Source organism: Nocardioides sp. cx-169 (assembly GCF_021083605.1).
Taxonomy (GTDB): domain Bacteria; phylum Actinomycetota; class Actinomycetes; order Propionibacteriales; family Nocardioidaceae; genus Nocardioides.
The window spans coordinates 114320-171424 of the sequence record NZ_JAJNRO010000009.1 but is presented as its reverse complement, the minus strand read 5'-3'; the positions used below and the strand labels follow the sequence as shown (position 1 = coordinate 171424).

General features: G+C 71.5%; 51 protein-coding genes (2 of these 51 only partly in view). 24 read left to right on the top strand and 27 right to left on the bottom strand.

Features of this window, described 5'->3' with window-relative positions; translation table 11 throughout:
- Both LRP67_RS14085 and LRP67_RS14080 read left to right on the top strand, forming a co-directional pair.
- On the top strand, nucleotides 1-255 hold the 3' end of the coding sequence (locus tag LRP67_RS14085) for an ABC transporter permease (protein WP_231270796.1). It extends 510 nt beyond the left edge of the window; 255 of the gene's 765 nt are visible here — the last part of the coding sequence; the start codon falls outside the window, past its left edge; it ends in the stop codon at nucleotides 253-255.
- A complete protein-coding gene (locus LRP67_RS14080; RefSeq protein ID WP_231270795.1) occupies nucleotides 246-1172 on the top strand; it encodes a heme A synthase in 927 nt (308 codons plus the stop codon). The genes LRP67_RS14085 and LRP67_RS14080 overlap by 10 nt, the downstream gene beginning before the upstream one ends.
- Here LRP67_RS14080 and LRP67_RS14075 read toward each other — a convergent pair.
- The gene (locus tag LRP67_RS14075; protein WP_231270794.1) at nucleotides 1102-1449 is read right to left on the bottom strand and encodes a helix-turn-helix domain-containing protein; all 348 of its coding nucleotides are present in this window, start codon (nucleotides 1447-1449) and stop codon (nucleotides 1102-1104) included. The genes LRP67_RS14080 and LRP67_RS14075 overlap by 71 nt on opposite strands.
- A gap of 64 nt (nucleotides 1450-1513) precedes the next feature.
- Here LRP67_RS14075 and LRP67_RS14070 point away from each other — a divergent pair, with 64 nt between their 5' ends.
- The gene (locus LRP67_RS14070; RefSeq protein WP_231270793.1) at nucleotides 1514-3760 is read left to right on the top strand and encodes an LLM class flavin-dependent oxidoreductase; all 2247 of its coding nucleotides are present in this window, start codon (nucleotides 1514-1516) and stop codon (nucleotides 3758-3760) included.
- A 6-nt stretch (nucleotides 3761-3766) separates the two neighbouring features.
- On the opposite strand, the gene LRP67_RS14065 is transcribed toward LRP67_RS14070, so the two are convergent.
- The 4 genes from LRP67_RS14065 to LRP67_RS14050 form a co-directional block, all read right to left on the bottom strand.
- Nucleotides 3767-4261: an SRPBCC family protein gene (locus LRP67_RS14065; protein WP_231270792.1), complete on the bottom strand. Its 495-nt coding sequence runs from the start codon at nucleotides 4259-4261 to the stop codon at nucleotides 3767-3769.
- A 509-nt stretch (nucleotides 4262-4770) separates the two neighbouring features.
- The gene (locus LRP67_RS14060; RefSeq protein WP_231270791.1) at nucleotides 4771-5682 is read right to left on the bottom strand and encodes a class II glutamine amidotransferase; all 912 of its coding nucleotides are present in this window, start codon (nucleotides 5680-5682) and stop codon (nucleotides 4771-4773) included.
- Nucleotides 5683-5887: 205 nt separating this feature from the next.
- Nucleotides 5888-7390, bottom strand: coding sequence for an amino acid permease (locus LRP67_RS14055; protein WP_231270790.1), 1503 nt, complete (start codon nucleotides 7388-7390; stop codon nucleotides 5888-5890).
- Between the two features lie 103 nt (nucleotides 7391-7493).
- Nucleotides 7494-8450: a heme o synthase gene (locus LRP67_RS14050; protein WP_231270789.1), complete on the bottom strand. Its 957-nt coding sequence runs from the start codon at nucleotides 8448-8450 to the stop codon at nucleotides 7494-7496.
- 109 nt (nucleotides 8451-8559) lie between these two features.
- On the opposite strand from LRP67_RS14050, the gene tkt reads away from it, so the two are divergent.
- From tkt to pgl, 6 genes are all read left to right on the top strand, one after another.
- Nucleotides 8560-10686 (top strand): transketolase, encoded by a 2127-nt coding sequence (tkt, locus tag LRP67_RS14045; protein ID WP_308189750.1) that lies wholly within the window; start codon nucleotides 8560-8562, stop codon nucleotides 10684-10686.
- Between the two features lie 37 nt (nucleotides 10687-10723).
- On the top strand, nucleotides 10724-11830 hold the full coding sequence (gene tal, locus LRP67_RS14040; protein WP_231270788.1) for a transaldolase: 1107 nt from the start codon (nucleotides 10724-10726) through the stop codon (nucleotides 11828-11830).
- Nucleotides 11827-13473 carry a glucose-6-phosphate isomerase gene (locus LRP67_RS14035; RefSeq protein ID WP_231270787.1) on the top strand — a complete coding sequence of 549 codons (1647 nt, stop codon included), beginning with the start codon at nucleotides 11827-11829 and terminating at the stop codon, nucleotides 13471-13473. Before tal ends, LRP67_RS14035 begins: the two co-directional genes overlap by 4 nt.
- Nucleotides 13470-14993 (top strand): glucose-6-phosphate dehydrogenase, encoded by a 1524-nt coding sequence (gene zwf / locus LRP67_RS14030; RefSeq protein ID WP_231270786.1) that lies wholly within the window; start codon nucleotides 13470-13472, stop codon nucleotides 14991-14993. The genes LRP67_RS14035 and zwf overlap by 4 nt, the downstream gene beginning before the upstream one ends.
- A 70-nt stretch (nucleotides 14994-15063) precedes the next feature.
- On the top strand, nucleotides 15064-15969 hold the full coding sequence (locus LRP67_RS14025) for a glucose-6-phosphate dehydrogenase assembly protein OpcA (protein WP_231270785.1): 906 nt from the start codon (nucleotides 15064-15066) through the stop codon (nucleotides 15967-15969).
- Nucleotides 15966-16697, top strand: a complete 732-nt coding sequence (gene pgl / locus LRP67_RS14020) for a 6-phosphogluconolactonase (RefSeq protein ID WP_231270784.1) — start codon at nucleotides 15966-15968, stop codon at nucleotides 16695-16697. Before LRP67_RS14025 ends, pgl begins: the two co-directional genes overlap by 4 nt.
- Nucleotides 16698-16779: 82 nt before the next feature.
- On the opposite strand, the gene LRP67_RS14015 is transcribed toward pgl, so the two are convergent.
- From LRP67_RS14015 to uvrC, 9 genes are all read right to left on the bottom strand, one after another.
- On the bottom strand, nucleotides 16780-17139 hold the full coding sequence (locus LRP67_RS14015; protein WP_231270783.1) for an RNA polymerase-binding protein RbpA: 360 nt from the start codon (nucleotides 17137-17139) through the stop codon (nucleotides 16780-16782).
- Nucleotides 17140-17154: 15 nt separating this feature from the next.
- On the bottom strand, nucleotides 17155-17391 hold the full coding sequence (gene secG, locus LRP67_RS14010; protein WP_231243599.1) for a preprotein translocase subunit SecG: 237 nt from the start codon (nucleotides 17389-17391) through the stop codon (nucleotides 17155-17157).
- A 31-nt stretch (nucleotides 17392-17422) separates the two neighbouring features.
- A complete protein-coding gene (gene tpiA, locus LRP67_RS14005; RefSeq protein ID WP_231243600.1) occupies nucleotides 17423-18229 on the bottom strand; it encodes a triose-phosphate isomerase in 807 nt (268 codons plus the stop codon).
- Between the two features lie 3 nt (nucleotides 18230-18232).
- Entirely contained in the window at nucleotides 18233-19444 is a 1212-nt protein-coding gene (gene pgk, locus LRP67_RS14000) for a phosphoglycerate kinase (RefSeq protein WP_231270782.1), read from the bottom strand.
- Between the two features lies 1 nt (nucleotide 19445).
- Nucleotides 19446-20441: a type I glyceraldehyde-3-phosphate dehydrogenase gene (gene gap / locus LRP67_RS13995; protein WP_231270781.1), complete on the bottom strand. Its 996-nt coding sequence runs from the start codon at nucleotides 20439-20441 to the stop codon at nucleotides 19446-19448.
- Nucleotides 20442-20599: 158 nt separating this feature from the next.
- Nucleotides 20600-21586 (bottom strand): DNA-binding protein WhiA, encoded by a 987-nt coding sequence (gene whiA / locus LRP67_RS13990; RefSeq protein ID WP_231270780.1) that lies wholly within the window; start codon nucleotides 21584-21586, stop codon nucleotides 20600-20602.
- A gap of 56 nt (nucleotides 21587-21642) precedes the next feature.
- Nucleotides 21643-22596: a uridine diphosphate-N-acetylglucosamine-binding protein YvcK gene (yvcK, locus tag LRP67_RS13985; protein WP_231270779.1), complete on the bottom strand. Its 954-nt coding sequence runs from the start codon at nucleotides 22594-22596 to the stop codon at nucleotides 21643-21645.
- Between the two features lie 4 nt (nucleotides 22597-22600).
- Nucleotides 22601-23488: an RNase adapter RapZ gene (gene rapZ / locus LRP67_RS13980; RefSeq protein WP_231270778.1), complete on the bottom strand. Its 888-nt coding sequence runs from the start codon at nucleotides 23486-23488 to the stop codon at nucleotides 22601-22603.
- Nucleotides 23488-25494, bottom strand: coding sequence for an excinuclease ABC subunit UvrC (gene uvrC, locus LRP67_RS13975; protein WP_231270777.1), 2007 nt, complete (start codon nucleotides 25492-25494; stop codon nucleotides 23488-23490). Before uvrC ends, rapZ begins: the two co-directional genes overlap by 1 nt.
- Nucleotides 25495-25575: 81 nt before the next feature.
- Between uvrC and LRP67_RS13970 the strand changes: the two genes are divergently transcribed.
- Complete coding sequence (locus LRP67_RS13970) at nucleotides 25576-26874, top strand: pyridine nucleotide-disulfide oxidoreductase (RefSeq protein ID WP_231270776.1); 1299 nt, start codon at nucleotides 25576-25578, stop codon at nucleotides 26872-26874.
- On the opposite strand, the gene LRP67_RS13965 is transcribed toward LRP67_RS13970, so the two are convergent.
- Together LRP67_RS13965 and LRP67_RS13960 are read right to left on the bottom strand one after the other, a co-directional pair.
- Nucleotides 26871-27308 (bottom strand): Rieske (2Fe-2S) protein, encoded by a 438-nt coding sequence (locus LRP67_RS13965; protein ID WP_231270775.1) that lies wholly within the window; start codon nucleotides 27306-27308, stop codon nucleotides 26871-26873. The two genes, LRP67_RS13970 and LRP67_RS13965, sit on opposite strands and share 4 nt — an antisense overlap.
- Before the next feature lie 25 nt (nucleotides 27309-27333).
- On the bottom strand, nucleotides 27334-27807 hold the full coding sequence (locus LRP67_RS13960; RefSeq protein WP_231270774.1) for a Rieske (2Fe-2S) protein: 474 nt from the start codon (nucleotides 27805-27807) through the stop codon (nucleotides 27334-27336).
- Between the two features lie 114 nt (nucleotides 27808-27921).
- On the opposite strand from LRP67_RS13960, the gene LRP67_RS13955 reads away from it, so the two are divergent.
- Genes LRP67_RS13955 through LRP67_RS13945 form a run of 3 tightly spaced genes read left to right on the top strand, consistent with a single transcriptional unit; the run spans nucleotide 27922 to nucleotide 30976 of the window.
- Nucleotides 27922-29130, top strand: coding sequence for a hypothetical protein (locus LRP67_RS13955; protein WP_231270773.1), 1209 nt, complete (start codon nucleotides 27922-27924; stop codon nucleotides 29128-29130).
- Complete coding sequence (locus LRP67_RS13950) at nucleotides 29127-29774, top strand: hypothetical protein (RefSeq protein ID WP_231270772.1); 648 nt, start codon at nucleotides 29127-29129, stop codon at nucleotides 29772-29774. Before LRP67_RS13955 ends, LRP67_RS13950 begins: the two co-directional genes overlap by 4 nt.
- Nucleotides 29771-30976: a hypothetical protein gene (locus LRP67_RS13945; protein ID WP_231270771.1), complete on the top strand. Its 1206-nt coding sequence runs from the start codon at nucleotides 29771-29773 to the stop codon at nucleotides 30974-30976. The genes LRP67_RS13950 and LRP67_RS13945 overlap by 4 nt, the downstream gene beginning before the upstream one ends.
- Here LRP67_RS13945 and uvrA read toward each other — a convergent pair.
- Nucleotides 30973-33987, bottom strand: coding sequence for an excinuclease ABC subunit UvrA (gene uvrA / locus LRP67_RS13940; RefSeq protein ID WP_231270770.1), 3015 nt, complete (start codon nucleotides 33985-33987; stop codon nucleotides 30973-30975). The two genes, LRP67_RS13945 and uvrA, sit on opposite strands and share 4 nt — an antisense overlap.
- A 154-nt stretch (nucleotides 33988-34141) precedes the next feature.
- Here uvrA and LRP67_RS13935 point away from each other — a divergent pair, with 154 nt between their 5' ends.
- Together LRP67_RS13935 and LRP67_RS13930 are read left to right on the top strand one after the other, a co-directional pair.
- Nucleotides 34142-34846 (top strand): maleylpyruvate isomerase family mycothiol-dependent enzyme, encoded by a 705-nt coding sequence (locus tag LRP67_RS13935; RefSeq protein WP_231270769.1) that lies wholly within the window; start codon nucleotides 34142-34144, stop codon nucleotides 34844-34846.
- Nucleotides 34840-35520 carry an MBL fold metallo-hydrolase gene (locus tag LRP67_RS13930; RefSeq protein WP_231270768.1) on the top strand — a complete coding sequence of 227 codons (681 nt, stop codon included), beginning with the start codon at nucleotides 34840-34842 and terminating at the stop codon, nucleotides 35518-35520. The genes LRP67_RS13935 and LRP67_RS13930 overlap by 7 nt, the downstream gene beginning before the upstream one ends.
- Nucleotides 35521-35802: 282 nt before the next feature.
- Here the strand turns inward: LRP67_RS13930 and LRP67_RS13925 are convergent, their stop codons facing one another.
- From LRP67_RS13925 to LRP67_RS13905, 5 genes are read right to left on the bottom strand one after another with little or no spacing between them, the layout of a single operon-like run.
- Complete coding sequence (locus tag LRP67_RS13925; RefSeq protein WP_231270767.1) at nucleotides 35803-36906, bottom strand: 2Fe-2S iron-sulfur cluster-binding protein; 1104 nt, start codon at nucleotides 36904-36906, stop codon at nucleotides 35803-35805.
- Between the two features lie 5 nt (nucleotides 36907-36911).
- The gene (locus LRP67_RS13920) at nucleotides 36912-37214 is read right to left on the bottom strand and encodes a hypothetical protein (protein ID WP_231270766.1); all 303 of its coding nucleotides are present in this window, start codon (nucleotides 37212-37214) and stop codon (nucleotides 36912-36914) included.
- On the bottom strand, nucleotides 37214-38377 hold the full coding sequence (locus LRP67_RS13915) for a Rieske 2Fe-2S domain-containing protein (protein WP_231270765.1): 1164 nt from the start codon (nucleotides 38375-38377) through the stop codon (nucleotides 37214-37216). Before LRP67_RS13915 ends, LRP67_RS13920 begins: the two co-directional genes overlap by 1 nt.
- A 52-nt stretch (nucleotides 38378-38429) precedes the next feature.
- Nucleotides 38430-39290: an SDR family oxidoreductase gene (locus tag LRP67_RS13910; RefSeq protein ID WP_231270764.1), complete on the bottom strand. Its 861-nt coding sequence runs from the start codon at nucleotides 39288-39290 to the stop codon at nucleotides 38430-38432.
- Nucleotides 39287-40012: an SDR family NAD(P)-dependent oxidoreductase gene (locus LRP67_RS13905; RefSeq protein ID WP_231270763.1), complete on the bottom strand. Its 726-nt coding sequence runs from the start codon at nucleotides 40010-40012 to the stop codon at nucleotides 39287-39289. Before LRP67_RS13905 ends, LRP67_RS13910 begins: the two co-directional genes overlap by 4 nt.
- Nucleotides 40013-40111: 99 nt before the next feature.
- Here LRP67_RS13905 and LRP67_RS13900 point away from each other — a divergent pair, with 99 nt between their 5' ends.
- The 8 genes from LRP67_RS13900 (at nucleotide 40112) to LRP67_RS13865 (ending at nucleotide 49744) form a co-directional block, all read left to right on the top strand.
- The gene (locus LRP67_RS13900) at nucleotides 40112-41446 is read left to right on the top strand and encodes an NAD(P)/FAD-dependent oxidoreductase (protein ID WP_231270762.1); all 1335 of its coding nucleotides are present in this window, start codon (nucleotides 40112-40114) and stop codon (nucleotides 41444-41446) included.
- Complete coding sequence (locus LRP67_RS13895; protein WP_231270761.1) at nucleotides 41443-42054, top strand: TetR/AcrR family transcriptional regulator; 612 nt, start codon at nucleotides 41443-41445, stop codon at nucleotides 42052-42054. The genes LRP67_RS13900 and LRP67_RS13895 overlap by 4 nt, the downstream gene beginning before the upstream one ends.
- Before the next feature lie 2 nt (nucleotides 42055-42056).
- Nucleotides 42057-42983 (top strand): alpha/beta hydrolase, encoded by a 927-nt coding sequence (locus LRP67_RS13890; RefSeq protein WP_231270760.1) that lies wholly within the window; start codon nucleotides 42057-42059, stop codon nucleotides 42981-42983.
- 10 nt (nucleotides 42984-42993) lie between these two features.
- Entirely contained in the window at nucleotides 42994-44181 is a 1188-nt protein-coding gene (locus LRP67_RS13885) for an acyl-CoA dehydrogenase family protein (RefSeq protein WP_231270759.1), read from the top strand.
- Between the two features lie 74 nt (nucleotides 44182-44255).
- On the top strand, nucleotides 44256-45359 hold the full coding sequence (locus tag LRP67_RS13880; RefSeq protein WP_231270758.1) for an acyl-CoA dehydrogenase family protein: 1104 nt from the start codon (nucleotides 44256-44258) through the stop codon (nucleotides 45357-45359).
- A gap of 11 nt (nucleotides 45360-45370) precedes the next feature.
- The gene (locus LRP67_RS13875; protein ID WP_231270757.1) at nucleotides 45371-46930 is read left to right on the top strand and encodes a long-chain-fatty-acid--CoA ligase; all 1560 of its coding nucleotides are present in this window, start codon (nucleotides 45371-45373) and stop codon (nucleotides 46928-46930) included.
- Between the two features lie 481 nt (nucleotides 46931-47411).
- Complete coding sequence (locus LRP67_RS13870) at nucleotides 47412-48536, top strand: HNH endonuclease signature motif containing protein (RefSeq protein ID WP_231270756.1); 1125 nt, start codon at nucleotides 47412-47414, stop codon at nucleotides 48534-48536.
- Between the two features lie 140 nt (nucleotides 48537-48676).
- On the top strand, nucleotides 48677-49744 hold the full coding sequence (locus LRP67_RS13865; protein ID WP_231270755.1) for a glycoside hydrolase family 6 protein: 1068 nt from the start codon (nucleotides 48677-48679) through the stop codon (nucleotides 49742-49744).
- 37 nt (nucleotides 49745-49781) lie between these two features.
- On the opposite strand, the gene LRP67_RS13860 is transcribed toward LRP67_RS13865, so the two are convergent.
- The gene (locus tag LRP67_RS13860) at nucleotides 49782-50885 is read right to left on the bottom strand and encodes a nitronate monooxygenase family protein (RefSeq protein WP_231270754.1); all 1104 of its coding nucleotides are present in this window, start codon (nucleotides 50883-50885) and stop codon (nucleotides 49782-49784) included.
- Nucleotides 50866-52536 (bottom strand): acyl-CoA synthetase, encoded by a 1671-nt coding sequence (locus tag LRP67_RS13855; protein ID WP_231270753.1) that lies wholly within the window; start codon nucleotides 52534-52536, stop codon nucleotides 50866-50868. Before LRP67_RS13855 ends, LRP67_RS13860 begins: the two co-directional genes overlap by 20 nt.
- Before the next feature lie 45 nt (nucleotides 52537-52581).
- Here LRP67_RS13855 and LRP67_RS13850 point away from each other — a divergent pair, with 45 nt between their 5' ends.
- Complete coding sequence (locus tag LRP67_RS13850; protein ID WP_231270752.1) at nucleotides 52582-53403, top strand: crotonase/enoyl-CoA hydratase family protein; 822 nt, start codon at nucleotides 52582-52584, stop codon at nucleotides 53401-53403.
- Here LRP67_RS13850 and LRP67_RS13845 read toward each other — a convergent pair.
- The 3 genes in view from LRP67_RS13845 to LRP67_RS13835 are tightly spaced (each overlapping or abutting the next) and all read right to left on the bottom strand, a layout consistent with a single transcriptional unit that may run on beyond the window.
- Nucleotides 53390-55678, bottom strand: coding sequence for a beta-glucosidase (locus LRP67_RS13845; protein WP_231270751.1), 2289 nt, complete (start codon nucleotides 55676-55678; stop codon nucleotides 53390-53392). The genes LRP67_RS13850 and LRP67_RS13845 overlap by 14 nt on opposite strands.
- Nucleotides 55675-56763, bottom strand: coding sequence for a LacI family DNA-binding transcriptional regulator (locus tag LRP67_RS13840; protein WP_231270750.1), 1089 nt, complete (start codon nucleotides 56761-56763; stop codon nucleotides 55675-55677). Before LRP67_RS13840 ends, LRP67_RS13845 begins: the two co-directional genes overlap by 4 nt.
- A protein-coding gene (locus LRP67_RS13835; protein WP_231270749.1) for a carbohydrate ABC transporter permease crosses the window boundary here: on the bottom strand, nucleotides 56760-57105 show its end. It continues 494 nt past the right edge of the window; only the last 346 of its 840 coding nucleotides appear in the window; the start codon falls outside the window, past its right edge; its stop codon occupies nucleotides 56760-56762. Before LRP67_RS13835 ends, LRP67_RS13840 begins: the two co-directional genes overlap by 4 nt.

Genomic DNA, 57105 nt, shown 5'->3' with positions numbered 1-57105 from the left:
CTGCGCGCGGAGGCGACGCTGGCCGCCGCCAACCTGGTCTACCTGCTGCTGCTCGCCGGCGGGGCCGTCGTGCTCCCCACCTCGGCGTACGGCGACTTCGGCGAGGTCGTGCGCTGGCTGCCCTCCGGGGCCCTCGGCAACGCCATGCGCGACGCCCTCACCGACGCCGCCGTCGCCTGGCGCGAGCTGGGCGTCCTGCTCGCCTGGGCCGTCGGCGGCGCCGCACTCACCGCGAGGACGTTCACATGGGAGTAGCCCGCTTCGTCCGGCCCCTTGGCTGGGCCACCCTCGTCGCCAACGTGATGCTCGTCGTCACGGGTGGTGCCGTACGGCTGACGGGCTCCGGGCTCGGGTGCCCGACCTGGCCGCGCTGCACCGAGGAGTCGTTCCGACCACACGGCGAGCTCACCCTCCACGCCGCGATCGAGTTCGGCAACCGGATGCTGACCTTCGTGCTGGTCGCCATCGCCGTGGCGACGTTCGTGTCGGCCTGGCAGACCGGACGCCGCGACCTGCGGCGGCTGTCGGTGATCCTGGCGCTCGGCATCCCCGCCCAGGCCGTGATCGGCGGCATCACCGTCCTCACCGATCTGAACCCCTGGGTCGTCTCGTTCCACCTTCTCTGCTCGATGGCCATCATCGGGCTCGCCGTGGTGTTCCTGCGCCGCATCGACCACCCGGACCCCGCGCACGCTCGCGGCGGGCTGGTCGGCCTGGCGTGGGTGACCTTCGCCGCCGCCTGGGCGGTCCTCTACCTCGGCACCGTCGTCACCGGCTCCGGACCGCACGCCGGCGACATCGACTCGCCCCGCAACGACCTCGACCCGCTCCAGGTCAGCCAGCTCCACGCCGACTCGGTGTTCCTGTTCCTCGGCCTCACCATCGGGCTGATCTTCGCGCTGGTCGCGACCGGGGCGCCCCGCGAGGCGCGGCGGGCCGTCGTCGTCCTGCTCGCCGTCTCGCTCGGTCAGGGCGCCATCGGCTTCGTGCAGTACTTCACCGACCTGCCCGAGATCCTCGTGGGCTTCCACATGCTCGGCGCCGCGCTGGTGTCGGCGTGCGTCACCTGGGCGCTGCTCACGGTCATCCACACGCCGACGATCAGCGCCAGCGCAGGTGGTAGGCCACCAGCGGTTGCATCGCCACCAGCAGGTCGCGACCGCGTGGGGTGAGCCGGTAGCGCACGGAGACCGGCGTCGTCGCGATCACCTCGCGGGCGACGAGGTCGTGGGCCTCCAACTCGCGCAGCCGGGCGGTGAGCAGGCGGGCGGAGAGCCCGTTGACGGCCGCCTGGATCTCTCCGAACCGCGACGCGCCCCGGCCGAGCGCGAGCATGATCGCGCCGGTCCAGCGGCGTCCCACGAACTCCAGCCCCGCAGTGGCCTCCCGGCAGGTGGCGTCGTCGATCAGGTGGTCCTGGCGGCGGTTCGTCGAGCTCTCGGAGGTCACTTACCGAGTGTAACCTACTTACGCACGGGTGGCGCCGTGCTCCCGTCCGAAGGATGCTGGTGGCATGCCCGACTACGGTCACCCTCTGCGCTTCGGATCCTTCGTCACCCCCACGGCCGCCTCGCCTCAGCGACCGGTCGAGCTCGCGGTCCTCAGCGAGGAGCTCGGCTACGACCTCGCGACGTTCCAGGACCACCCCTACCAGCCGTCGTTCCTCGACACCTGGACGCTGATGTCCTACGCCGCCGCGCGCACCGAGCGGATCCACCTCGCCGGCAACGTGCTCAACCTGCCGCTGCGCCCGCCCGCGGTGCTGGCGAAGTCGGTGGCCAGCCTCGACCTGCTCTCCGGCGGCCGGGTGGCGCTGGGGTTGGGCGCCGGCGGGTTCTGGGACGCGATCGAGGCCTATGGCGGCACCAGACTGAGCCCCGGTGAGGCGGTGGACGCGCTCGCCGAGGCGCTCACGATCATCCGCGGCGTGTGGGACACCTCCGACCGCTCGGTCCTCGCCGTCGACGGCGCCCATCACCGGGTCCGCGGCGCCAAGCGCGGGCCGGCGCCCGCGCACGGGGTGCCGATCTGGCTCGGGGCCCTGAAGCCACGGATGTTGCGGCTGATCGGCCGCGCGGCCGACGGCTGGCTGCCCTCGATGCCGTACCTGCAGCCCGGCGACCTCGAGCGCGGCATGCGGGTGATCGACGGGGCGGCCCGGGAGGCCGGCCGGGACCCCGCCGAGGTGGTACGGCTGCTCAACATCGCTCCGGAGACCCGCACCGACGAGCTGGTGCGTCTCGCCGTCGAGGACGGTGTGAGCACCTTCATCGTGATGGGCGACGACGAGGGCGGGCTGCGCCGCTTCGCGGACGTCTTCGGCGAGGTGCGCGACCGGGTCGCCGAGGCCCGCGAGGGCTCCGGGGTGCGCGAGCGGGCGCGGGTCCGTGGCGCCACGGCCTTGGCCAGGCGACTGCCGGGGATCGGCTACGACGACCTGCCCACGGAGCTGGCCGAGCGCGCGGTCGAGCCCGGCGACCCGGCGTACGCCCGCTACACGTCGAGCTACCTACGCGGCGGCGCCCCCGGGCTGGTGCTCCGGCCGCGCACCGTCACCGAGGTGCAGGCCGCGGTCGCCGTCGCCCGGGAGCACCGCGAGCTGCCGCTCGGGATCCTCAGCGCCGGGCACGGCATCTCCGGACGCTCCCTCAACCGCGGCGGGCTGGTCATCGACGTCGGCGCGCTCGACACCGTCGAGGTGCTCGACGCCGAGACCGGCCGGGTCCGGCTCGGGCCGGGTGCCCGGTGGGTCGACGTCGCCCGCACGCTCGCGCCGTACGGGCTCGCGGTCAGCAGCGGCGACTACGGCGGCGTGGGCGTCGGCGGGCTCGCCACCGCCGGCGGCATCGGCTGGTTCGCGCGCAGCCATGGCCTGACCATCGACCACCTGAACGCGGTCGAGCTCGTCCTGGCCGACGGCGCGGTGGTGCGCACCAGCGCCGAGGTGCAGCCCGACCTGTTCTGGGCCGTGCGCGGCGCCGGCGCCAACTTCGGCGTCGCCACCTCCTTCGAGCTCACCGCCGCCCGGGTCGGCACGATCGGCTTCGCCCAGCTGGCCTTCGACGCCAGCGACACCGCGACCTTCCTGGAGCGGTGGGGGCGCGAGATCGAGTCCGCGGACCGCAGCGTCACCGGGCAGGTCATCCTCGGCCCGCGGCGGGGCGGGCGGCGGGTCGCGCAGGCGATGCTGGTGGTCGACGCAGGCGACCCCGAGACCGTCGTCGAGCACCTGCAGCCGATCGCCGAGATCGCCCCGCTGCTGCAGCAGCACGTCACGCTCACCACCTACGACCAGGTCATGGGCGCGTTCAGCAACGACGCGCCGCAGCAGGGCCGCGGCGAGCCGCACACCCACTCCGGCCTGGCCGACCACCTCACCCCCGAGCTCGCCGCCGAGATCGCGGACCTGCTCGACGCCGGCACCTCGTACTTCTTCTCGATCCGCGCCGTCGGCGGCGCGGTCGCCGACGTCCCGAGCGGGGCCACGGCGTACGCCGGCCGCAGCGCGGCGTTCTCGCTCTCCGGCTTCGGCACCGGTCCGGCGTACGACGTGGCCTGGGAGCGGCTCGTCCCCCACCTGTCCGGCAGCTACCTCAGCTTCGAGACCGGCACCGGACCCCTCTGGGTCGAGCGCGCCTTCCCAGCCGCCCACCTCGCCCGGCTGCGCGACCTCAAGCGTCGCTACGACCCCACCGGCCTGTTCCGCGACAACTTCTTCATCGATCCGAGGACCGACGCGGTCGAGGGCCCCGCGGCGTGAGGCCCCTTACGCCGGCGACCGGGGCCTGAGGGCGGCCGCCACCACGTCGGGGTCCCCGCAGGCGCGGGCGAAGGCCGCGATCCGAGCCCGGATCTCGCGGCCCAGCAGCCACCGGCCGATCGGGTCGGCCAGCGGGCTGAGCCACGAGGGCCGACCGGACCAGGTGTACTTCCACACCGCGCGGGTGCCGGCGACCCCGTCGCGCTCCTCGGGGGTGAAGCGCCAGCCGCCGCCGAAGGTCGCGAAGAACCACGGTCCCTTCTCCATCGTCATGCCGACCGAGGTCGGCGGACGGTAGGAGACGTAGCGGCTGATCATCGTCGGCCCGACCCGCGCCTTGGTCAGCGTGCGGACCCCGGTGCCTGGCCGCTCGGCCTCGATCAGGTGCTGGTGGCGGATGAACGGGTCCCAGCCCAGCCTGACCTCGCCGGTCGTCTGGGAGACGGCGAACGCCGTGTCGGGCGGCACCCCGACCCACGCGTCTGCTGTGACTTGGGGCATGGGTGGCAGCATGTCACGGCTGGGCGAGCGCCGGGATTGTGACATCAGCTCCTGCGGCGGTCTCGGCGGCGGCGGGGGCCGAATCGGGGCGGGCCGGGGGTTGTCCGACCCGGCCGGTGGGACGAGCATCTCCCGCATGGACCCATCCGAGGCGGAGTACACGGTGTCGATCTCACGGCTCTGGTCGTCCCCCGAGCCGGAGGGCTGGGTCGACGGGGACGGGGCACCGACGAGCAGACGAGACCGGTCGTGCGCCTTCTGTGGCGACCCGGCTACCTGGGTGCACCCCTTGGCCCGTGATCTCATCGCCTACCGGGAGTACGGCAAGGGGCACACGCTGCCCTCGTTCTGGGCGTTGTGCGACCGCTGCGAGGACGTGCACCGATCGGGTGACCTGGCGGCAGCCCAGTCCCGGATTCGATGAGCCGCTGGTGTTGCGCCCGGCCAGCGTCCCCATGGACATCGCCTGCTTCTGACGTTCCTGGGACCGCCCGGCTCCCGGCGCCCGTCTACACCTTCAATCGGTCCACCGTTCTGGTGATGCTCTCGCCGTCCCTCTCGAGGAACACGATCTCCCCGAACTCCAACGTCGACCAGTCGTCGGTGCCTTCGGTCAGCGGCTCGGAGGCGAAGATGACGGACGTCGCCTCCTCGATGCGGCAATCCTCGAAGTCGTAGGTCGTCTCGTCATGCTGGAAGTTCCGACCCGCCAGCAGATACATCGGCTCCAAGAGCATCGAGAGGGCGAAGTCATCCGTGCCCGGACCGGACTTTCGCAGCTCTCTCCAGTCACCCGCCGGCTCGGTCTCACCCTGGTGGCCGGTTCCGACGTTGACCCCGATGATCCGGTTCGGGGCGACCAGGGCCACCTTCAGCTTGGCCAGTGCCGGGAGATCAAGATCCTTCATCGCCTGCACGAGGAGCCTCATCATCTCCTCGAATCCGCGTTTCACATCCTCGTCGCTGTCGCTCTCGAGCAGGGACAGCAGGAGCACGTAGAGGAACTCCGTGTCCGTGTTGCCCCTCATCTGCTCCAGGTACTGGTCCTTGCAGTGGCGCAGCAGCTCGCGCTGCAAGAGCTTCCAGTTCGGCAGATCACCGTTCTGCGCGATGATCCAAGGGGTTCCTCGGTAGGAGAAGGGGTGACAGTTCTCGTCGGCCAGCACGGTCTTGGCGTTGTAGTCCGCCGCTCTCACGTGAGCAAGCATGGTGCTGACCTGAAGACTCGGCACGATGCCGCCGACGTTGTCGTCGTAGAAGGCAGCCATGGGGCGGTGGTAGAGGAACGGCTCGTCTGGTTTGAGCAGGTGCTCGCTCCACGCTCCGAATCCCCACCCGGCCAGCTGAAGCTGAGGGTGACGCTCCGGGTCGAGGGCCTGGTTGACGAGACTGTTCTCAGGCTTGAGCAGGAGGTTCTCCAACGGTACTTCCGACCCGATATAGGCGAGGACTCGGCACATAGGTCTCCTTCACTGATGGGTCTTTGATCCGCGATCGATCGCGCGCGCGAGTGCCGCTGCGCCGTTGTCGTAGCGTCAACTCTGAACGGGTGCTCGTCGTTGATGACCAACCAAGCACGCATCCACGTCCCGACCACCATCGCGCGCGTTCAGCCTGACGCGCCCCCTAGACCGCGTCGGGGCTGGACTCGGGCGCGGCCTGACTCCGCCCGAGGCGTGAGTGGCGGTAGCCGTAGCCGGCGTAGACGACCAGGCCGATGCCCATCCACGCCAGGAAGCGGACCCAGGTGCCGCCGGTGAGGTTCAGCATCAGGTAGAAGCACAGCAGCACCGAGGCGGTGGCGACCACGTAGACGGCCGGCGTCCGGAAGGAGCGGTGCAGCTCCGGTCGGCTGCGGCGCAGGATCACGACGCCGACGCTGACCAGCATGAACGCGAAGAGGGTCCCGATGCTGACCAGGTTGACCAGGGTGGCGAGGTCGACGAAGCCACCGATCAGTGCCACCGCGACACCCGTGAGGATCGTCATGACGTAGGGCGTGCCGAAGCGTGGGTGCACCTTGGCCAGCCCCTGGGGCAGCAGCCCGTCGCGAGCCATGGCGAAGGCGACGCGGGTCTGGCCGAGGATCAGGATCATCACCACCACGATCAACCCGATGCAGGCGCCGATCGAGATCAGCCGGCCCATGAACTCCAGCCCCACGGCATCGAACGCGGTCGCGAGCGGGGCGGGGTCGCCGGCCTCGATGTCGCGGAAGTTCTGCATCCCGGTGAGGACCAGGCTCACTGCCATGTAGAGCAGGGTCACGATGACGAGGGAGCCGAGGATGCCGCGGGGCACGTCGCGCTGTGGGTTCCTGGTCTCCTCCGCCGTGGTGGCGACGACGTCGAAGCCGATGAAGGCGAAGAACACGATCGAGGCACCGGCGATCACGCCCGCGAGACCGTAGACGGCAGGCTCGACCCCCAGCAGCGAGCTGATCAGCGTGACGTCCAGGAAGCCGCCGCTCGCCTCGGGGGTGGGCTCCGAGGGCGGGATGAACGGCGTGTAGTTGGCGGCCTTGATGTGGCCGATGCCGAAGATGATGACCACGGCGATGACCAGCAGCTTGACCGCGACGATGACCTGGTTGAGCCGGCTCGAGAGCTTGATGCCGCCCACCAGGACCGCCGTCACCAGCAGCGAGATCACGACCGCCGGCAGATCCACCACGCCGTCGGCGGCCGATCCCAGGGACTCCGGCACCTCGAGGAACGTGCCATGGAAGACCTCCTGGAAGTACCCCGAGAAGCTCGTGCTGAGCGCCGCCGCCCCGATCGTGAACTCCAACGCCAGGTCCCACCCGATGATCCAGGCGAGCAGCTCGCCGAACGAGGCGTAGCTGAAGGTGTAGGCACTGCCGGCGACCGGGAGGGTTGAGGCGAACTCCGCGTAGCAGAGCGCCGCCAGCCCGCAGGCGAGACCCGCGATCGCGAAGGAGATCGTGATCGCCGGTCCGGAGTTGGTCTTGGCCACCGTGCCGGTCACGACGAAGATCCCGGCACCGATGATGACCCCGACGCCGAAGATCAGCAGGTCCAGGACGCCGAGATCCTTCTTCAGCCGGTGCTCCGGCTCATCGGTCTCGGCGATGGACTGCTCGACCGACTTCGTACGAAAGAGGTCCATCACAGCACCGTAGGCGACCGCATCGGCGGTGGCCACAAGCGACGGGTGCGACCCGACGAGGCGCCAACCGCGGGCCTGAGGACGCTCGCCGTGTCCCGCCGGCTCAGATCTTGAGCAGCGGGTCCAACGCGACCGCGACGAAGAGCAGCGACAGGTAGAGGTTGGAGTGGTGGAACAACCGCATCGGCTGGATCACGCTCAGGTCCTCGGTGCCGCGGGCACGGCGCATCAGCTTGTGGGCCTCTACCAGGAACACGGCTCCGAGGACCGCCGCGGCGACCGGGTAGAACGGTCCGGTGCCGGCCACCGGCCACAGCAGCAGGGAGGTGGCGACCATGACCCAGCTGTAGAGCACGATCTGGCGGCCGACCTCGCGGGCGGGCACCACGACGGGCAGCATCGGCACGTCGACGTTCGAGTAGTCCTCGCGGTAGCGCAGGGCCAGCGCCCAGGTGTGCGGCGGCGTCCAGAAGAACACCACGGCGAACAGGATCACCGGGACCCACGACAGCTCGCCGGTGACGGCGGTCCAGCCGATCAGGGCCGGGAAGCAGCCGGCCAGTCCGCCCCAGACGATGTTCTGCGTCGTGCGGCGCTTGAGGAGGATCGTGTAGACGAGCACGTAGAACGCGTTGGCCCCGAGCGACAGGCCCGCGGACAGCAGGTTGACCTCGGCCACCAGCACCACGGTCGAGAGCACGGCGAGCACGGTCGCGAAGACGAGTGCCGCGACCGGACTGACGATGTGGCGCGGCAGCGCGCGGCGGCGGGTCCGCCGCATCTGCTCGTCGATGTCGCGGTCGTAGACGCAGTTGTACGCCGACGCGGAGCCGGCCGACAGCGCGCCGCCGACCACCGTGGCGAGGACCAGGCGCAGCTCGGGCACGCCCCGCTGCGCGAAGAACATCACCGGAACGGTCGTGAGCAGCAGCAGCTCGATGACCCGTGGCTTGGTGAGCCCGACGTAGGCGGCGACGACGTCCTTGACGGACGGTCGCTCGCTCGGGTCCTCCCGCTCGGGCTGCTGTGCAGCCGCAGGCGTTTGGCCGACGTAGGTCACGGAGATCCTCGGGAATGGGAAAGGCTGCCTCGGGCAACCGGTGCGAGTGCGAGTCTAACGCCTCGCCTGAGTAGGCTCGGAACGGCGCAACCCCCCGGAGAGGAACGACGTGACGACACGCACAGGGCTGGACTGGAACGAGATCGACGACAAGGCGGTGGACACCGCCCGGGTCCTGGCCATGGATGCGGTGCAGAGGGTCGGCAACGGCCACCCCGGCACGGCCATGAGCCTCGCTCCGGCGGCGTATCTGCTCTTCCAGAAGGTGATGCGTCACAACCCCGCCGACCCGGCCTGGCCGGGGCGCGACCGCTTCGTCCTGTCGTGCGGCCACAGCTCGATCACGCTCTACACGCAGCTCTTCCTCGGCGGCTTCGGCCTCGAGATCGAGGACCTGATGGCGCTGCGCACCTGGGGCAGCAAGACCCCGGGGCACCCCGAGCACGGACACACCGCGGGCGTCGAGACCACCACCGGCCCGCTCGGCCAGGGTGTGGCCAACGCCGTCGGCATGGCGATGGCGGCCCGTCGTGAGCGCGGTCTGCTCGACCCCAACGCGGCCGAGGGCGACTCGCCGTTCGACCACCACGTCTACGCGATCTGCTCCGACGGCGACCTGGAGGAGGGCGTCAGCGCCGAGGCCTCCTCGATCGCCGGCACCCAGCAGCTCGGCAACCTCACGGTGATCTACGACGCCAACCGGATCTCCATCGAGGGCGACACCGACGTGGCGTTCACCGAGGACGTCGCAAAGCGCTACGAGGCCTACGGCTGGCACGTCCAGACCGTCGACTGGACCCAGGACGCCACGACGTACGTCGAGGACGTGCCAGAGCTGTACCGCGCGGTCGTCAAGGCCGGCGAGGTCACCGACCAGCCGAGCCTGATCGTGCTGCGCACCATGATCGCCTGGCCGGCGCCGAACGCGCAGGGCACGGGCAAGTCCCACGGCTCCGCACTGGGCGACGACGAGGTCGCCGCGACCAAGGAGATCCTGGGCTTCGACCCGTCGCTGAGGTTCGAGGTGCCGCCCGCGGTGCTCGAGCACACGCGGGGACTCGTCGAGCGCGGGCGCGCCGCCGAGGCCGCGTGGGACGAGGAGCTCAAGCGCTGGGCCAGGAAGCCGTCGGCCGACGTCGACCTCTACGAGCGGCTGCAGACCCGGACCCTGCCCACCGGCTGGGCCGACGACCTGCCGACGTTCCCCGCCGACCCCAAGGGCATGGCGACCCGCAAGGCCTCCGGTGCGGCCATCAACGCGATCGCCGGCCGGGTGCCGGAGCTGTGGGGCGGCTCCGCCGACCTCGCCGAGTCGAACAACACCACGATCGAGGGCGCGCCGTCGTTCATCCCCCGGGAGCGCTCGACCGACCAGTGGAAGGGCGACCCGCTCGCGGGCCGGGTGCTGCACTTCGGCATCCGCGAGCACGGCATGGGCGCGATCATGAACGGCATCGCGCTGCATGGCGGCACCCGCGTCTTCGGCGGCACCTTCCTGACGTTCTCCGACTACATGCGCGGCGCCGTGAGGCTCGCGGCGCTCATGGGCCTGCCCGTGACCTACGTGTGGACCCACGACTCGATCGGCCTCGGCGAGGACGGGCCCACGCACCAGCCCATCGAGCACCTCGCCGCGCTGCGCGCGATCCCGGGCCTCGACGTCGTCCGCCCGGCCGACGCCAACGAGACCACCGCCTGCTGGCAGGCCATCCTGGAGCGCACCGACCGGCCGGCCGGACTGGCCCTCTCCCGCCAGAACGTCCCGGTCTTCCCGCGAGGCGAGGACGCCGACGGTGAGCGCTGGGGCGACGCGAGCAACGTCCGCCGCGGCGGCTACGTGCTGCTGGACAGCCCGGCCCGGCTCGAGGGCGGTCAGCCCGACGTGGTCCTGATCGGCACCGGCTCCGAGGTCCAGGTCGCCGTCGCGGCGCGCGAGATCCTTGCGGCCGACGGCATCCGCGCGCGCGTGGTCTCCATGCCGTGCCTGGAGTGGTTCGAGGAGCAGGACACGGCCTACCGCGAGACCGTCATCCCGCCGACAGTGAAGGCCCGCGTCTCGGTCGAGGCCGGCGTCAAGCAGGGCTGGCGGGAGCTGGTCGGCGACCACGGCCGGATCCTGTCGATCGACACCTACGGGGCCTCGGCGGACTTCCAGCGCGTCTACACCGAGTACGGCATCACGGGCGAGGCCATGGCCAACGCCGCCCGCGACAGCATCCGGACCATCTCCGGCTGACGATCCTCCGGCACCACCGACGAGCACAGGAGCAACCATGAGTGACCGACTGAAGGCCCTGGCGGACGCCGGGGTATCCATCTGGCTCGATGACCTGTCGCGGGAGCGGATCGAGAGCGGCAACCTCGCCGACCTCGTCAAGGAGAAGTCGGTGGTCGGCGTGACCACCAACCCGACGATCTTCGCCGGCGCGATCGCGGACGGCGAGCGCTACGACGACCAGGTCAAGCGCCTGGTCGCGAGCGGCGCATCCGTCGAGAAGGTGATCTTCGAGCTCACCACCGACGACGTCCGCAACGCCTGTGACATCCTCAAGCCGGTCGCCGACGGGAGCTCGTCGGACGGCCGGGTCTCGATCGAGGTCGAGCCGGACCTCGCCAACGACACCGACGGCACCATCGCGTCGGCCGAGGCGCTGTGGAAGGCGGTGGACCGCTCCAACGCGCTGATCAAGATCCCGGCCACGAAGGAGGGCCTGCCCGCGATCACGCACGCGATCGCCCATGGCATCAGCGTCAACGTCACGCTGATCTTCAGCCTCGAGCGCTACCGCGAGGTCATGGACGCCTACCTCACCGGCCTCGAGCAGGCCCGAGAGGCCGGGACCGACCTGTCCACCATCCAGTCGGTCGCCTCTTTCTTCGTCTCGCGCGTCGACACCGAGGTCGACAGGCGCCTCGACGAGCTCGGCACCGACGAGGCCGCGGCGCTCAAGGGCAAGGCAGCCATCGCCAACGCCCGCGTGGCCTACGGGGCGTTCCAGGAGGTCCACGCCGGCAAGCGCTGGCAGTCGCTGGCCGACGCCGGCGCCGTCGTGCAGCGCCCGCTCTGGGCGTCCACCGGCGTCAAGAACCCCGACTACCCCGACACCCTCTACGTGAGCGAGCTGGTCGTCGCCGGCACCGTCAACACGATGCCGGAGAAGACGCTGGAGGCGTTCGCCGACCACGGGGAGGTCACTGGTGACCAGGTCACCGGCAGGGCCGAGGAGGGGCAGGCGGTTCTCGACCGGCTCGCCGACGTCGGCGTCGACTTCGAGGACGTGCTGCTGAGCATCGAGCAGGAGGGCGTGGAGAAGTTCAAGAAGTCCTGGGTCGAGCTGGTGGAGACGGTCCGCGGCCAGATGGAGAAGGCCCAGGCATGAGCGAAACGGCTTGGAACACTGTCGAGGGGGACGGTTTCGAGCTGTTCTTCGGCTACGCCGACGAGGCGGCGTACGCCGCGACGGTGGAGGCGTTGGTCGCCGACGGCGTCGCGAGCGGCATCGCCGGCCGCGACGCCACCCTGTGGGGTCGCGACGCCGTGTCCGAGTCCGGCAAGCGGCTCGGCTGGGTCGACCTGTCCGAGCGCTCGCGGCCGCTGGTCTCCGAGATCGAGGCCCTGCGGGTCGAGCTCGGCGACCTCGGCCTGACCCGGGTCGTGCTGTGCGGGATGGGCGGCTCCTCGCTGGCACCCGAGGTGATCTGCGAGTCCGACGGCGTCGCGCTGGACGTGCTCGACTCCTCCGACCCGGACTTCGTGCGCAGCGCGCTCGAGTCCCGGCTCGACGAGACCGTCGTGGTGGTGTCGTCGAAGTCCGGCGGGACCGTCGAGACCGACAGCCAGCGACGCGCCTTCGAGAAGGCGTTTCGCGACGCCGGGATCGATCCGGCGCAGCGCATCGTCGTCGTGACCGACCCGGGCTCCCCGCTCGAGGAGTCGGCGCGCGGGGCCGGCTACCGGGTGTTCCTCGCCGACCCTGAGGTGGGCGGCCGCTACTCGGCGCTGACCGCCTTCGGACTCGTCCCCAGCGGCCTGGCCGGTGCCGACATCGCCACGCTGCTCGACGAGGCGGAGGCGATCCGCCCGGCGCTGGAGGCCGACTCCCCCGACAACCCCGGACTCCGGCTCGGCGCGCTGCTCGGGGCGGCCAACCTGGCCGGAGCCGACAAGCTCGTGCTGGCCAACGCCGGCGCCCCCTTCGCCGGCTTCGGCGACTGGGCCGAGCAGCTCGTCGCCGAGTCCACCGGCAAGGACGGCAAGGGGATCCTCCCGGTCGTCGTCGACTCCGTCGAGTCCCCCGACTTCGCGCCCAGCACGCCCGACGAGGTGCTGGTCACGATCGGCCCGGAGCGGGTCCTCGAGCGGGTCCGGCCCACCTCCGGCTGGGGCGCCGCCGTCGACGCGTCGCTGGGCGCCCAGATGCTGCTGTGGGAGTACGCCACCGCGGTCGCCGGCCGGGTCATCGGCATCAACCCCTTCGACCAGCCCGACGTCGAGAGCGCCAAGGCCGCCGCCCGGGAGATGCTCGACGGCGGCGGCAACCAGCCCACCCCGGTGTTCGTGGAGGGGGCGGTCACCGTCTACGCCTCGCCCGGTTGGCTGCCCGAGGGCACCGACACCGTCGCCGGCGCCGTGGACGCGCTGCTCGCGGAGCTCGACCCCCGGACCGGCTACGTCGCCGTGCAGGCCTACCTGGACCGCCACCGCGACGCCGCGCTGTCCGCCGTACGCGACCGCCTGGCGGCGCGCACGGGCCGGCCGGTCACCTTCGGGTGGGGGCCGCGCTTCCTGCACTCGACCGGGCAGTACCACAAGGGCGGCCCCGACACCGGCGTCTACCTCCAGGTCACGGGCCAGCCCGTGGCCGACCTGGCCGTGCCCGACCGGCCCTTCACCTTCCACGAGTTCCTCACCGCGCAGGCCGTGGGCGACGGGCAGGTGCTCGCCGACAAAGGCCGGCCGGTCCTGCGGCTGCACGTGAGCGGACCGGACGACCTGGACGCCGTACGAGGGGTGCTCGCATGACCTACGTCAACCCGCTGCGCGACCCGCGGGACCGGCGGCTGCCCCGCATCGCCGGCCCCTGCGGGATGGTGCTGTTCGGCGTCACCGGCGACCTGTCGCGCAAGAAGATCATGCCGGCGATCTACGACCTCGCCAACCGCGGCCTGCTGCCACCTGGCTTCAGCCTGGTGGGCTTCGCCCGTCGCGACTGGGCCGACCAGGACTTCGCGCAGATCGTGCACGACTCGGTGAAGGCCTACGCCCGCACGGAGTTCCGCGAGGAGGTCTGGAAGCAGCTCTCCGAGGGGTTCCGGTTCGTCCAGGGCGACTTCGACGACGACGAGGCGTTCGAGCTCCTGCGGCAGACCATCGAGGAGCTCGACCGCACCCGGGGCACGGAGGGCAACCACGCGTTCTACCTGGCGATCCCGCCGGCCTTCTTCGGCACCGTGGCCTCCCAGCTCAAGGAGCACGGCCTGGCCGACCCGCACGGCGACTCGTGGCGCCGGGTGGTGGTCGAGAAGCCGTTCGGCCACGACCTGCAGTCGGCCCGGGAGCTCAACGCGTCGCTGGACGAGGTCTTCCCCCCGGGGTCGATCTTCCGGATCGACCACTACCTCGGCAAGGAGACGGTCCAGAACATCCTGGCGACCCGCTTCGCCAACATGATGTTCGAGCCCCTGTGGAACGGCAACTACGTCGACCACGTCCAAATCACCATGGCCGAGGACGTCGGCATCGGCGGCCGGGCCGGCTACTACGACGGCATCGGCGCCGCCCGCGACGTCATCCAGAACCACCTGCTGCAGCTGATGTCGCTCGTGGCGATGGAGGAGCCGACGTCGTTCGACGCCGACAGCCTGCGGATGGAGAAGGAGAAGGTCCTCGCCAGCGTCCGGCTCCCCCGGCGGCTCGACCTGACCACGGCCCGCGGGCAGTACGCCGCCGGCTGGGCCGGAGGTGAGAAGGTCGCGGGCTTCCTCGAGGAGGAGGGAATCCCCAAGTCCTCCACCACGGAGACCTTCGCCGCGATCACGCTGCACGTCGAGACCCGTCGCTGGGCCGGCGTCCCGTTCTATCTCCGCACCGGCAAGCGCCTGGGGCGCCGGGTCACCGAGGTGGCCGTGGTGTTCAAGCGGGCGCCGCACCAGCCGTTCAGCGCCAGCTCCGTCGAGGAGCTCACCCAGAACGCCCTGGTGATCCGGATCCAGCCCGACGAGGGCATGACCCTGCGTTTCGGCTCGAAGGTGCCGGGCACCGCCATGGAGATCCGCGACGTCAACATGGACTTCGCCTACGGCGGCTCGTTCACCGAGGACAGCCCCGAGGCCTACGAGCGGCTGATCCTCGACGTGCTGCTGGGCGACCCGCCGCTCTTCCCCCGCCACCAGGAGGTTGAGCTCTCGTGGAAGATCCTCGACCCGATCCTGGAGGCCTGGGAGCGCAAGGGGAAGCCCGAGCAGTACGGCTCCGGCACCTGGGGCCCGGCGTCGGCCGACAAGATGCTGGCCCGCGACGGACGCGTCTGGAGGCGACCATGATGTCGCCCCACGCAACCGTGAGCCTCCCCCGCTACGCTCCTGCGACCCACGCTTTCGAGGGGGCCCCGACATGATCGAGCTCACCAACACCACGTCCGCCAAGATCGCCGCGGAGTTCGTCCGCGGGCGAAAGAGGGCCGGCAGCCCCGCGATGGGCATGGTGATGACGCTGGTCATCGTCGTCCCCGAGGACGACGCCGAGGACGCCATGAGAGCGGCCCGCGAGGCCTCCCACGAGCATCCGGCCCGCGCCCTCGGCGTGATCCTGGGCGATGCGCGCGGCGCCGGCGAGATCAACGCCCAGGTCGGCACCGGCGCCGGCTGGACCGGTGAGACCGCGGTGATCCGGCTCAAGGGCGAGGTCGTCAAGCACGCCTCCTCGGTCGTGCTCCCGCTGCTCCTGCCCGACTCCCCCGTGGCCGTCTGGTGGCCCACCGACGCCCCCGCCGACCCCGCGGCGGACCCGCTGGGCGCGCTCGCCCAGCGGCGGATCACCGATGCCGCGGCCGCCCCGCGGGGCAAGAGCAGGGCGCTGCACGTGCAGTGCGCGTCGTACGTCAAGGGCAACACCGACCTGGCCTGGACGCGGATCACGCCCTGGCGGGCCCTGCTCGCCGCCGCGCTCGACCAGCACCACGTCAAGGTGACCGGCGCCTCGGTCACCGCCGAGCGGATCAGCCCGAGCGCCGACCTGCTGGCGGCCTGGCTCGGCACCCGGCTGCACGTGCAGGTCGAGCGCGCCAACTCGGGCGGCCCCGGCATCACCGAGGTGGTCCTGGAGACGGCCGAGGGGCCGATCCGGATCAGCCGACCCGACGGCAAGCTGGCGAACTACGAGTCGCCGGGCAAGCCCGACCGGCCGATCGCGCTGAAGCGCCGGAGCCTCCCGGAGCTGCTCGCCGAGGAGCTGCGCCGCCTCGACGAGGACGACGTCTACGCCGAGGTGACCAAGCGACTGCGGAAGGCCGCCTCGTGACGGCGGCGAGCGCCCCGCTGATCGAGGTGCACCCGGACGCCGGCGCGCTGGCCACCGCGGTCGCCGGGGAGCTGCTGTCCCGGCTCACGGACGCCCAGGAGGCCGGGCGGGAGCCGCACATCGCCCTGACCGGTGGCAGCATCGCCGAGGCGCTGCACCGCGAGCTCGCCCGCCTGACCCCCGGCTCGGACGTCGACTGGACCCGAGTCGTGGTGTGGTGGGGAGACGAGAGGTTCGTGCCCGCCGACGACCCGGACCGCAACGCCGCTCAGGCGCGGCGCGCCTTCCTGGACCAGGTCGGCGCCACCCAGGTGCACGAGATGCCCGCCAGCGACTCCGGTGCCGACGTCGTGGCCGCCGCCCAGGCGTTCGAGGACGCGGTCCGGGCCCACGGCGCCGGCGAGTTCGAGGTGGTCATGCTCGGCATCGGGCCGGACGGCCACGTCGCCTCGCTCTTCCCGGGCCGCCCCGAGCTCGCGGTCGAGGACCGGATCGCGGTCGCAGTGACCGACTCCCCCAAGCCTCCCCCGGAGCGCATCACCTTCACCTTCCCCGCCCTCAACCGCAGCCGGTCGGTCTGGCTGGTCGCCAGCGGCGAGGGCAAGGCCGAGGCCGTGGCGAAGGCCCTGGCCGACCACGGCTCCGTCGAGGAGACCCCCGCCCGCGGCGTACGCGGCCAGATCGACACCGTCTGGTTCCTCGACCGCGAGGCCGCCTCCCGCCTCTGAGCCCATCGACCCCGTCACCCAACTCCCCCGAAATGCCGCTGACCCGTCAGAGAGTCTCTGACGGGTCAGCGGGGAGACGGGATCAGAAGATGATGTCGCCGGACTTGCGACGGGAGCGGAGCAGCTGGATGGCCTCGTCGAGGATGTCGGCCGCCTCGGTGTCGGAGCGGCGCTCCTTCACGTAGGCCAGGTGCGTCTTGTAGGGCTCGATCTTGCTGGCCGGCGGGGCGTTCTCCGAGTCCCGGCCGGCGGGCAGTCCGCACTTGGGGCAGTCCCAGGAGTCGGGGGCCACCGCCTCCACGGCGAACATCACGACCGACGTGTGCTCGCGGGAGCAGAAGTACGTCACCGCCTGACGCGGCGCCGCCTCCCCGCGCTCCGCCTCGCCCATCGGCCCGGCGCCGACCCGGCTACCGCGAATGGCGCTACCTCCACCAGCCATGTGTCCTACCTTCTTTCAGTTCTGGTAAGCGAGCAACAGGCCTAGCGCGATCACGCAGGCGAACCAGATGACACCGATCCCGATCGTGAACCGATCGAGGTTGCGCTCGGCGACGGACGAGCCGCCCAGGGAGCTGCTGACACCGCCGCCGAACATGTCGGAGAGCCCGCCGCCACGTCCCTTGTGCAGCAGCACCAGGATGATCAGCAGGGTGCTCGTGATGACGAGCAGAACGGTGAAGAGCGTTGTCACAGCGAGGAATCCTACGGCAGAGGGCGGAGAGTCAGAGGACCGGCATGTCGTAGAAGCGGCAGATGCCGCCGAACTCGTCGACCTGGAGGCTCGCGCCCCCGACCAGGGCGCCGTCCACGTCGTCCTTGGCCATGATCCCGGCGACGTTGTTGGCCTTCACCGAGCCGCCGTACAGCACGCGTACGCCGTCGGCCGCCGCGTCCCCGTGGACCTCGCGGATCCGGGCCCGGATGGCCGCGCAGACCTCCTGCGCGTCCTCGGGTGTGGCGACCTCGCCGGTGCCGATCGCCCACACGGGCTCGTAGGCGACCACCAGGCCGGCGACCTGTTCGGCCGTGAAGCCGGCCAGCGACCCGTCGACCTGAGCCAGTGTGTAGGCGACGTGCTCGCCGGACTGGCGGATCTCGAGCCCTTCGCCGACGCACACGATGGGGGTCATGTCCGCGCGGTGGGCCTGGTGCGCCTTGGCGTTGACGATCTCGTCGGACTCGGCGTGGTACTCGCGGCGCTCGGAGTGGCCCACGACGACGTAGGAGCAGCCGAGCTTGGCCAGCATCCCCGCGGAGATCTCACCGGTGTAGGCGCCGGAGTCCTTGGTCGAGACGTCCTGGGCGGCGTACTTGACCGAGAGCCGGTCGCCGTCGACGAGGGTCTGGACCGAGCGCAGGTCGGTGAACGGCGGGCAGACGACCACCTCGACCTTGCCGTAGTCGTGACGCTTGTCCGACAGCGTCCACGCCAGCTTCTGGACGAGCACCACCGCTTCCTGGTGGTTGAGGTTCATCTTCCAGTTGCCCGCCATGAGCGGCGTGCGGCCGGGAGCCTTCGAGTCAGCCATGGGTCAGTCCTCCAGGACGGTGATGCCGGGCAGTTCCTTGCCCTCGAGGTACTCCAGGCTGGCCCCACCACCGGTGGAGATGTGCCCGAAGGCGGCTTCGTCGAAGCCCAGGGCGCGGACGGCGGCGGCGGAGTCGCCGCCACCGACCACGGAGAGCCCGTCGATCTCGGTCAGCGCCTGGGCCACCGCGCGGGTGCCCTCCGCGAAGGCCGCGACCTCGAAGACCCCCATGGGCCCGTTCCAGAACACCGTGCGCGCCCCCTGCAGGGCGGCGGCGAACGCCGCCCCCGACTCGGGACCGATGTCGAGTCCGAGCGCGTCGCTCGGGATCGCGGTGGCGGGTACGACCTGCGGGTGCGGCTCGGCGTCGCCCGAGGGGAACGCGGTGTCCACGACGATGTCGGTGGGCAGCACGATCTCCACACCGGACTCCTCGGCCCGGGCGAGGTAGGACCGGCACACGTCCAGCTGGTCCTCCTCGAGCAGGCTCTTGCCGACCTCGTGGCCCTGGGCCTTGAGGAAGGTGAAGACCATGCCGCCGCCGATGAGCAGCTTGTCGGCCTTGCCGAGGAGGTTGTCGATGACGCCGAGCTTGTCGGAGACCTTCGAGCCGCCGAGGACGACGACGTAGGGCCGCTCGGGGTCGACGGTCAGCCGGCGCAGGACCTCGATCTCCTGGGCGACCAGGCCACCCATGACGTGCGGCAGTCGCTGGGCGACGTCGTAGACGCTGGCCTGCTTGCGGTGGACGACGCCGAAGCCGTCGGAGACGAACGCGTCGGCCAGGGCCGCGAGTTGGTCGGCGAAGGCGCCGCGCTCGGCCTCGTCCTTGCTGGTCTCCCCGGCGTTGAAGCGGACGTTCTCGAGGAGCGCGACCTGGCCGTCACCGAGTCCGGCGACGGTCTCCTGGGCCGAGTCGCCCACCGTGTCGGCGGCGAACGCGACCGGGGCGCCGAGCAGCTCGCCGAGCCGGTCCGCGACCGGGCGCAGCGAGTAGGCGGGGTCCGGGGAGCCCTTGGGCCGTCCCAGGTGGGCGGTGACGACCACCCGCGCACCGGCCTCGGCCAGCGCGCGGATGGTCGGGACGCTCGCCCGGATCCGGCCGTCGTCGGTGATGACTCGGTGATCATCGGGGCCGTCGAGGGGGACGTTCAGGTCCGAGCGGACCAGCACGCGCTTCCCACGAAGGTCACCCAGCGAGGAGAGGTCGCTCACGTCAGAGGGTCTCGCCGACGTAGTTGACCAGGTCCACGAGACGGTTGGAGTAGCCCCACTCGTTGTCGTACCAGCCGACGACCTTGACCTGGTTGCCGATGACCTTGGTCAGGGGCGCGTCGAAGATGCACGACGCCGGGTCGGTGGTGATGTCGCTGGAGACGATCGGGTCCTCGCTGTAGCGCAGGATCTTGCCGTCGGCCGCCGCCTTCATCAGCGCGTTGACCTCCTCCACGGTGGTCTCGCGACCGGCCTCGAAGGTGAGGTCCGTCGCCGAGCCGGTGGGCACCGGGACGCGGAGCGCGTAGCCGTCGAGCTTGCCCTTGAGCTCGGGCATGACCAGGCCGATCGCCTTCGCGGCACCGGTGGACGTGGGGACGATATTGGTCGCCGCCGCACGGGCGCGCCGCAGGTCCTTGTGGGGGCCGTCCAGGAGGTTCTGGTCGCCGGTGTAGGCGTGGATGGTGGTCATCAGGCCCTTGACGATGCCGAGCTCGTCGCTGAGCACCTTGGCCATGGGCGCGAGGCAGTTGGTGGTGCACGACGCGTTGGAGATGATCGTGTGGCTCGCGGCGTCGTAGTCGCCCTCGTTGACGCCCATCACGATCGTGACGTCCTCGTTCTTGGCGGGGGCCGAGATGATGACCTTCTTGGCACCGCCGTCCACGTGGGCCTTGGCCTTGGTGGCGTCGGTGAAGAAGCCGGTGGACTCGATCACGATGTCGGCGCCGAGGTCGCCCCACGGCAGGGCGGCGGGGTCGCGCTCCTCGAAGACCTTGAACGTGTGGCCCGCGGCGGTGATGTCGGTGTCGGTGTGGGTCACGTCGCCGTCGAGACGCCCGAGGATGGAGTCGTACTTCAGCAGGGTGGCGAGCGTCTTGTTGTCCGTCAGGTCGTTGACGGCCACGATCTCGATGTCGGCTCCGGAGGCCACGACGGCCCGGAAGAAGTTGCGTCCGATGCGGCCGAAGCCGTTGATGCCTACGCGTACGGTCACTGCGATTGCTCCTAGCGGTGCGCGGGTGGTGCGGCTCCCAGCTCGTGGAGCCGCGTCGTGCCCGACCCTATCGGTTCGGGGTGTACGACCAGACTGTCGTCCCTCGGTACGTACCGGTAACCCACGTAGGTCCCGAACAGACGGGACCTACGCCGGGCTCAGCCCTCGTCGGCGAGCATCTCCGGGGTCAGCGAGGACTCGGTGTCGGGGATCCCGAGCTCCTCCGCGCGCTTGTCGGCCATGGCCAGCAGCCGCCGGATGCGACCGGCGATCGCGTCCTTGGTGAGCACCGGCTCGTGCAGCTGGCCGAGCTCCTCGAGCGAGGCCTGCTTGTGCTCCAGGCGCAGGGACCCGGCGAGCTTGAGGTGGTCGGGGATCTCGTCGCCGAGGATCTCCAGCGCGCGCTCGACGCGGGCGCCGGCAGCCACGGCGGCGCGCGCGGAGCGGCGCAGGTTGGCGTCGTCGAAGTTGGCCAGGCGGTTGGCCGTGGCTCGCACCTCGCGGCGCATGCGGCGCTCCTCCCAGGCCATGAGCGACTCGTGGGCGCCCAGGCGCGTCAGCAGCTGCCCGATCGCGTCGCCGTCGCGGATCACGACCCGGTCGACCCCGCGCACCTCGCGCGCCTTGGCCTGGATGCCGAGACGCCGCGCGACGCCGACCAGGGCGAGGCCGGCCTCGGGTCCCGGGCAGGTCACCTCGAGCGAGGAGGACCGGCCCGGCTCGGTGAGCGAGCCGTGGGCGAGGAAGGCGCCGCGCCAGGCGGCGACTGCGTCGCAGCCTCCCCCGGACACGACGGCGGGCGGCAGGCCGCGCACAGGTCGCCCGCGCTGGTCGATGAGACCGGTTTGGCGCGCGAGCGCCTCGCCGTCCTTGGTCACGCGCACGAGGTAGCGGCTGCCCTTGCGAATTCCTGCGCCCTGCACCATCACCACGTCGGAGCTGTGGCCGTAGACCTCGGCGATGTCCTTGCGCAGCCGCCGCGCGGCGGCGCCGGTGTCCAGCTCGGCCTCGACGACGATCCTGCCGCTCACGATGTGGAGGCCGCCGGCGAACCGCAGCATGGAGGCGACTTCGGCCTTGCGGCAACAGGTCTTCGTGATCTGGGTGCTGGACAACTCCGCCTTCACCTGGGCCGTCATCGCCATGCGCCGATCCTTGCACGCGAGTCAATCACCCTCGGGGGCAGGCCTCGCCGCGCCGGTCAGGCACCGCTCATGATCCGGGCGTAGGCGGCGGCCAGCTTCACCGGGTCGTGGCGGGCGGTGCCGTCGTCGAGCATCACGTCGTCAAGCACCAGGCGGGCGCCGTAGGAGGTCACGGCCCGCTCGAGCTCGTCGGCGTCGTCACCCAGCGACCGCGGGTCGGCGAGCACGACGTGGGGCCGCAGGTCGGGGGCGTGCTCGACGAGCACCGCGAGGTGCTCGGCGGGGCCGAAGCCGTCGGTCTCCCCCGCCTGCTCCTCGAGGTTGAGCACCACGATCAGCCGGGCGTCGCTGGTGACGATCGCCTCGCAGAGCTCGCGCACCATCAGGTGCGGGATGACGGAGGTGAACCACGAGCCCGGGCCCAGGACCAGCCAGTCGGCGGCCCGCACCGCCGCGACGGACTCGGGGCACACCTCGGGGTCCGGGGGCTCCAGCGCGATGGAGGCGATGCGGCCGGGGGTCGAGGCGACCTCGACCTGGCCGCGCACCGTCACGAGGCGGTCCGGTTCCAGTCCCTCCACCTCCGCGGTGATGACCAGGGGCGTCAGGGCCATGGGCAGCACCCGGCCCTTGGCCCCGAGCAGCCGCCCCACCCAGTCCAGCGCGGCGACATGGTCGCCGAGGAGCTCCCAGAGGCTGACGATCAGCAGGTTGCCCACGACGTGGCCGCGCATCTCGCCGGCCCCCTGGAACCGATGCTGGAGCACCCGCGACCAGGTGACGTCCCAGGCGCCCTCGCCGCACAGGGCGGCAAGAGCCATCCGCAGGTCACCGGGCGGCAGCACCCCGAACTCACCCCGCAGCCGCCCCGACGAGCCGCCGTCGTCGGCCACGGTCACGACCGCGGTGAGGTCGTCGACGGTCAGGTCGTCGACGAGGAGCCGCAGCGCCGTGAGCGAGGCGAACAGGCCGTGGCCGCCGCCGAAGGCGACCACCGACTGGGCACGCACGCCCTCACTCCCGGCCGAGGTCGCGGTGGGTCACGCGGACCTCGAGCCCTTCGGCGGCCAGGCGGCGGCCGATCTCCTCGCTCATCGCGACGCTGCGGTGCTTGCCGCCCGTGCAGCCGACCGCGACGCGCATGAACCGCTTGCCCTCGCGCAGGTAGCCCTCCGCGACGCCCGCGAGGACCGGGACGTAGCCGTCCAGGAACTCCTCGGCGCCCTTCTGCGCCCGCACGTAGTCGGAGACCGGGACGTCGCGCCCGGTGCTCGCGCGCAACTCGGGCACCCAGAACGGGTTCGGCAGGAAGCGCATGTCGGCCACGAAGTCCGCGTCGACGGGGATGCCGTACTTGAAGCCGAAGCTGATGATGTTGACGCTCAGCCGCATGGTCACCGGCGAGCCGAACGCCTCGCCGATCCGGTCGGTCAGCTGGTGCACGTTGAGGCTGGTGGTGTCGATGACCAGGTCGGCGTCGCTGCGCAGGTCGGCGAGCACCTGCCGCTCGCGTTGCAGGCCGTCCAGCAGCCGGCCGCTGCCCTGCAGCGGGTGCGGGCGGCGCGCGGCCTCCTGGCGACGGACGAGCACGTCGTCGGCCGCGTCCAGGAACACCAGCGTCGTAAGCCGCCCGATCGCGCCCTGGGCGAGGTTGGCGTGCAGCGTGTGGAAGAAGGAGCCGGAGCGCACGTCGACCACGACCGCGATCCCCTGCGCGGCACCGAAGCCGTCGTCGACGAGCTTGACCACGTCGGGCAGCAGGCTCGGCGGCAGGTTGTCGACCACGTAGAAGCCGAGGTCCTCCAGCTCCTTGGCCGCGGTGCTGCGCCCCGCGCCGGTCATCCCGGTCACGACGACGAGCTCGCCCTGGTGGGCGGCGTCCACGTCACCTGCGTGCGTCATCAGGACTCCTCGATCTCGCCGGTGGCGGTGTTGACGGAGACAGTCTTGCCGGTCGCCGGCCCCTGGGCCACGGCGTCCTTGATCGCGGTCGCGGTGCGCTCCCCGATCCCGGGCACCATTGCGATCTCCTCGACCGTCGCGAGCCGGAGCTTCTTGAGGGACCCGAAGTGCTTCAGCAGCGTCTTGCGGCGCACCTCGCCGAGACCGGGTACGTCGTCGAGGAGGCTCTCCACCATCGTCTTGGAGCGGCGCGAGCGGTGGTGGGTGATCGCGAACCGGTGTGCCTCGTCGCGCACCCGCTGGAGCAGGTAGAGCCCCTCCGACGACCGCGCCAGGATGACCGGATCCTCCTGACCGGGCACCCACACCTCCTCCAGGCGCTTGGCGAGCCCCACGACCGGGATGTCCACGATCCCCAGCTCGTCGAGCGCCTGCTGGGCCGCGGCGACCTGCGGTGGCCCACCGTCGACGACCACCAGGCCGGGCGCATAGGCGAACTTGCGAGGCCGGCCGGTCTCGGGGTCGACCAGCATCGGGCCGTTCTCGGTGGCGACCTCCTGGCTGCGGGCCTGCTCGTCGAGCAGCCGGCGGAAGCGCCGGGTGATGACCTCGTGCATGGACGCGACGTCGTTCTGGCCCTCGACGCCGCGGATGACGAAGCGGCGGTACTCGCCCTTGCGCGCCAGCCCGTCCTCGAAGACGACCATCGAGGCGACCACCTCGGTGCCCTGCAGGTTCGAGACGTCGTAGCACTCGATGCGCAGCGGCACCTCGTCGAGGTCGAGCGCCTGCTGGATCTCCTCCAGCGCCCGGTTGCGAGTCGTCAGGTCGCTGGCCCGCCGGGTCTTGTGCAGCACGAGCGCCTGTCCGGCGTTGCGGGCGACGGTCTCCTGCAGCGTCTTCTTGTCCCCGCGCTGCGGCACCCGGATCTGCACCCGGCTGCCCCGCAGGTCGCTGAGGAGCGTCTCGAACGTCGCCACGTCCGGCGGCAGCGCCGGCACCAGGATCTCGCGCGGGATGGTGCTCGCCCCCTCATCGGGCAGAGTGCCGGCGTAGAGCTGGAGCAGGAAGTCCTCGACGAGCTCGGGGGTGCCGCCCTCGTCGACGCGGTCGGCGACCCAGCCGCGCTGGCCGCGGATCCGACCGCCGCGGACGTAGAAGATCTGGACGGCCACCTCGAGCGGGTCCTCGGCCAGGGCGATCACGTCGGCGTCGGCACCGTCGCCCAGGACGACGGCCTGCTTCTCCAGCGCCTTCTCCAGCGCCCCGAGGTCGTCGCGCAGCCGGGCGGCACGCTCGTAGTCCTGCGCGTCCGAGGCGGCGTACATCTCCTTCTCGATGCGGCGGACGAACGGCCGGGTCTGCCCGCCCATGAAGTCGCAGAAGTCGTCGACGATCGCGCGGTGCTCCTCGGCCGACACCTGCCCGACGCAGGGCGCGGAGCACTTGCCGATGTAGCCGAGCAGGCACGGTCGCCCGATCTGCGCGGAGCGCTTGAAGACGCCGTTGCTGCACGAGCGCATCGGGAAGACGCGCAGCAGGACGTCGACGGTCTCGCGGATCGCCCAGGCGTGACTGTAGGGGCCGAAGTAGCGGGTGCCCTTGCGCTTGGCGCCACGGCCGACCATGACCCGCGGGAACTCCTCGCCGACCGTCACCGCGAGCCAGGGGTAGGACTTGTCGTCGCGGTACTTGACGTTGAAGCGCGGGTCGAACTCCTTGATCCAGGAGTACTCCAGCTGCAGCGCCTCGACCTCGGTGTTGACGACCGTCCACTCCACGCTGGCAGCCGTGGTCACCATCGTGGCGGTGCGCTGGTGCAGGTTGCCGACGTCCTGGAAGTACGACGAGAGGCGGGCGCGCAGGTTCTTCGCCTTGCCGACGTAGACGACCCGCCCGTGGGCGTCGCGGAAGCGGTAGACGCCCGGCTGGGTCGGGATCGAGCCCGGCTCCGGCCGGTAGGACAGCGGCCCGCGCGAGGCACGGGACGGGCGGGGCGGTGGCACGCCCCAACCCTACGGTCCGCCGCGGACAGGTCGTCGGAGTGGCGACTTCCTCCACATAGTCACCTCACTTACTATGCTTTCATGCACTGTCGTGACCGCTACGGGCTCCGGCTCACCACGTCGGACGTCGCCGCCGACTCCTACAACCGCGGCGTGGGCGATCTGCTGAGGCTGCGTGCAGGCGCCGTGGAGGCCATCGCGAGCTCCGTGGTGCACGACCCGACCTTCGCGCTGGGCCACGCGGCGCTGGCCCTGCTCGGGCACGACCTGTGCGCACCCGTCGACGTCCAGGGCCGGATGCGCGACGCCGAGCGGCACGCCGCCCGGGCGACCGAGCGCGAGCGCAGCCACGTGCACGCGATCCTGTCGCACCTGCGCGGCGACCCCACGCCGGTCGTGCGCCACCTCGCGGCCTACCCCGTCGACGCGCTGCTGCTCTCGGCGGCGGTGCCCACCATCGCCTTCGCCGGCGTGACCGAGGTCCCGCAGCAGGCCTGGGACATCGTCGAGCGGGCGGCGCCGGCCTACGGCGACGACTGGTGGTACGCCGGCCTGCTGGCCTTCGTCCGCCAGGAGCAGGGCCGCTTCGACGAGGCGATGGAGCTCTCCTGCCGGTCACTGGCGGTCGAGCCGAGCGCCGGGCACTCCGCCCACGCCCGGGCCCACGCGCACTACGAGACCGGCGACCACCTGGCCGGGTTGGCGTGGATGGACGCCTGGGTGATCGGCGACGGCGCGAGCATCGACAGCCTCAGCCACTTCTCCTGGCACGCCGCGCTGCACGAGCTGTCGCTGGGTGACCTGGACGCCGTCCGGGCGAGGTACGACGCCCAGCTGTGGCCCGAGCACGGGCTGGGCTGCCGGGCGCTGGTCGACAGCGGCTCGCTGCTGATCCGCTGGGCGATGACGCCCGACGCCGAGGACGTCCCGGACCTCGACCGGGTCGCGCAGGTCATCGGGCGAGACGTGCTGGAGCGGCCGTCCACACCGTTCCTCGCCATGCACAGCGCGGTGACGCTGCTGGCGCTCGGCGACGGTGCCGGCCTGGCGCGCCTGGCGCGCTTCGCCGCCCGTCACCCGCACGCCACCCAGCGCGAGGTCGTCGCACCCCTGACCGACGCGCTGCGGGCGATGCACGCCGGGCGCCACGCGAGTGCGGCCGCGGCACTCGGGACGCTCTCCCCCGCCATCGCGCGCCTGGGGGGCTCGGACGCTCAGCGCGAGATCGTCGAGGAGGTCCGGATCGCGGCGCTCATCCGGGCGGACCGGCTCGACGAGGCGCGCGAGCTCCTGGACCGGCGACTGGACCGCCGCACCTCACGGCGTGACGAGCGCTGGCGCGAGCAGTGCCTCCAGCCGACGACCGGCCGGTTCGGCTAGGCCGCGAGGATCTTGTCGCCCTTCACCTCGATGCTGACCTCGGCGAGGCCGGACCCGGCCGGCCCACCCTCGACCTCGCCGCTGTCCGCGGAGAACTCACTGCCGTGGAAGCTGCAGCGGATGACGCCGTCCTCGACCGAGGTCACGACATTGTTCTGGTGGGTGCAGACGGCACCGAAGGCTTTGAAGTCACCCTCGGTGGGCTGGGTGATCACGACCTTCTCCGCGGTGAGGATGAGGCCGCCGCCGACCGGCACCTCGGAGGTGCTGGCGAGCTCCGCCCCGGTCTCGGGCTGGACCCCGCCATCTCCGCCGCCGCCGCCGTCGTCGTCGGAGGAGCCGCCGCAGCCGGCGAGCGCGGCGGCGATCCCGATGGCGCCGAGACCGTGGAAGACGATGCGGCGGGTGGGCTGGAACGTAGGTCTGTCGGTCATGGGTGACTCCGGGTGCTGGAAGGGGTCAGGCGAGGCCGATCTGGTCGCCCTGGACGCTCAGCTCCACCGTGCTGAGCGGCTCGGTGGCCGGGCCCCCCAACGGGGACCCGTCGGCGATCGAGAACGTGCTGGCGTGGCACGGACAGTTGATGGTCTCGGTGACCTCATTGACCGGGCAGCCGGCGTGGGTGCACTGGATGCCGAAGCCCTGGAACGTGCCCGCGGTCGGCTGGGTGACGACGACACCCTCGTCGGGGAAGACCGCGCCACCTCCGACCGGGATGTCGGCGGCCGTGGCGAAGCCACCCGCGGCCGAGGCGGACCCGCTGGGCGTGGGCGTCGGGCTGGGCGAGCCCGACGGGGACGGGGTGCTCGACCCGGCCGGATCCCCCGCCGACGTGCTGCCGTCGTCGCCGCACGCAGCGAGCACTGGCAGTGCCAGTCCCACTCCGGCGGCTCCGGTGAGTGCCCGGCGCCTGCTGAGTCCCGATGCGGCCATGAGTGGTACCTCCGAGAGCGGGGAGTAGTTGAAACAAACACTACTCATCAAGATGAGAACAACATGAGAACGAGCCGCTACGTCCCTGTGAAACCCGGACGGTAGCCTGACCCGGTGGGGGCATGGGGAGCCGACGGGAGCATCGACGCGTACGTCGGCGACCTCGACGCCCTCGTCGCTGCGCTCCGCAAGGATCCCGTCCACGTCCAACAGGTCCGCGGCAACGGCCACACCGCCGAGGTGGACGCGGCCCTGACTCGGATCGTCGAGTCCTCCGACATCCCCGTCTACGTCGCGCTGGTCGGCGACCTGCCGGACCTCGCGGTGGACGACCCGACCGAGGACCTGGCCATCCGGCTGCAGTCGCAGCTCGACCCGGACGCGGTCTACGTGGTCGCCGTCGGCAGCCGGGGCACGGACTTCCACTACGGCGGCTCGGACCCGGACCTCACGAACGCCATCTACGAGGGGCTGAGCCCCACCTACCCCGACTGGGACGACGTGGACGCCCCGCGACCCAGCGACGCCGGCCGGGCCGCGATCATCGCGGAGCTCGTCGCGGACGACGACCACAGCGTGTCCGAGGAGCTCGTCGACACCTACACCTCCTCGGCCACCTGGACGCAAGCGGGCTACCGGGAGAGCAAGCAGCCCTACCTGCATGTGGAGGTCGTCTCGGCGTCGGTGTTCGTGGGCCTCCTCGTCGCCCTCGTCGGGTGGCGGCTCACCCGGACCTGGGCGCTGCGGGCGGTCACCGCCGCTCCCCCGGCACGCCAGCGCGGTCGCAAGCCGCCTGCGTCGACCGACAAGGCAGCCGTAGACCGGCCCGGGCCGGACCTCGAGACCGTGCGCCGCGACGCGACCTCGACGCTCGACAAGCTCGCGGTCGAGCTCACCGCACGTCCGCACGGTCCCGGCGTCGAGGACGCCCTGGGCTGTCGGGTTGCGGCCGAGCAGGTTCTCGGCTCGCACGACCTGCTCGACGTGGTCGGTGCGCTGGTCCTCGCCCGGACCGGGCGGGCCCTGCTCAAGGATCACGACCGGCCCTACCGGCCGTGCTTCGTCAACCCGCTGCACGGCCGCGGATACCTGGAGATCGACCTGCCCGCCGGCGGCGGGTCGGTCGCCGTCCCGGTGTGCCGCCGGTGCAGCGAGGCCCGGTCGTCATCACGCCGCCGCCCGGACGCGCTGCTCGAGCGGCGCTCGTCCTGGCTGCCCACGCCGGACCGTCCCTACTACGAGGGAGACACGGTATGGGCGCGGACCGGCTACGGCAGCCTCGACCCGGACCTGTGGCGGCACGTGACGCAGGAGCGGCGATGAAGGGCCGGCGGCTGTGGGCCGGGCTCGCGGTCTCGGTCCTGCTCGGCGCGGGCGCGGCCGTCGGGCCGGCCGTGAGCATGGAGACCTCGAAGCTGCAGATGATCGACCCGCCCGGCGACCGGGTGCGCGCGGCGATCGAGGAGCTGCGGATCGACCGCGTGCACGTGCCCCCGGACGGCAGGTCGATGCTCGACGAGGCCGCAGAGAGGCGCGTCGAGGCCCTGGTCGCCGACGCCGACCCCGAGATCTACGTCATCGTCTGGTCCGAGTCCGACGAGGCCGGCTACGGGTCGTACCACGACGTCGTCGACCAGGTCGGCGCCGCCATCGACCCGCGGGCCGTCATCGTGGTGTGGGAGGGCCCGGGGCGCGGGGACGTCGACGTGCTGGACGGCTACCTCTACTCGTCGATGGAGTTCGAGGGCGAGCCCGAAGCCCGCATCCGCGAGCTCGTCGAGGAGCTCGACGGCGAGTCCGTCGAGCCGCCCGAGGGCGAGGACACCGGCGACATCGTCGCGGGGGTCCTCCTGGGATCCATGGCCGCGGGCACCGCATACGGTCTGCTCATGATGGTCGTCGGCTTCGTACGGCTCTCGCTCGGCCGACCGTTCCTCGTGCCCGGACCCAAGCAGGGAGACCGATGACCCCGGCCGACGACCAGGTCGCACAGCTGCTGGCCACCATCCAGGAGAGCCTCGACGCCACCGGGGTCTACGTGTCGCCCGCCATGCACCGGCTGGTCGACGAGGCCGACGTGGCGCGGATCGAGGCCGCCGTCGCCCGCTCCCCCGAGCCGCTCTACGTCGTGGTGCATCCCTTCGACTACGACGACGCCTTCAACGGCAACCCGGGCGACCTGCTGAGCCGGCTGCACGACGCGTCGGGCGACCCCGGTCTGTACGTCGCCAACGCCCATATCTACCGGGGGCAGGAGTCGTTCCGCATCGACGCACGCGCCTGGGGCGACCCCGCGGGTGGCGGTTCGGACACCTACACCCTCTCCGCGATCGCGGAGAGTGCCGGCCCGGACGACCTGGGAGCCCAGCTCGTCACCGTGGCGGAGGCGGTCGCGGACGGCACGGTCGACGAGCAGTACCGCGCGCTCGTGGAGGCCGAGGAGCAGCGCGACTCCCCAGGGCCGTCCGGGAGCGGCTCCGGCGCCTCCGAGGGCGGCGGGGCGGCCCCGGTGCTCACCGTCGTGGGAGTCCTCGTGGTGATCGTCGTGCTCTACGTGGCGCTCAAGCGCGCCGCCTCGCACGCCCGGTCCTCGCGCCCGCGCGAGTTCGCGCTTCCCGCCTCCGTGCTCGACCGGGTGCGCGAGGCCCACGACCAGCAGCTGACCCGTCGAGCGCACCGCGAGGTGCTCGCGCTCGGCGAGCGCATCGACGCGGCCGAGCTGGACGCGGACCGCGCCCCTCACTCCTGGCAGGCCACGCTCGACCACTACGACGCGGCGCGCCGGGTCCTCGGCGAGGAGGGCGCGGAGACCGACGTGCTGGACGTGGTGGGGGCTCTCGTCCTGGCCCAGCGCGGGGACGAGGCGCTGAACGCGGCCCTGGCCGGAGCGCCGTTCACGCCCACCACGCCGTGCTTCCTCGACCCGCTGCACGGCGCGGCCACCACCGAGGGGGCCATCGAGCTCGGCGGCGACCGGGTCGAGGTGCCGCTGTGCAAGGCCTGCCGCGACGACCTGCGCAAGAAGCGACGTCCCGACATCCTCGACGTGGTGCGCGACGGCAAGCCGGTGCACTACTTCGAGACCGACGACGAGCCCTGGGCCTCCACCGGGTACGGCGCCCTGTCGCCGGACCTGGTCGAGCGGCTGCACCGCCGGCGTCAGTCCTAGGTCTTCTTGGCGGTCCTCTTCGTGGCGGTCCTCTTCGTGGCGGCCTTCTTCGTGGCGGCCTTCTTGGTGGTGGTCGCCGCCGCGGCGGCGCTCTTCTGGCCGCGGGGCTCCGGCGCGGCCGAGGGCGCCAGCATCCGCGTGGGCTGCTGGGCGTGGCGCCCGTCGAGGATGGGGATGAGGAACTGACCGGTGTAGGAGTCGGGGTTGGCCGCCACCTGCTCGGGGGTGCCCTCCGCGACGACCATGCCGCCGCGCGAGCCGCCCTCGGGACCCATGTCGACCAGCCAGTCGGCGGTCTTGATCACGTCGAGGTTGTGCTCGATCACCAGCACCGAGTTGCCTTGGTCGACGAGGCGACCCAGGACCATCAGCAGCTTGCGGATGTCCTCGAAGTGCAGGCCGGTGGTCGGCTCGTCCAGGACGTAGACGGTGCGCCCGGTGGAGCGCTTCTGCAGCTCGGAGGAGAGCTTGACGCGCTGAGCCTCGCCGCCCGACAGGGTGGTCGCGGGCTGCCCGAGCCGGACGTAGCCGAGGCCGACCTCGACCAGGGTCTTCATGTGGCGCGCGATCGGTGGGACGGCGGCGAAGAAGTCGACCGCCTCCTCGATCGGCATGTCGAGGACCTCGGCGATGGTCTTGCCCTTGTAGTGCACCTCCAGCGTCTCGCGGTTGTAGCGGGCGCCGTGGCACACCTCGCACGGGACGTAGACGTCGGGCAGGAAGTTCATCTCGATCTTGATCGTGCCGTCGCCCGAGCACGCCTCGCAGCGCCCGCCCTTGACGTTGAACGAGAACCGGCCCTGGAGGTAGCCGCGCATCTTGGCCTCGGGCGTCGAGGCGAAGAGCTTGCGGATGTGGTCGAAGACGCCGGTGTAGGTGGCCGGGTTGGAACGCGGCGTGCGCCCGATCGGCGACTGGTCCACGTGGATGACCTTGTCGACGTGCTCCAGGCCGGTGATCTTCTGGTGCCGGCCCGGCACCGTGCGCGAGCGGTAGAGCTGCTTGGCCAGCGAGGTGTAGAGGATGTCGTTGACCAACGTGGACTTGCCCGAGCCCGACACCCCCGTCACGGCGACGAACAGGCCCAGTGGGAAGGCGACGTCGACGTTGCGCAGGTTGTGCTCGCGCGCGCCGTGCACCTTGAGCTCGCGGCCCTTCGTGCGGGGGCGGCGCACCTCCGGCACCGGGATCTCGCGGCGCCCGGAGAGGTACTGGCCGGTCATGGAGTCGGGATGGTCGAGCAGGCCCTGCACCGAGCCACTGTGGACGACCTGGCCGCCGTGCTCGCCGGCGCCGGGGCCGATGTCGACGACCCAGTCGGCGGTGCGGATGGTGTCCTCGTCGTGCTCGACGACGATCAGGGTGTTGCCGAGGTCCTTGAGCCGGACCAGGGTCTCGATCAGGCGCTGGTTGTCGCGCTGGTGCAGGCCGATGGACGGCTCGTCGAGGACGTAGAGCACCCCGACCAGGCCGGCGCCGATCTGCGTCGCCAAGCGGATGCGCTGCGCCTCGCCGCCCGAAAGCGAGCCCGAGGGCCGGTCGAGCGAGAGGTAGTCGAGGCCGACGTCGAGCAGGAAGTTGAGCCGCTCCTGGATCTCCTTCAGGACGCGCTCGCCGATCTGGCGCTCGCGGGCGCTGAGGTCGAGGTCGCGCAGGAAGTCGGCGGTCTCGTTGATCGGCAGCGAGCAGACCTCGGCGATGTTGCGCCCGCCGAGCAGGACGGCCATCGAGACCGGCTTGAGCCGGCTGCCTTTGCAGGTCGGGCACGGGACCTCGCGCATGAAGCCCTCGAAGCGCTCCCGGCTGGTGTCGGACTCGGCCTCGCGGTGGCGTCGCTCGATGTAGGGGCGCACGCCCTCGAACGCCGCGTAGTAGGCGCGCTGGCGGCCGTAGCGGTTGCGCGTGACGACGTGGACCTTGGTGGAGTGGCCGTCGAGGATGGACTTCTGCGACTTGGCCGGGATCTGCTCCCACGGGGTGTTGAGGTCGAAGCCGAGCTCGTCGCCGAGCGCCCCGAGCAGCTTGAGGAAGTAGTCGGCGACGTGCGCCTGGCTCCACGGCTGGATCGCGCCCTCGCCGAGCGTGGCCCCGGGGTCGGGCACCACGAGCTCGGGGTCGACCTCCATGCGGGTGCCGAGCCCGCTGCAGGCCGGGCAGGCGCCGAACGGCGAGTTGAACGAGAACGAGCGTGGCTCGAGCTCGTCGGTGTCGATCGGGTGGTCGTTGGGGCACGACATCTTCTCGCTGAACCGCATCTCGCGGTCGGGGTCCTTGGCGTCCAGGTCGACGAAGTCGAGCAGGACCAGGCCGCCGGCGAGGTTGAGGGCGGTCTCCACCGAGTCGGTCAGGCGGCGCTTGGAGGTGTCCTTGACCGCGAGGCGGTCGACCACGACCTCGATGGTGTGCTTCTTCTGCTTGTCGAGCTTGGGGCCGTCGTCGAGCAGCGCGTCCAGGGAGTGCGTCTCGCCGTCGACCCGGGCGCGGCTGAACCCCTGGGTCTGCAGCTGGCGGAACAGCTCGAGGTACTCGCCCTTGCGTCCGCGGATCACCGGGGCGAGGACCTGGAACCGGCGGCCCTCCTCGAGCGAGAGCACCTTGTCGACGATCTGCTGCGGCGTCTGCCGCTCGATCGGCGCGCCACAGGTCGGGCAGTGCGGGCGCCCGGCGCGGGCGTAGAGCAGGCGGAGGTAGTCGTAGACCTCGGTGATCGTGCCGACGGTGGAGCGCGGGTTCTTCGACGTGGACTTCTGATCGATCGAGACGGCGGGCGAGAGGCCCTCGATGAAGTCGACGTCCGGCTTGTCCATCTGCCCGAGGAACTGGCGCGCGTAGGCCGACAGCGACTCGACGTAGCGACGCTGCCCCTCGGCGAAGATCGTGTCGAACGCGAGCGAGGACTTGCCGGAGCCCGACAGACCCGTGAACACGATGAGGGAGTCACGGGGAAGGTCGAGCGAGACGTCCTTGAGGTTGTGCTCCCGGGCTCCCCGGATGATGAGCTGATCCGCCACTGCCGTCCTCTGGCTAGGTCCTGGTTCGAACAAGTGTTCGCCATCGGCCTGTGGGAATCAAGCCGACGCGACCGACATCTCAGACTCTCACGCGCCGCCGACAGTCCGGAAACACGGACTCCCGCCTCGCGGCGCCGTACGCGAGGATGGACGCATGACGACCCCCGAGGCGACCGACGAGCTGGTCGAGGCCACCCGGCGCCTGTTGCGGAGCGTCGACGCGCTCCGGGACGAGGATTACGGCACACCGTCGCTGCTGCCGGACTGGTCGCGCGGCCACGTGGTTGCGCACCTCGCGCTCAACGCCGAGGGGCTGTCCAACGCCCTCACCGGGGTCGTCACGGGCGAGCCACGCACGACGTACGCCTCGGACGAGCGGCGCGACGCGGACATCGAGCACCTGGCCGGCGCCTCGCCCTCGGCGCTGCGTGAGCGGCTCTTCGCCGCGGCCAGCGAGCTCGCAGACGCGATCGCCGCGGTGCCCGAGGACGCCTGGGACACCGTCGTCGAGCGGACCCCGGGCGGGGCGACCTTCCCCGCCGGCGCCGTGCCTGGCATGCGCCTGCGCGAGGTGGAGCTCCACCACGCCGACCTGGACGCCGGGTACTCCGCCGCCGACTGGCCGACGCGCTTCACGGTGCGGCTGCTGCGCTCGATGGCGCGCCGCACCCCCTCGGCGGAGCCGTTCACGGCCGACCCGCACGACCTCGACGAGACCTGGCAGTGTGGTGCCGTGACCCAAGGCTCCCCGGTAGTGCGCGGCAGCGCCGCCGACCTGGCGTGGTGGCTGGCGGGTCGCGGCGACGGAGCAGCACTGATGACGGACGGCGGCGCGCTGCCGAGGATCGAGGCATGGTGAGCGACGAGTACACCGGCGACGTGCAGGTCGGGGCCGGCCCCGACGTGCGCGAGCTCCCCCACCTGCGGATCACGAAGGTGGCCGTGGACCAGAAGATGTCCAACAACTGCTACCTGCTCACCTGCCGGACGACCGGCAAGCAGGTGCTCATCGACGCGGCCGCCGAGCCCGAGACGTTGCTCCCCCTCATCGGGGACGCCGGCCTGACCGCCGTCGTCACCACCCACCAGCACTGGGACCATCACCGCGCCCTCGAGGCCGTCGTCGCCGCGACGGATGCCCAGGTCGTGTCCGGGGAGCCGGACGCGGCTGCGATCACCGAGCAAACCGGTGTCCCGGTGACCCGCACGGTGGGCGACGGCGACACGGTCGTGGTGGGCGAGTGCACGCTCGAGGTGATCGCGGTGGCCGGCCACACCCCCGGCTCGATCGCGCTCGTCTACCGCGACCCCGAGGGGCACCCGCACCTCTTCACCGGTGACTCGCTGTTCCCCGGCGGCGTCGGCAACACCTTCGGCGACGCCGCGGCGTTCGCCCAGCTCGTCGACCAGGTGGAGACCAAGCTCTTCGGCACCCTGCCCGACGAGACCTGGTTCTACCCCGGCCACGGCAACGACTCCACCCTGGGCGCCGAGCGCGCCTCGATCCCCCAGTGGCGCGAGCGCGGTTGGTGACCTCGCCGAGCCCCGGAGCGCGCTACATCCCGCCCCGAGAGGCGGGATGAGTCGACGACACTGTCCCGAGACGTGGGGGGACGTACGGGACAGGTCGCGATGCCTCCTCAGCGGGCCAGCGGGAGGGGGGATTCCCCTGGCCGAGCACCGAGGCTGCTGGCAACGATTCAACCGGGGATCGGCGCCGGAGTCACCTGTTACCGACCATTTACTTTTGTGGACTAGACCAGGTATTTCCGGCCGATTTTGTTACTGATCTGTGGATCTTGTGGATCGGGGTGCTCAGCTGTAGGTGACCTTGACGGCGTCGGTGACGGGGAGCGCCTGACAGGCGAGGCGGATGCCCTCGGCGAGGTCCTCGTCGTCCAGGACGTCGTTGTGGATCAGCTTGACCTCGCCCTCGAGCAGGCGGACCGCGCAGGCGGAGCACTCACCCTCTCGACAGGAGTACGGAGCCTTGACGCCCTTCGACTCCAGGTGGTCGAGCATCTTCGTGCCGCCCTCCCAGTCGTCGAAGACGTACTGCTCGCCGTCGAGCTCGACCTCCAGGCGGGCCGGGCCCCGCGAGGCGGCGGCGGCATCCTCGGGGACGTCCTGCTCGTCGCTCTCGGCGGCGCTGATCTCGCTCTCCGCGACCTCGACGTCGTGCAGGTCGCCGAACGGGTTGCCGCCGAGCGAGACGAACCGCTCCTGGTGGCGCCGGTCGCGCGGGAAGCCGAGCTCCTTGAGAGCGGAGACGGTCATCTTCATGAACGGCGCCGGCCCACAGACGAAGGCGTCGTACGACGAGTGGGCGGCGGCGAACGCCCTGAGCTGGGCCTGGGTGGGCAGACCCTGCACGGACTCCAGCCAGTGGACGACGTGGAGCCGGTCCGGGTGCTCCGCGGCCAGCCTGCTGAGCTCGCCGGCGAAGATCACCGACGACTCGTCGCGGTTGGCGTAGAACAGCACGATCCGGCCGGAGCCCTGGGCGAGCGCCGTGCGGAGGATCGAGATGATGGGGGTGATCCCCGACCCCCCGGCGAACAGCAGCAGGTCGGCGTCCAGCGAGGCGGGGGTGAAGATGCCACTGGGCGGCAGCACGTGCAGGCGGTCGCCCTGGCGCAGGCGGTCGCAGATCCAGTTCGAGGCGTAGCCGTCGACCGTGCGCTTGACCGTGATCGTCAGCCGGCCGGTCTCGGCGTAGGTCAGGGGGCTGCCGGACAGCGAGTAGCAGCGGGCCGCAACGCCGGTCCGCTCGCTGGGCACGGCGACGGTGAGGAACTGCCCCGGCCTGTAGGCGAAGTGGTCGGCGTGCTCGTCGGGCACCTCGAAGGTGATCGAGTGCGCGTCGGCCGTCTCCTCGACGACGTCGCAGACCGTGAGGTCGAACGATGCGGTGTCCATGTGGGTCAGTAACCGTCCTCGGCGCCGATCGGGACCCGGCCCTCGCGCACCGCGGCGTCGATGCTGGCCGTCAGCCGCGGACAACCCTGGTGGTAGTCGCGACCGTCCGTCCCAGCGTCTCGCCTTGTGAGCTCGGGACACACATCGCGGGCCTCGCGACGCCACTGGATCGAGGTGTGGTGCTCGCTGTTCTTCTTCACGCCCACCCGCGCCAGGCAGTCCAGGCAGGCCACCTCGGTGAGCCGGGCACTGGTGTAGAGGCGCTGGTCCTCGAGGGTGTCGGCGCGGGTCGGGACGAAGGACGCCATCAGGTCCCCGTCATCACCGAGGGCGTGTCGCTGGAGCTCTCGGCCGTGTCGTCCTGGGCCCTCCGGGCGAGGTTCTGGGCCACCTCCTCCTGCCAGTACTCGTTGGCCTTGGTGGTGTCGACCTCGAACTCGAAGCGGTTGACCATCTCGGGCTGCACGTCGTGCAGGTCGACGTAGAACTGCTCATACCATCGGCGCAGCTGGTAGACGGGGCCGTCCTCCTCGCACAGGAGCGGGTTCTGCACGGGCACCTTGTTCTTCCAGATGTGCACGTCCTGCAGGAAGCCGCCGCCGAACATCTCGGCGTACTTACTGCTGATGTAGGCGGCGGTCTTGTCGTCGATGCCCTCGGGCTTCTTGACCGTGATGCCGTACTGGAGCGTGAACGAGTCGGGCCCGGTCGGGATGTGGCAGTTGATCAGGATGACCTCGGTCTCGAAGCCCTTGTAGTCGACCTCCAGCCAGTTGACCATGTACGCCGGTCCGAAGTAGGTCGCCTCGGACTTCAGGAACAGGTCGACGTCGCCGTAGCCGCCGCTCATGTCGGGGCGGCCCTTGGACTCCATGAACTGGGTCGCCTGGTGGCCCTCGAAGACGTTGCGGAAGCTCGTGGGGAACGAGAAGTGCACGTAGTAGAAGTGCGCCATGTCGACGACGTTGTCGATCAGCTCGCGGCAGTGGGAGCCGGTGATCGGCACGACCTCCCAGCTCCAGTCGGTGTACTCGTCGGTGCCGACCCCGGGCAGCTCCGGCGGCAGGAGGTCGTGGTCGGGCGCCGAGCCCTCGACGTCGTGCCAGATCAGCAGCTGGCCGTTGCGGACGGCCGTGTCGTACTTCTGGGTGCGGGCGCGCAGCGGCACCCGGCGGGCGTAGGGGATCGCCTTGCACTTGCCGTCGCCGCCCCAGCGCCAGTCGTGGAACGGGCAGGCGATCTCGTCCCCCTTGACCGTGCCCTGGGTCAGGTCGCCCCCCATGTGCCGGCAGTAGCCGTCCAGGACGTTGAGGTCGCCCTTCGTGTCCTGCCACACGACCAGCTGTCCGCCGAACGCCTCGATCCGGTGCGGCGAGCCGTCGGCGAAGCTCTCGGCGAGTCCGAGGCAGTGCCAGCCCCGGGCGAAGCGCTCCGGCGGCGTGCCCCTGTCCAGGATCCTCGTGTCGCTCATCGCGTGCCTCTCTCCGACCGTGAATGCGGGATGGAGCCAATACTAGAACAGGTTATAGTTCCCGGGCCGGAGAGGAAAGTGCCGCGGCGCGGGCCGCCTGGAGGGCGCGCTGCTTGGCCACGAACCGCACGGACATCCGCTGGGTCGTCACGGGCGCCAGCCGCCCGATCAGCCAGGTCACCCGTGCGGTCCGCGGTGTCACCAGCAGGCCGCGGTCGTCGCGGACCGCCCGCAGCACCTCCTGGGCGAGGACGTCCGGGTCGTACGGGCGGCGCACACCCTGCCCCTTGAGGAAGTAGTCACGACCGTGGAAGCGCCCCACCGCACCCTTGTCCAGGATGGGCGTGTCGACGGCCGAGGGGCAGACCGCGGTGACCCCCACGCCCTTCGCGGCCGCCTCGGAGCGCAGCGCCAGCGACAGCCCGACGACCGCGTGCTTGGTCATGACGTAGCTGGTCAGCAGACCCGCCGCCATCAGCCCGCCCATCGAGGCGGTGTTGACGATGTGTCCTGCCCCTTGCCGCACCATGACCGGGTACGCCGCCGCGACGCCGTGCACCACGCCGCGGATGTTGACGTCGATGATCGCGTCCCACTGGGCGAGCGTGAGCTCCTCGGTCTCGCCGCCCAGCGAGATCCCCGCGTTGTTGAACATCAGGTCCAGCCGGCCCGCGACCGCGACCACCTCGTCGACCGCGGCCTGGACCGCCGCCGCGTCCGTGACGTCCAGCCCGAGCGGCCGCGCCGACCCGGGTCCGCGAACGCTACCGGCCGTGCGGGCCGCCGCGGCCCGGTCCAGGTCGGCCACGACCACGTGGTCGCCGGCGGCCACCAGTGCCCGACAGAGGGCGGCTCCGATCCCGGAGCCGCCGCCGGTGACGATCGCCTGCCGACCGGCTTCAGGCCCGCTCACGCGAACGCCTTCGTCACGTGGGCGTGGATGTCGGGGTAACGCGCGAGGTGGGCGCCGCCGTTGAGGTCGAGCACCTCACCGGTGAGCCACTGCGCCCTGGCGACGTATACGACCGCCTCGGCGACCTCCTGTGGCAGACCCGCGCGGCCCAGCGGGGTGTTGGCGAGGTAGTCGTCCTCGATGCCGGGGATGTCCAGCGCGGGCGCCGTCAGCGGCGTGAGGACCAGGCCAGGCGAGATCGCGTTGACCCGCACCCGTCGCGGCGCCAGCTCGAGCGCCGCGACCTCGGTGAGCATCGCGAGGCCGGCCTTGGCGGCGCAGTAGGCGCCCATCCCGGCGCCGGGCTGGCGGGCGTTGAGCGAGGTCAGCGAGACCAGCGCTCCCCCGTCGCTCACCACCCGGCCGGCGTGCTTGAGCACCAGGAACGCACCCGTGAGGTTGACCTCGACCACCCGTCGAAACTCCGCGGCGTCCAGCTCGGTGAGCAGGCCGAGCGTGCTGACGCCGGCGCTGTTGACCACGACGTCGAGGCGTCCGTGCTCGGCGACGACGGCGGCGAACAGCGCCTCGACCCCTGCCTCGTCGGTCACGTCCACCGCGGGGTCGGTCGCCAGGTCGGCCACCACCACCGTGCAGCCGTCGGCCTCCAACGCCGTCGCGGCGGCGGCGCCGATGCCGGACGCCCCGCCCACGACGACCGCGATCCGGTGCTCCTGCTCCATGCCCGCCACCTCTGCTCGGCGCCGCCGTTGACGCGTGTCAAATCTGGCCCTAGCGTGCCGCTGGTCACGTCTCGTGTCCAGCGTTCGACCGGAGGCCCCATGTCTCGACCCAGCAACCGGCCACGTGCCGCGGTGATCGGCGCCGGCATCAGCGGGCTCACGGCCGGCAAGATGCTCGGCGACTACGGGGTCGACTACACCTGCTTCGAGGCCTCCGACCGGGTGGGCGGCAACTGGGCGTTCGGCAATCCCAACGGCCACAGCAGCGCCTACCGGTCGTTGCACATCGACACCTCCAAGCACCGGCTGTCGTTCAAGGACTTCCCGATGCCGGAGGACTACCCCGACTTCCCGCACCACACCCAGATCAAGGCCTACCTCGACGCCTACGCGGACGCGTTCGGGCTGCGCGAGCGGATCGAGTTCGAGAACGGCGTGCAGCGCGCCGCGCGCCTGGACGGCGGCGGGTGGGAGCTCGCCGACCAGGCCGGCGACGTACGCCGCTTCGACCTGCTGGTCGTCGCCAACGGCCACCACTGGGATCCGCGGAGGGCCGACTTCCCGGGCGAGTTCACCGGGGAGTCCCTCCACTCGCACCACTACATCGACCCGAACGACCCGCTCGACTTCACGGGCCGGCGGATCCTGGTCGTCGGCATCGGCAACAGCGCCGCCGACATCGCGGTCGAGCTGTCGAGCAGGTCACTGCAGAACGAGGTCACCCTCTCCACCCGGTCCAGCGCCTGGATCGTGCCGAAGTACATGGGCGGACTGCCGGCCGACAAGTACTTCGTCACCATCCCCCAGATCCCGCTGCACTGGCAGCGGTGGGTGCTGCAGAAGATGCAGGTGATGGCCGGCTCCAACCCCGAGCTGTACGGCCTGCCGAAGCCCAACCACAAGTTCTTCGAGGCGCACCCGACCCAATCGGTCGAGCTGCCGCTGCGGCTCGGCTCCGGCGACATCACGCCGAAGGGCGACGTGGCCCGCCTCGACGGACGCACCGTCCACTTCGAGGACGGCACCGCGAGCGAGTTCGACATCATCGTGTATGCCACCGGCTACAACATCACCTTCCCGTTCTTCGACCCCGGCTTCATCAGCGCCCCGGACAACCGGATCCGGCTGTTCAAGCGGATGTTCAAGCCGGGCATCGAGGACCTGGTGTTCATGGGCTTCGCCCAGGCGACGCCGACGCTCTTCCCGTTCGTCGAGGCGCAGGCCCGGCTGCTGGCGGCGTACGCCGTGGGACGCTACGCGCTGCCGAGCACCGAGGAGATGGAGCAGATGATCGACGCCGACCAGGAGCGCTACACCGGGCACGTGCTCGACCGGCCGCGGCACACCCAGCAGCTGGACTACTTCGTCTACGAGCACGACCTGCGCGCCAAGGAACTGCCCGCCGGCGTACGGCGTGCGGCGGCGGCCCGATGAGCACCCAGACCCGCGCCCACCGGGGCGACCAACGCCGCGCCGCCCTGCTGGGATCGCTCGACGAGATCCTGCGCGAGCGCGCGGGCCTCGACGACTCGAGCCTGGACTCCATCAACATCGCCGAGATCTCCCGGCGGGCCGGGGTGACTCGGTCGGCCTTCTACTTCTACTTCGAGAACAAGCAGGCCGCGGTCGCGGCGCTGATGGAGGAGATGTACGAGGCGATCGCCACCGGCCACCGGCTGCGCACGGACGGCACCCCGGTCGGGCGGATCACCGCCACGATCGAGGGGCTCTTCGACGCCTGGGAGGCCCACCGGCACCTGTTCCGCGCGATGCTCGACGCGCGGGCGACCAGCGCCGCCGTGCGTGAGCTGTGGGACAGCGACCGGCTGTCGTTCGTGGCGCCGGTCGCCGCGATGATCACCGCCGAGCGCGCGTCCGGGCGCGCCCCGGACGGGGTCGACGCGTCGGCGGTGGCCAGCGTGCTGCTCGAGCTCAACGACCGGATGCTGGAGCGCCTCGCCCACGGCGGCGACCGGGCGGCGATCCAGGAGGCCGTCATCGAGATCTGGCTGCGCACGATCTACGGGCGGACCGAGCGGTGAGCGTGCGCACCGACGTCCGCTTCGACTCCGCGGGCACGGTCTGCGCGGCCTGGCACTTCCCCGGCGCGGGCGGCGCGCTCGCCACCGCCGCCGGACGTCCGGTGGTCGTGATGGCGCACGGGCTGGGTGGGACCAAGGACTCCGGGCTGGAGCCCTTCGCCACGCGCCTCGCCGCCGCCGGGCTGGACGTGCTCGCGTTCGACTACCGCGGCTTCGGCGCCAGCGAGGGCAGCCCGCGTCAGCGGGTCTCGATGGCCGGCCAGCTCGAGGACTACCGCGCCGCGATGGCGGCAGCCGCCGCGCTGCCGGGCGTCGACCCGCAGCGACTCGTGCTGTGGGGGGTCTCGCTGGCGGGTGGGCACGTCCTGGCCGCGGCCGCGGGTCGCGACGACGTGGCGGCGGTCGTCTCGCTCACCCCGCTCGTGGACGGCCTGGCTGCCGGCCGGCACGCCCTGGCGTCGCACTCCCCCGCCTCGATCCTGCGCTCGACGGTGGCCGGCCTGCGCAGCCGGGCGGGCCGCGTGCCCGTGACGATGCCGATCGTCGGCCGGCCCGGCGAGACCGCTGCGCTCACGTTGCCCGGCCTCTACGAGGACTACGCCGCGCTCGCCGGCCCCACCTGGGTCAACGAGGTCGACGCCGCGGTCGGACTCGAGCTCGGCGGCCACCGCCCGGGACGGCTGGCCAGGCACGTGCGCTGTCCGATGCTGGTGCAGATCGCCGATTTCGACCGCAGCGCGCCGCCGCACGCCGCCGCGAAGGCGGCGTTCAAGGGTCGCGCCGAGGTCCGCCACTACCCGTGCGACCACTTCGACGTATGGCCGGGCAAGGAGTGGTTCGAGCCGGCCGTCGAGCACCAGGTGCGGTTCCTCGGCCGGCATCTGGCGACGGACCGAACGACAGTGGACCGAAACGAGAACACGTTCTAATCTGGCGTGCATGCACGTCGCCCTGAACGCCGACCAGGTCCGCCTGCGTGAGGAGCTCCGGGAGTACTTCGCCGAGCTCGTCACCCCCGAGCGCCGGGCCGGCCTCGCCTCGGCCACCGGGGAGTTCGGCGACGCGACGGTCTACCAGGACGTCATCCGCCAGGTCGGCGCGGACGGCTGGCTCGGCATCGGCTGGCCCCAGGAGTACGGCGGTCAGGCGCGCTCCATGGTCGAGCAGCTGATCTTCACCGACGCCGCAGCCGTCGCCGGCGTGCCGATCCCCTACCTGACGCTCAACACCGTCGGACCGACGATCATGCGCTACGGGACCGAGGAGCAGAAGGCGTACTTCCTGCCACGCATCCTGCGCGGCGAGCTGCACTTCTCGATCGGCTACTCCGAGCCCGGCTCCGGCACCGACCTCGCATCGCTGCGGACGAGAGCGGTCCGCGAAGGCGACGAGTGGGTCGTCAACGGCCAGAAGATGTGGACCTCGCTGATCCAGTACGCCGACTGGATCTGGCTGGCCTGCCGCACCGACCCGGACCTCCCGCGCCACCAGGGCCTGTCGATGATCCTGGTCCCGGCCGACGCGCCGGGCGTCTCCTACACGCCGGTGCACACGGTGGCCGGCGTGGGCACCAGCGCGACGTACTACGAGGACGTGCGGGTGCCGGTGGGCAACCTGGTCGGCGAGCTCAACCGCGGCTGGGCGCTGATGACCAACCAGCTCAACCACGAGCGCGTGGCGCTCACGTCGTCGGCGCCGCTCGTGCACAGTCTGGCGTTGGTGCGCGAGTGGGCGCAGCAGACCAAGAACCCCGACGGGCAGCGGGTCATCGACTCGGAGTGGGTGCAGATCGCGCTGGGCCGGGCCCACGCCCGGATCGAGGCGCTGAGCCTGGTCAACTTCAAGCTCGCCGCGGACGCGGACGCCGGGGTCGCGCTGTCGCCGGCGGAGGCGTCGGCGACCAAGATCTACGGCTCGGAGCTGGCGACCGAGGTCTACCGCTCGCTGATGGAGGTCGTCGGCCCCAACGCCGGCATCACCGGCGCGTCCGAGGGGGCGGTCCTCGCGGGCCGCCTCGAGCGCTCCTTCCGCTCCGCGCTCGTCATGACCTTCGGCGGCGGCACCAACGAGATCCAGCGCGACATCATCGGCTACGTCGGTCTCGGTCTCCCCGCCGCGAAGCGCTAGCCCCGACCGGCGGTCGAGGTGCGAGGCCCGCTCGGGCCGAGCCTCGAGACCCGGTGAACCCGAAAGGAAACCCGATGGACTTCACCTTCACCCCCGAGCAGGACGAGGCCGCGTTCCTGGCGGCGCAGATACTCGAGGACCGCACCACGATCGACCGGCTCCAGGAGGTCGAGGCCGGCGGCGACCGGTTCGACCGCGCGCTGTGGGGCGAGCTGGGCTCGGCCGGCCTGCTGTCGCTCGCCGTGCCCGAGGAGCATGGCGGCGCCGGTCTCGGTCTCGTCGAGCTGTGCCGGGTGCTGGTCGAGGTCGGTCGCACCGTGGCGCCGGTGCCGCTCGCCGTCCACGGCGCGGCGGCCCTGCTGCTGGCCGAGCTCGGCAGCGACGAGCAGCGGGCGGCCTGGCTGCCCGGCGCCGCCACCGGCGAGAGCGTGCTGACCGCGGCCGTCGCCGAGGAGCGCGCCCACCTGCCCGCCCGTCCGACGGTGACGGCATCGCCCGATGGGGACGGCTGGACCCTGTCGGGCTCCAAGGCGGTCGTGCGGGCCGGTCTCGCTGCGGCGGCGGTCCTGGTCACGGCCACGGCCCCCGACGGCGTCGGGGTCTTCCTGGTGGAGCCGGGGGCGGGCGGCGTCGACCTCGTCGGGCAGCACACGAGCGACGGCGACGCGGTCGCGCGGCTCGACCTGGCGCGCGCGCCCGGCGCGCCCGTCGGTACGCCGGACGGCAACGCCGCAAAGCGGCTCGGGCACCTGCTGACCGTCTGCTCGGCCGCCGAGCAGCTGGGCGTCGCGGAGGGCTCGCTGGCCCTGACGGCGGCGTACGCGAAGACGCGCGAGCAGTTCGGCCGGCCGATCGGCAGCTTCCAGGCGGTCTCGCAACGGCTCGCCGACGGCTACATCGACGTCCTGGCGCAGCGCCTCACCCTGTGGGCCGCCGTGTGGCGGCTCTCCGAGGGCCTGCCGGCCGAGACCGAGGTGGCGACCGCGAAGCTCTGGGCGGCCGACGCCGGCCACCGACTCGCGCACACGACCGTCCACGTGCACGGGGGCGTCGGCATCGACCTCGACGGCGAGGCGCACCGCTACTTCACCAGCGCCAAGCGCTTCGAGTTCCTCTTCGGCGGCGCCACCGAGCAGGCCCTGACCATCGGCCGCGCGCTCGCGACCGAGCCCGCCTGAGAGGGCCGGCGATGAGCGAGGAGCAGCTGACCGTCCGCAACCAGCTTCTGGCGCGGCGCGGCGAGACACACGCGGGACTGCTGTTCGGGGACCACTCCTGGACCTGGGACGAGGTGGTGATCGCCTCGTGCGTGAGGTCCGCGGTCGTCGCCTCGCTGCTGCCGCCCGGCGAGCCGCCGCACGTGGGCGTGCTGCTCGACAACACCCCGGACTTCTCGTTCCTGCTGGGCGGTGCGGCGCTCGGTGGCCAGGTGGTGGTCGGGCTGAACCCGACCCGCCGCGGTCCCGGCCTCGCGGCCGACGTCGCGCGCGCGGACTGCCAGGTCGTGGTCGCGGACTCGACCTACGCGGCCCTGCTGGACGACGTCGACGTGCCCGTGCTCCTGACCGACGGGCCGGCGTGGGCGGGGCTGCTCGCGGAGCACGCGGGCGCCGGCGTACCCCAGGTCGAGGTCGGGCAGGACGACCTGATGATGCTGATCTTCACCTCCGGCACGTCGGGCGAGCCCAAGGCCGTCAACATCACCCAGGTGAAGGTCGCGTTCCCGGGTCTCTTCCTCGCCGACCGGTTCGGCCTGGGCCCCGACCACGTCGCCTACCTGTCGATGCCGATGTTCCACTCCAACGCGATCATGGCCGGCTGGGCGCCGGCGCTCGCGTCCGGCACGACGATGGCGCTGGCGCCGCGGTTCAGCGCCTCCGGCTTCCTGAGCGACGTACGGCGCTACGGAGCGACGTACGCCAACTACGTCGGCAAGCCGCTCACCTACATCATGGCCACGCCCGAGCGGCCCGACGACGCGGACAACCCGCTGCGCATCGTCTTCGGCAACGAGGCCAACGAGCGCGACATCGACGCCTTCGGCCGGCGCTTCGGCTGCGTCGTCGTCGACTCCTACTCCTCGACGGAGAACGCCGTCGTCGTGCAGCGGGTGCCGGACATGCCGCCGGGCTCGCTCGGGAGGCCGCTCGACGGGGTGAAGGTGCTCGACCCGGTGACGACCCAGGAGACGCCGGACGCGGAGTTCGGGACGCACGGCGAGCTGCTCAACGCCGACGCGGCGACCGGGGAGCTGGTCAACGTCCAGGGCGCCGGCGCCTTTGCCGGCTACTACAAGGACCCCGACGCGGAGTCGGAGCGGATGCGCGGCGGTAGGTACTGGTCCGGCGACCTGGCCTACCGCGACGCCGACGGCTTCGTCTACTTCGCCGGCCGCACCGCCGACTGGCTGCGCGTCGACGGCGAGAACCTCGCCGCCGCCCCCATCGAGCGGATCCTGCTGCGCCACCCGGCGATCTCCGAGGCGGCCGTCTACGCCGTCCCCGACGAGTCCGTGGGCGATCAGGTCATGGCCTCGCTGATCACCCTGTCCCCGCTGGGTCCTGACGACCTGGAGTCCTTCCTCGCCGACCAGCCCGACCTGTCGCCCAAGGCCTGGCCGCGCTACGTGAAGCTCGTCGACACCCTCCCCCGCACCGCCACCAACAAGGTCCTCAAGCGCCAGCTGTCCGCCGCCGGCGCCGCCGACCCCACCTGGACCCGCGACCCCCGCGGCACCACCTACCGCTGACGACCCGACTGTCTCTTGCGTGCAGCCTCGCCGGCTCCCTCGCACCTCGACCGCCGAAGAGGGCCGCCGCCCTCGGTGGTCGAGGTGCGAGCGAAGCGAGCCTCGAGACCCGGTCGGCCGGGAAGGAAACGTGCGGTACGGCGGTCGGCTCGCGGGGGTCTCGAGGCTCAGGCGTTGCACGCCTTCGCACCTCGACCACCGAGACGAGAAAGTTCCAAGACCCCTTGTGGATAAAGGCATTCTCGGCGCCTTCGACTGTCGGTGGCGGGTGCTTGAGTAGACCCATGACCACCCCCGGACCCGACCAGAGCAGGCAACTGCTCGACGGTGTCCGCGCCGAAACCCAAGCAGCCACCGACGCCGAGCTACGACGCGTCCACCTCTCGTCCATGACTGGTGCTCGATCCACGAGACCCACGACGAAGACGACGCCGCGTTCGGCGACCACGGCATCCCCCTCGCCGGACCCGGCGCACCCTGGGTGTCGGAGTTCGCGGTCATGGAGCTCGGCGCCGCCCTGGGGATGTCCACCGACTCCGCCAAGCGCTACGTCGGCGCCGCCCTCGAGATCCGATACCGCCTCCCCAGGATCTGGGCGCGCGTCGAGGCCGGTCAGCTCGGGTTCTGGAAGGCCCGGTGGATCGCCGAGCACACCATGTGCCTACCGATGGCGGGTGCGGCGTTCGTGGACCAGCAGGTCGGCTACTGCGCGCACAAGGTCTCCTACGCCGAGGTCGAACGACAGATCACCACCGCGATGGCCAGGTTCGACCCCGAGCAGGCCGAGAAACTACGCCGCCAAGCCGCCGACGGACGCAAGCTCGACATCCACACCCACGCCATGTCCCTCGAAGGGACCATCGAGGTCAACGGCACCCTGGACGCCCAAGACGCCCTCGACCTCGACACCGCGATCAACCGCCTCGCCGCGCACCGCAAGGCCGCCGGGTCCACCGAGTCGTTGGACGTACGACGCGCCCAGGCCGCCGGTGACCTCGCCCGCGGCCAAGACACGCTGCCCTTCGACCAGGACGCCCAGGACGCCCAGGAGCGTGAGGGTGGTTTCGAGACAGGACTTCGTCCTTCCTCAACCACCGAGGGCATCAAGATCACCCGAGTGATCGACCTGCACGTCCACCAGGCCGGGGTGTTCGGGGACCCGAACGTCGTCGTCGGACGAGCCGGGCGCAAACCGGTGCTCCTCGAGACCATCCGCGAGTGGTGCGGCGCACCCGACACCGTCATCAACCTCAAGCCCGTCAGAGACCTCGCCGAGCACCTCCACGTCGCCAGCTACGAGCACCCAGCCCGGCTCATCGAGCAGGACGACCTCATCGACCACCACTGCGTCTTCCCCTGGTGCACCAGAGCGGCCGAGCGGTGCGACCACGACCACGTCACCCCCTACCAACGCGGCGGACCGACCTGCTCGTGCAACTCCGCACCCCTGTGCCGCGGGCACCACCGCCTGAAGACCCACGGCCGCTGGACCTACGACGTCCTCGACCGCGGCACCTATGTCTGGCACTCACCCCACGGCCACACCTACCGCCGCAACCACACCGGCACCGAACCATTGCCGATTCCCAGTCGCCAGAGACCCTGAGCGCCCCACACCCCGCCACTCGCGGGGCCACCGGCCTGTCCGCCTCACGAATGCGCGTCTGGTGCGTGGCCCGGGTTGCCGACTGGCTGCTCTGCGTCCAAAGTCGAGACTGGCGCACGTCGAGCCCCTACCCTGATCCGGTGATCCGCCGCGCGCTCGTCGTCCTCGTGACGCTGGCGGCCGCCCTGACCCTGGCTGCCCCGGCACCCGCGTCGGCCTCCCCCCGCGCCGAGGACACCAACCCGCTCGCCGGCCGCGCCTGGGGTGTGTACGGCGGTCGGGCCGAGCTGGCGTGGCAGCCGTACGTGCGCGCGACCGGCTGGCGCAAGAAGCTGCTCGCCAAGATCGCGCTGCGGCCCAAGGCCAAGTGGTTCGGCGGCTGGATCCCCGACGACAAGATCGCGGGCAAGGTGCGCGAGTACGTCGCCAACGCGACCGGCGGCGACCCCGAGGTCATGGTGTCGATGAGCGTCTTCCGGATGCGGCCGTGGGAGCGCACGGCGTGCAAGCGGCTGCCGACGAAAGAGGAGAAGGCCAGCTACCGGCGGTGGATCAACCGCTTCGCCCGCGCGCTCGGCGACACCCACACGATGCTGGTCCTGCAGCCCGACGGCCCCTTCGCGCTCTGCGCCCCGGGCGGATCGAAGGTGCCCAGCCGGCTGATCGCGTGGAGCGCGCGAGTCCTCAGCGACCTGCCGAACACCCACGTCTATCTCGAGGCGGGCGCCTCCGACTGGCTGCGCGTCGACGAGGCCGTGCAGCTCCTGGTCGACATGGGCGTGGAGCACACCCGCGGGCTCGCGCTCAACACCACCCACTACGACTCCCCCGAGGCCAACATCCGCTACGGAGCCGAGGTCGCCGACCGGCTCGCTACGCGCGGCATGCCCGGCAAGAAGGTCGTCGTCGACACCTCGCAGAGCGGCCGGCCGTTCACCTACCAGGACTGGAGGAGAAATCCCCAGGACCGCGACTACGCCAACGCCGCGCCGTGCCGTAACCGCACCCAGGACCGCTGCGTCACCCTCGGCATCCCGCCGACCGCCGACGTCACCGACCCGGCGACCGGTCTCTCCGCCGAGGTGCGCGAGCTCGCGGGTCGCTACGTCGACGCGTTCGTCTGGTCGGGGCGGCCGTGGCTGTTCATGCAGACCGAGCCGTTCCTGCTCAAGCGCGCGCTCAACATCGCGCGCACGACGCCGTACTGAAGGCCGCCGGCCCTTCACACCTCGACCACCGGCCGGCTCAGATCTCGCCGAGCCTGCGGACGGTGTCCTCGAACTCGGCCACCAGGTCGGCCATGACCTCGGCCACCGGGCGGACGTCGTTCATGCGGCCCACGATCTGGCCGATCGGCATCGAGATGACGTCGGGGTCGTTGGCGGCGCTGATCCGGTGGTGCGCCTGGGCGACCAGCAGGTTCTGCAGCGGCATCGGGAGCGGCGTGGGGGCGCCCTCCTCCTCCCAGGCCTGCGTCCACTTCGTCTTGAGCAGGCGGGCCGGCTTGCCGGTGTAGACGCGCGTACGCACGGTGTCGCTGCTGGTCGCGCGGGTGAACGCCGTCTCCCAGGCCTGGCTGTTGGCGGCGCCCATGAGCTGGTACTCCTGCGTGCCGAGCCAGATCGAGCCCATCCAGACGCCCTGCGACCCGAGCGCGAGCGAGGCGGCGACCTGGCGGCCGGAGCCGATGCCGCCGGCGCCGAGCACGGGTACGTCGGGCCCGACGGCGTCGACGATGTCGGGCTGCAGCACCATGCTGGCGACCTCGCCGGTGTGGCCGCCGGCCTCGTAGCCCTGCGCGACGATGATGTCGACGCCGTTGGCGACGTGGCTGAGCGCGTGCTTGGCGGCGCCGGCGAGCGCGGCGACCTTGATCCCGTGCTCGTGGCACTTCTCGATGACGTCGACCGGCGGCGAGCCCAGCGCGTTGGCGATCAGCACCGGCCGGTGTTGCAGCGCGACGTCGAGGTGTGAGCGGGCCACGGAGTGCAGCCAGCCGAGCACGCCCTCGCGCCCCTCGCCCTCGGGCAGCGGCGGCACGCCGAGCTTGAGCAGCGTCTGGTCGACGAACCGCTTGTGCTCCTCGGGGATCATCGCCCCGAGGTCCAGCGAGGTGCCCTCGGTGGGGATCGTCATCGGCATGACGATGTCGACGCCGTACGGCTTGCCGTCGGTGTGGTCGTCGAGCCAGGTGAGGACCCGCTCGAGATCCTCGGCGTCGTTGAACCGCACGCAGCCCAACACGCCCAGGCCGCCCGCGCGAGAGACCGCGGCGGCGACGTGCTCGGAGGGAGTGAAGGCGAAGATCGGGTACTCGGTCCCGAACTCCTCACATAGCGGCGTCCGCATCCGGCACCTCCGCCGCCGTCCGCCCCGACCGGGTGGCCAGGGCCATCTGCTTCGCCTTGGGGTACTGCGCCTTGCCCGTCGCGTTGCGTGGGATCTCGGGCACCAGCGTCAGCGCCCGCGGCAGCTTGTAGCCCGACAGCGACGCACGCAAGAAGGTGCGCAGCTCCTCCAGCTCGACCGTCTGGCCATCGCGGGGCTGCACGACCGCGGCGACCGCCTGACCGTACTTGTCGTCGGGGACGCCGACCACGAGGCAGTCGTAGACGGCGGGGTGGCCCTTGATCGCCATCTCCACCTCCTCGGGGTAGACCTTCTCGCCGCCGGTGTTGACGCAGTTGGAGCCGCGACCGAGCAGGGTCACGCGGCCGTCGGTCTCGATGCGCACGAAGTCGCCCGGCACGGAGTAGCGCTCGCCGTCGATCTGCAGGAAGGTCTTGGCCGACTTCTCGGGATCCTTGTAGTAGCCCACCGGCACCGACCCGCCGCGGCCCAGGCGGCCGATCCTGCCGACGTTCGTAGCCAGGTCCAGCACGTGGTCGTCGTCGCCGATGACCACGCTGGCCGGCCCGAGGCCGACGACCGGGCCGTCGTGGCTGATCGCGTTCTTGTCCTGCATCCCCATGCCTTGGAAGCCGGTCTCCGAGGCCCCCACCGAGTCGGTGAAGACGCTGTTCGGGAAGGCGGCCATCCAGCGCTCCTTCACCGGCGGGCTGAAGATTGCGGCGCTGCTGGAGATCGCGAACAGGCTGGACCCGTCGTACGGGGTACCGGTCGCGGCCTTGCGCTCGTACTCCTCGATCAACGGGCGGGCCATCGCGTCGCCGGTCATGAAGATCAGCTGGACCTGCTCGCGCTCGATGATCTCCCAGGTGCGCTGCGCGTCGAACTTCGGCTCGAGCACCGTCAGGTGCCCGGCGAAGAGATGCATGAGCAGCCCGGCCTGCGCCCCACCGTGCATCAGCGGGCTGAGCGGGAAGGTCACCATCCGTGGGTCGGTGGCCTGCTTCGACTGGTCATACTCCTCCAGCGGCTCACCGGTGTAGAAGTCGATGCCGCCGCCGAGCACCCGCCAGAAGTCCTCGTGGCGCCACATGACGCCCTTGGGGAAGCCCGTGGTGCCGCCGGTGTAGATGATGTGGAGGTCGTCGGCGCTGCGCTCGCCGAAGTCGCGCTCCTCGCTCTGGCCCTCCAGGGCCTTCTCCAGGGTCACGCCGCCGAACGGCGACAGGTCGGCGTCGTTGTCCGGGTCGAGGACGTCGGGGATCGCGACGAACGTCGTCAGCCGCTCGTGGTTCGGCGCGCACGCGGCCACCAGCGGCGCGTACGTGCGCTCGTGGATCAGCGCGACGACGTCGGCGTTGTCGAAGAGGTAGTTGAGCTCGCCCTCGACGTAGCGGTAGTTGACGTTGATGTTGACCGCGCGCACCTTGACCACGGCCAGAACCGCGACGACGTGCTCGACGCTGTTCTTGGCGTAGACGGCCACGTGGTCGCCGGCCCCGATGCCACGCGAGGCCAGGTAGTGCGCCAGCTTGTTGGCCTCACGCTCCAGCTCGCCGTACGTGACGACTCGCTCCCCCACCTTCAAGGCGCGGTTGTCGGGCGCAGCGTCGACGGCGTGCTCGAAGAGATCGGCGATGTTCAGGGCCACGCCGCGAGACTAGAACACGTTCTTGTTTTTCGCTAGCCTCGCGGCATGAGCAGCCAGGACACCGCCCGCGAGGCCACCGAGCCCGCCCCGCACTGCCTCGTCGAGCAGGTCGGCCACACCCTGGTGGTGACCATGAACCGCCCCGAGGCCCGCAACGCGCTCTCCGGCGAGATGCTCGCGATCATGGGTGAGGCGTGGGACCGGGTGAACTCCGACGACTCGGTGCGCGTCTGCATCCTCACCGGCGCCGGCGGGTACTTCTGCGCCGGCGCCGACCTCAAGGCCATGGACTCCCGTCCCCCGTCGGCCAGCTTCGACTCCGGCGACTTCGACCCCTCGGTGATCAAGCCCCTGCTCAAGGGGTTTCGCCTCACCAAGCCGCTCATCGCCGCGGTCGAGGGCCCCGCGGTCGCCGGCGGCACCGAGATCCTGCAGGGCACCGACATCCGCGTGGCCGGCGAGTCCGCGAGGTTCGGCGTCACCGAGGCCCGCTGGAGCCTCTACCCGCTGGGCGGCTCCGCCGTGCGCCTGATCCGACAGCTGCCCTACACCGTCGCCGCCGAGCTGCTCCTCACCGGCCGCACCATGACGGCCCTCGAGGCCAAGGGGGTCGGCCTCATCGGCCACGTCGTCCCCGACGGCACCGCCCTCGCCAAGGCGCACGAGCTCGCCGAGCTCATCGCCGCCAACGGCCCGCTGGCCGTCCAGGCGATCCTCAGGACCATGCGTGACTCCGAGGGCAGGCACGAGGACGACTGCTGGGCCGACGACGCCCGCGTCGGCGCCGCCGTCTTCGCCTCGAACGACGCCAAGGAGGGCCCCCGCGCGTTCGCCGAGAAGCGCGCGCCGCAGTTCACGGGGACCTGAGGGTCACCTTCGGCTCGAGCGCGCGGTCGTGGCCGACCTGGCGGGAGGAGCCGGCGAGGTCGAGGGCGACGACGCCACGGATGTCCTCACTGGACGCACCGACCCGCAGCTCGACCGCTCCCGGCTCGACCACCCGCACGAGGTCCCTGCCGGTGAAGGAGGTCAGGTCCGCGTGGAGATCGAAGCGCACACGGGCCCGCTCCCCCGGCGCCAGGTCGACCCGGGCGGCCCCGACCAGCTGCTGGACGGGACGGACCACCGACGAGACCGGGTCGTGCAGGTAGACCTGGACGACCTCGGAGACGTCACGGTCGGCGTCGTTGGCCAGCTCGACCTCGACGCCGGTGGCGCCGCCGGTGTCCCAGCGGGATCCGGACGTGCCGATGACGGAGACCCAGGTGGCGCAGGCGTAGGACAGGCCGTGCCCGAACGGGTAGAGCGGCGTGGGGTCGACGCTGCTCACGTCGGTGAGGCGGGCCAGGGTCGGCGAGAGGTAGGTCCACGGCTGGGTCGAGCCGGCGTCGGGGAAGCTCACGGGCAGCCGACCGGACGGGTTGACCCGGCCGGACAGCACGTCCGCGATCGCCTGGGCGCCCTCCTCTCCGGGGAAGAAGCCGCACACCAGCCCCGCCAGCCGCGGCGCGAAGGCGCTGACGTCGTAGGGGCGGCCGACGAGCAGCACCGCCACGACGGGGGTGCCGGTCTCCAGCAGCGCCTCGAGCAGCTCCTCCTGGCGGCCCGGGAGCCGCAGGTCCGGTACGTCGCAGCCCTCCCCGGAGGTGCCGCGGCCGAAGAGCCCGGCCTGATCGCCCAGGACGACCACGCACACGTCGGCCGCCGCCGCCGTCGCGGCGGCGGACGCCAGGTCGGCGTCGTCGCCGCCGAGGACGGGGCAGCCGAGCTCGTAGGAGACCTCATAGGTATCGGCCAGCGCCTCGCGCACCGTGCGGATGACGACGCCGTCCTCGACCTCGGGGTGGTGCACGAGCACGTGCATCGGGAAGGCATAGCAGCCCTGCATCGCCTGCGGGGTGTCCGCGCGCGGGCCGACGACGGCGACCCGGACGCCGTCGCGCAGCGGCAGCACGCCGTCGTTGGCGAGCAGCACGACCGAGCGCTGCGCGACCTCGAGCGCCACCGCGCGGGACTCGGGCCGGTCGAGGTCCACGTCGGCCGGCTCGGGCGGCGCCCAGCCGGGGTCGAGGAGCCCGAGCTCGCACTTCTGCCGCAGCACCCGCGTCAGTGCGCGGTCGACCACCTTCTCGTCCACCAGCCCCTCGGCGACCGCGGCCAGGAGCGGCTCGTCGTAGGCCTTGGGCGAGGGCAGCTCGATGTCGATCCCCGCCTCCAGCGCGAGGCGGGCCGCCTCGCCGAGGTCACCGGCGACGCGGTGCAGGCTCTCGAGGAACGCGACCGAGAAGTAGTCGGCGGCGACCGTGCCCTCGAAGCCCAGCTGGTCGCGCAGCAGGGTCGTCAACAGCTCGGGGTCGGCGGCGGCGGGGACGCCGTCGATGTCGGTGTAGGAGTTCATCACCGAGCGGGCGCCGGCCCGCAGCGCCATCTCGAAGGGCGGCAGGAACACGTCGGCCAGCTCGCGGGGGCCAGCGGACACGGGCGCGAGGTTGCGCGCGGCGCGGGAGGCGGAGTAGCTCAGGAAGTGCTTGAGGGTGGCCACCACTCCCCCGGACTCGAGCCCGCGCACGTAGGCGCTGCCGACGAGCCCCACCAGGAACGGGTCCTCGCCCAGTGTCTCCTCCACGCGCCCCCAGCGCGCGTCGCGCACGACGTCGAGCACCGGAGCCAGGCCCTGGTGCACCCCGAGGTCGCGCATGGACGCGGCGATCTGCCCGGCCATGCGCTCGACGAGCGGGGGGTCGAAGGTCGCCGCCCAGCACAGGGGCGAGGGGTAGATGGTCGCGCCCCAGACGGCCAGGCCGGTCAGGCACTCCTCGTGCGCCTGGGCCGGGATGCCGAAGCGGTTGGCGGCGACGACGTCACGCTGGCGCTGGGCCAGCAGCTCCAGCCCCTCACGGGGGGCCAGGGGCCCGGTGCCGAAGGTGCGGGTCAGCTGGCCCAGGCCGTCCTCGATCAGCTCGTCCCAGTCGGGCTGGGGCCCCAGCGTCTCGCGCAGCATCGGCGCCATCCCGCCGGCCTCGGGGTCGAGCCACCAGATGCCGGAGAGCTGGCTCACCTTCTCGCGCAGGGTCATCCGCGGCATCAGGTCCGCGACGCGGGCCTCGGTGCTCGCGGTGGGGTCGCGCCAGAGCTCGGTCATGGGGTGCCTCCCGGGGCGGCGGTGGAGCGACGTCGGACGAGCGTCGTCTCGAGGGTCACGTGCGTGTGGGCGAGCTCCTCGCCGGCGATCAGCGCCACCAGCATCTCGACCGCGTCGTGGCCCATCTGACGGATCGGCTGCTGCACCGTGGTCAGCGGAGGGCGCGACAGCGCGGAGTCGGGGATGTTGTCGAAGCCCACGACCGAGAGCCGCTCGGGCACCTCGAGGCCGAGCTCGGCGGCGACCTCCAGTGCGGCCAGCGCGGAGGCGTCGTTGGCCGCGAAGATCGCGGTGGGCGGCTGCGGCAGCGCCAGCAGCTCGCGAGCCGCGTCGCCGGCCTGGGCGGCCTCGAACGCGCCCAGGCGCAGCAACGACTCGTCGACAGGGACGCCGGCGGCGGCGTGCGCCTCGCGGTAGCCGCGCTCGCGCAGGCGGGCCGAGATCAGGTCGGGGCGGCCGGTGACCATGCCGATGCGCCGGTGTCCCAGCTCCAGCAGGTGGTCGACGCCGAGCCGCGCGCCCTGCAGGTTGTCCGCGGTGACGGTCGGCAGACTGGAGCGCCCGGTGTGCGGGTCGACCGCGACGATCGGCCCGTCGTACTGCACGTCGGTGACGGTCGGGGTCACGAGGACCGCACCGTCGACCAGGGTGCCCATGACCCGTGACAGGTAGCGGCGCTCCCAGCCGACGTGCTCGTCGACGCGCCCGCCGGCCGAGTAGGCGACCAGCTCGAAGCCGGTGTCGCGGATCGCGTCGGCCGCACCCTTGAGCACCTCGGTGCTGAACGGCTCGAAGTCGGCGACCAGCACGCCGAGCACGTTGGTGCGGCTGTTGCGCAGGCTGCGAGCGACCAGGCTGGCCTCGTAGCCAAGCCGGTTGACCACCTCGAACACGTGCGCCGAGGTCTCACTGGCGACGCCGTAGCGGCCGTTGATCACCTTGGACACCGTCGACACCGAGACGCCCGCCTCGGATGCCACCTGCTGCATCGTGACCCGGCCGTTGGTCGAGCGGCGCTCCGTCATCTCGTCCTCTCCGCGGCCGTACATCGGGCCGTTCGTCTGGCCGTTCGTCTGGCCGGTCATCCCTTCACCGCGCCCTGCAGACCGCCGACGATCCGCCGCTGCAGCGCCAGGAACAGCACCAGGGCGGGGATCATCGCGATCGAGGTGAAGGCCAGGACGCCGGCTGTGTCCGCCGAGTGCTCGGTGGAGTAGTCGGCGACGCCGAGGGGCAGCGTACGCATGTCCTGCTGCAGCAGCAGGAGGGGCAGCAGGTAGGCGTTCCACGAGCCGACGAAGGCCAGGACGGCCACCGTCACGAGGCCCGGTCGGGACAGGGGCAGCATCAGCCACCAGAAGATGCCGACCCGCGAGGCGCCGTCCATCAGCGCGGCCTCCTCGAGCTCCCGGGGGATCGCCATCAGG

Bases quoted from the DNA above. Each gene is read 5' to 3' on its own strand.
- LRP67_RS14080 (WP_231270795.1), top strand. From the start codon at position 246: ATGGGAGTAGCCCGCTTCGTCCGGCCCCTTGGCTGGGCCACCCTCGTC.
- LRP67_RS14070 (WP_231270793.1), top strand. From the start codon at position 1,514: ATGCCCGACTACGGTCACCCTCTGCGCTTCGGATCCTTCGTCACCCCC.
- LRP67_RS14065 (WP_231270792.1), bottom strand. From the start codon at position 4,261: ATGCCCCAAGTCACAGCAGACGCGTGGGTCGGGGTGCCGCCCGACACG.
- LRP67_RS14055 (WP_231270790.1), bottom strand. From the start codon at position 7,390: ATGGACCTCTTTCGTACGAAGTCGGTCGAGCAGTCCATCGCCGAGACC.
- tal (WP_231270788.1), top strand. From the start codon at position 10,724: ATGAGTGACCGACTGAAGGCCCTGGCGGACGCCGGGGTATCCATCTGG.
- LRP67_RS14035 (WP_231270787.1), top strand. From the start codon at position 11,827: ATGAGCGAAACGGCTTGGAACACTGTCGAGGGGGACGGTTTCGAGCTG.
- zwf (WP_231270786.1), top strand. From the start codon at position 13,470: ATGACCTACGTCAACCCGCTGCGCGACCCGCGGGACCGGCGGCTGCCC.
- LRP67_RS14025 (WP_231270785.1), top strand. From the start codon at position 15,064: ATGATCGAGCTCACCAACACCACGTCCGCCAAGATCGCCGCGGAGTTC.
- LRP67_RS14015 (WP_231270783.1), bottom strand. From the start codon at position 17,139: ATGGCTGGTGGAGGTAGCGCCATTCGCGGTAGCCGGGTCGGCGCCGGG.
- tpiA (WP_231243600.1), bottom strand. From the start codon at position 18,229: ATGGCTGACTCGAAGGCTCCCGGCCGCACGCCGCTCATGGCGGGCAAC.
- whiA (WP_231270780.1), bottom strand. From the start codon at position 21,586: ATGGCGATGACGGCCCAGGTGAAGGCGGAGTTGTCCAGCACCCAGATC.
- rapZ (WP_231270778.1), bottom strand. From the start codon at position 23,488: ATGACGCACGCAGGTGACGTGGACGCCGCCCACCAGGGCGAGCTCGTC.
- LRP67_RS13970 (WP_231270776.1), top strand. From the start codon at position 25,576: ATGCACTGTCGTGACCGCTACGGGCTCCGGCTCACCACGTCGGACGTC.
- LRP67_RS13965 (WP_231270775.1), bottom strand. From the start codon at position 27,308: ATGACCGACAGACCTACGTTCCAGCCCACCCGCCGCATCGTCTTCCAC.
- LRP67_RS13960 (WP_231270774.1), bottom strand. From the start codon at position 27,807: ATGGCCGCATCGGGACTCAGCAGGCGCCGGGCACTCACCGGAGCCGCC.
- LRP67_RS13950 (WP_231270772.1), top strand. From the start codon at position 29,127: ATGAAGGGCCGGCGGCTGTGGGCCGGGCTCGCGGTCTCGGTCCTGCTC.
- LRP67_RS13945 (WP_231270771.1), top strand. From the start codon at position 29,771: ATGACCCCGGCCGACGACCAGGTCGCACAGCTGCTGGCCACCATCCAG.
- LRP67_RS13935 (WP_231270769.1), top strand. From the start codon at position 34,142: ATGACGACCCCCGAGGCGACCGACGAGCTGGTCGAGGCCACCCGGCGC.
- LRP67_RS13930 (WP_231270768.1), top strand. From the start codon at position 34,840: ATGGTGAGCGACGAGTACACCGGCGACGTGCAGGTCGGGGCCGGCCCC.
- LRP67_RS13925 (WP_231270767.1), bottom strand. From the start codon at position 36,906: ATGGACACCGCATCGTTCGACCTCACGGTCTGCGACGTCGTCGAGGAG.
- LRP67_RS13920 (WP_231270766.1), bottom strand. From the start codon at position 37,214: ATGGCGTCCTTCGTCCCGACCCGCGCCGACACCCTCGAGGACCAGCGC.
- LRP67_RS13915 (WP_231270765.1), bottom strand. From the start codon at position 38,377: ATGAGCGACACGAGGATCCTGGACAGGGGCACGCCGCCGGAGCGCTTC.
- LRP67_RS13905 (WP_231270763.1), bottom strand. From the start codon at position 40,012: ATGGAGCAGGAGCACCGGATCGCGGTCGTCGTGGGCGGGGCGTCCGGC.
- LRP67_RS13900 (WP_231270762.1), top strand. From the start codon at position 40,112: ATGTCTCGACCCAGCAACCGGCCACGTGCCGCGGTGATCGGCGCCGGC.
- LRP67_RS13895 (WP_231270761.1), top strand. From the start codon at position 41,443: ATGAGCACCCAGACCCGCGCCCACCGGGGCGACCAACGCCGCGCCGCC.
- LRP67_RS13885 (WP_231270759.1), top strand. From the start codon at position 42,994: ATGCACGTCGCCCTGAACGCCGACCAGGTCCGCCTGCGTGAGGAGCTC.
- LRP67_RS13880 (WP_231270758.1), top strand. From the start codon at position 44,256: ATGGACTTCACCTTCACCCCCGAGCAGGACGAGGCCGCGTTCCTGGCG.
- LRP67_RS13875 (WP_231270757.1), top strand. From the start codon at position 45,371: ATGAGCGAGGAGCAGCTGACCGTCCGCAACCAGCTTCTGGCGCGGCGC.
- LRP67_RS13860 (WP_231270754.1), bottom strand. From the start codon at position 50,885: ATGCGGACGCCGCTATGTGAGGAGTTCGGGACCGAGTACCCGATCTTC.
- LRP67_RS13850 (WP_231270752.1), top strand. From the start codon at position 52,582: ATGAGCAGCCAGGACACCGCCCGCGAGGCCACCGAGCCCGCCCCGCAC.
- LRP67_RS13845 (WP_231270751.1), bottom strand. From the start codon at position 55,678: ATGACCGAGCTCTGGCGCGACCCCACCGCGAGCACCGAGGCCCGCGTC.
- LRP67_RS13840 (WP_231270750.1), bottom strand. From the start codon at position 56,763: ATGACCGGCCAGACGAACGGCCAGACGAACGGCCCGATGTACGGCCGC.